This window comes from Amycolatopsis sp. cmx-4-83, assembly GCF_046548815.1.
GTDB classification, from domain to species: Bacteria; Actinomycetota; Actinomycetes; order Mycobacteriales; family Pseudonocardiaceae; genus Amycolatopsis; species Amycolatopsis pretoriensis_A.
Genome location: NZ_JAEBEF010000012.1, coordinates 280,232 through 335,328 on the forward strand (window position 1 = coordinate 280,232; position 55,097 = coordinate 335,328).

General features: G+C 69.8%; 56 protein-coding genes (2 of these 56 running past the window's edge). 34 read left to right on the forward strand and 22 right to left on the reverse strand.

Annotated elements, in window-relative coordinates:
* The 13 genes from ACLJQM_RS35540 to ACLJQM_RS35600 form a co-directional block, all read left to right on the forward strand.
* On the forward strand, positions 1-56 hold the end of the coding sequence (locus tag ACLJQM_RS35540; protein ID WP_360778130.1) for a dynamin family protein. It extends 1,462 nt beyond the left edge of the window; only the last 56 of its 1,518 coding nucleotides appear in the window; the start codon falls outside the window, past its left edge; the stop codon is at positions 54-56.
* 60 nt (positions 57-116) lie between these two features.
* Positions 117-764 (forward strand): hypothetical protein, encoded by a 648-nt coding sequence (locus ACLJQM_RS35545; protein WP_360777996.1) that lies wholly within the window; start codon positions 117-119, stop codon positions 762-764.
* A gap of 46 nt (positions 765-810) precedes the next feature.
* A complete protein-coding gene (locus ACLJQM_RS35550) occupies positions 811-1,290 on the forward strand; it encodes a hypothetical protein (RefSeq protein WP_247016483.1) in 480 nt (159 codons plus the stop codon).
* On the forward strand, positions 1,287-1,901 hold the full coding sequence (locus ACLJQM_RS35555) for a TetR/AcrR family transcriptional regulator (RefSeq protein ID WP_410634714.1): 615 nt from the start codon (positions 1,287-1,289) through the stop codon (positions 1,899-1,901). Before ACLJQM_RS35550 ends, ACLJQM_RS35555 begins: the two co-directional genes overlap by 4 nt.
* Before the next feature lie 18 nt (positions 1,902-1,919).
* Positions 1,920-2,309 carry a nucleotide exchange factor GrpE gene (locus ACLJQM_RS35560; protein ID WP_360777991.1) on the forward strand — a complete coding sequence of 130 codons (390 nt, stop codon included), beginning with the start codon at positions 1,920-1,922 and terminating at the stop codon, positions 2,307-2,309.
* Positions 2,306-4,144, forward strand: a complete 1,839-nt coding sequence (locus tag ACLJQM_RS35565; RefSeq protein ID WP_410634716.1) for a dynamin family protein — start codon at positions 2,306-2,308, stop codon at positions 4,142-4,144. The genes ACLJQM_RS35560 and ACLJQM_RS35565 overlap by 4 nt, the downstream gene beginning before the upstream one ends.
* A gap of 103 nt (positions 4,145-4,247) precedes the next feature.
* Positions 4,248-4,949 (forward strand): hypothetical protein, encoded by a 702-nt coding sequence (locus ACLJQM_RS35570; RefSeq protein WP_247016491.1) that lies wholly within the window; start codon positions 4,248-4,250, stop codon positions 4,947-4,949.
* 293 nt (positions 4,950-5,242) lie between these two features.
* A complete protein-coding gene (locus tag ACLJQM_RS35575; RefSeq protein ID WP_247016493.1) occupies positions 5,243-7,063 on the forward strand; it encodes a phosphoenolpyruvate carboxykinase (GTP) in 1,821 nt (606 codons plus the stop codon).
* An 80-nt stretch (positions 7,064-7,143) separates the two neighbouring features.
* On the forward strand, positions 7,144-8,013 hold the full coding sequence (locus tag ACLJQM_RS35580) for a TIGR03621 family F420-dependent LLM class oxidoreductase (protein WP_360777988.1): 870 nt from the start codon (positions 7,144-7,146) through the stop codon (positions 8,011-8,013).
* Positions 8,014-8,026: 13 nt separating this feature from the next.
* Positions 8,027-8,902 (forward strand): LLM class F420-dependent oxidoreductase, encoded by an 876-nt coding sequence (locus ACLJQM_RS35585; RefSeq protein WP_410634717.1) that lies wholly within the window; start codon positions 8,027-8,029, stop codon positions 8,900-8,902.
* Entirely contained in the window at positions 8,899-9,504 is a 606-nt protein-coding gene (locus ACLJQM_RS35590) for an ABC transporter ATP-binding protein (RefSeq protein ID WP_247016499.1), read from the forward strand. Before ACLJQM_RS35585 ends, ACLJQM_RS35590 begins: the two co-directional genes overlap by 4 nt.
* A complete protein-coding gene (locus tag ACLJQM_RS35595; protein WP_410634718.1) occupies positions 9,498-10,778 on the forward strand; it encodes a hypothetical protein in 1,281 nt (426 codons plus the stop codon). Before ACLJQM_RS35590 ends, ACLJQM_RS35595 begins: the two co-directional genes overlap by 7 nt.
* Positions 10,779-10,809: 31 nt before the next feature.
* A complete protein-coding gene (locus ACLJQM_RS35600; RefSeq protein ID WP_410634720.1) occupies positions 10,810-11,388 on the forward strand; it encodes an EndoU domain-containing protein in 579 nt (192 codons plus the stop codon).
* Here ACLJQM_RS35600 and ACLJQM_RS35605 read toward each other — a convergent pair.
* Entirely contained in the window at positions 11,385-11,657 is a 273-nt protein-coding gene (locus ACLJQM_RS35605) for a helix-turn-helix domain-containing protein (RefSeq protein ID WP_247016505.1), read from the reverse strand. The genes ACLJQM_RS35600 and ACLJQM_RS35605 overlap by 4 nt on opposite strands.
* Before the next feature lie 116 nt (positions 11,658-11,773).
* A complete protein-coding gene (locus ACLJQM_RS35610; protein WP_360777981.1) occupies positions 11,774-13,393 on the reverse strand; it encodes an alpha/beta hydrolase in 1,620 nt (539 codons plus the stop codon).
* 188 nt (positions 13,394-13,581) lie between these two features.
* Here ACLJQM_RS35610 and ACLJQM_RS35615 point away from each other — a divergent pair, with 188 nt between their 5' ends.
* Both ACLJQM_RS35615 and mctP read left to right on the forward strand, forming a co-directional pair.
* Positions 13,582-13,860, forward strand: a complete 279-nt coding sequence (locus ACLJQM_RS35615) for a DUF3311 domain-containing protein (RefSeq protein ID WP_247016509.1) — start codon at positions 13,582-13,584, stop codon at positions 13,858-13,860.
* Positions 13,857-15,512 carry a monocarboxylate uptake permease MctP gene (gene mctP / locus ACLJQM_RS35620; protein ID WP_360777978.1) on the forward strand — a complete coding sequence of 552 codons (1,656 nt, stop codon included), beginning with the start codon at positions 13,857-13,859 and terminating at the stop codon, positions 15,510-15,512. Before ACLJQM_RS35615 ends, mctP begins: the two co-directional genes overlap by 4 nt.
* Here mctP and ACLJQM_RS35625 read toward each other — a convergent pair.
* Positions 15,506-16,120 (reverse strand): hypothetical protein, encoded by a 615-nt coding sequence (locus ACLJQM_RS35625; protein ID WP_410634722.1) that lies wholly within the window; start codon positions 16,118-16,120, stop codon positions 15,506-15,508. The two genes, mctP and ACLJQM_RS35625, sit on opposite strands and share 7 nt — an antisense overlap.
* 198 nt (positions 16,121-16,318) lie before the next feature.
* Between ACLJQM_RS35625 and ACLJQM_RS35630 the strand changes: the two genes are divergently transcribed.
* A complete protein-coding gene (locus ACLJQM_RS35630) occupies positions 16,319-16,891 on the forward strand; it encodes a peroxidase-related enzyme (protein WP_247016515.1) in 573 nt (190 codons plus the stop codon).
* Here ACLJQM_RS35630 and ACLJQM_RS35635 read toward each other — a convergent pair.
* From ACLJQM_RS35635 to ACLJQM_RS35650, 4 genes are all read right to left on the reverse strand, one after another.
* Positions 16,888-17,805 (reverse strand): GNAT family N-acetyltransferase, encoded by a 918-nt coding sequence (locus ACLJQM_RS35635; protein ID WP_410634723.1) that lies wholly within the window; start codon positions 17,803-17,805, stop codon positions 16,888-16,890. The genes ACLJQM_RS35630 and ACLJQM_RS35635 overlap by 4 nt on opposite strands.
* 223 nt (positions 17,806-18,028) lie before the next feature.
* Entirely contained in the window at positions 18,029-18,178 is a 150-nt protein-coding gene (locus ACLJQM_RS35640) for a hypothetical protein (protein WP_167379635.1), read from the reverse strand.
* A gap of 260 nt (positions 18,179-18,438) precedes the next feature.
* Positions 18,439-19,629, reverse strand: coding sequence for an ATP-binding protein (locus tag ACLJQM_RS35645; protein WP_247016519.1), 1,191 nt, complete (start codon positions 19,627-19,629; stop codon positions 18,439-18,441).
* A 153-nt stretch (positions 19,630-19,782) separates the two neighbouring features.
* On the reverse strand, positions 19,783-20,517 hold the full coding sequence (locus ACLJQM_RS35650; protein WP_410634724.1) for a MerR family transcriptional regulator: 735 nt from the start codon (positions 20,515-20,517) through the stop codon (positions 19,783-19,785).
* Positions 20,518-20,694: 177 nt separating this feature from the next.
* On the opposite strand from ACLJQM_RS35650, the gene ACLJQM_RS35655 reads away from it, so the two are divergent.
* Positions 20,695-21,234: a DoxX family protein gene (locus ACLJQM_RS35655; protein WP_410634726.1), complete on the forward strand. Its 540-nt coding sequence runs from the start codon at positions 20,695-20,697 to the stop codon at positions 21,232-21,234.
* Positions 21,235-21,295: 61 nt separating this feature from the next.
* Here ACLJQM_RS35655 and ACLJQM_RS35660 read toward each other — a convergent pair whose 3' ends face one another.
* Positions 21,296-22,600, reverse strand: a complete 1,305-nt coding sequence (locus tag ACLJQM_RS35660; protein WP_247016525.1) for an acetyl-CoA C-acetyltransferase — start codon at positions 22,598-22,600, stop codon at positions 21,296-21,298.
* Between the two features lie 92 nt (positions 22,601-22,692).
* Here ACLJQM_RS35660 and ACLJQM_RS35665 point away from each other — a divergent pair, with 92 nt between their 5' ends.
* Both ACLJQM_RS35665 and ACLJQM_RS35670 read left to right on the forward strand, forming a co-directional pair.
* Complete coding sequence (locus ACLJQM_RS35665) at positions 22,693-24,027, forward strand: 3-oxoacyl-ACP reductase (protein ID WP_410634727.1); 1,335 nt, start codon at positions 22,693-22,695, stop codon at positions 24,025-24,027.
* A 1-nt stretch (position 24,028) separates the two neighbouring features.
* A complete protein-coding gene (locus ACLJQM_RS35670) occupies positions 24,029-24,862 on the forward strand; it encodes a MaoC family dehydratase (RefSeq protein ID WP_410634728.1) in 834 nt (277 codons plus the stop codon).
* Here the strand turns inward: ACLJQM_RS35670 and ACLJQM_RS35675 are convergent.
* Positions 24,854-25,402 (reverse strand): plasmid pRiA4b ORF-3 family protein, encoded by a 549-nt coding sequence (locus ACLJQM_RS35675; protein WP_410634730.1) that lies wholly within the window; start codon positions 25,400-25,402, stop codon positions 24,854-24,856. The two genes, ACLJQM_RS35670 and ACLJQM_RS35675, sit on opposite strands and share 9 nt — an antisense overlap.
* A 3-nt stretch (positions 25,403-25,405) precedes the next feature.
* On the reverse strand, positions 25,406-26,062 hold the full coding sequence (locus ACLJQM_RS35680) for a TetR/AcrR family transcriptional regulator (RefSeq protein WP_247016531.1): 657 nt from the start codon (positions 26,060-26,062) through the stop codon (positions 25,406-25,408).
* Between the two features lie 127 nt (positions 26,063-26,189).
* Here ACLJQM_RS35680 and ACLJQM_RS35685 point away from each other — a divergent pair, with 127 nt between their 5' ends.
* The 3 genes from ACLJQM_RS35685 to ACLJQM_RS35695 all read left to right on the forward strand — a co-directional run bounded on the left by ACLJQM_RS35685 (position 26,190) and on the right by ACLJQM_RS35695 (position 28,495).
* Positions 26,190-26,852, forward strand: a complete 663-nt coding sequence (locus ACLJQM_RS35685) for an SCP2 sterol-binding domain-containing protein (RefSeq protein ID WP_360777960.1) — start codon at positions 26,190-26,192, stop codon at positions 26,850-26,852.
* A 69-nt stretch (positions 26,853-26,921) separates the two neighbouring features.
* A complete protein-coding gene (locus ACLJQM_RS35690; RefSeq protein WP_247016535.1) occupies positions 26,922-27,473 on the forward strand; it encodes an SCP2 sterol-binding domain-containing protein in 552 nt (183 codons plus the stop codon).
* A 65-nt stretch (positions 27,474-27,538) separates the two neighbouring features.
* On the forward strand, positions 27,539-28,495 hold the full coding sequence (locus ACLJQM_RS35695) for a NaeI family type II restriction endonuclease (protein WP_410634732.1): 957 nt from the start codon (positions 27,539-27,541) through the stop codon (positions 28,493-28,495).
* Positions 28,496-28,529: 34 nt separating this feature from the next.
* On the opposite strand, the gene ACLJQM_RS35700 is transcribed toward ACLJQM_RS35695, so the two are convergent.
* A complete protein-coding gene (locus ACLJQM_RS35700; RefSeq protein WP_247016539.1) occupies positions 28,530-29,804 on the reverse strand; it encodes a DNA cytosine methyltransferase in 1,275 nt (424 codons plus the stop codon).
* A 119-nt stretch (positions 29,805-29,923) separates the two neighbouring features.
* Between ACLJQM_RS35700 and ACLJQM_RS35705 the strand changes: the two genes are divergently transcribed.
* A complete protein-coding gene (locus ACLJQM_RS35705) occupies positions 29,924-30,361 on the forward strand; it encodes a very short patch repair endonuclease (RefSeq protein WP_410634831.1) in 438 nt (145 codons plus the stop codon).
* A 110-nt stretch (positions 30,362-30,471) separates the two neighbouring features.
* Here ACLJQM_RS35705 and ACLJQM_RS35710 read toward each other — a convergent pair whose 3' ends face one another.
* Positions 30,472-30,945, reverse strand: coding sequence for an FxsA family protein (locus ACLJQM_RS35710; RefSeq protein WP_410634733.1), 474 nt, complete (start codon positions 30,943-30,945; stop codon positions 30,472-30,474).
* A 68-nt stretch (positions 30,946-31,013) separates the two neighbouring features.
* Between ACLJQM_RS35710 and ACLJQM_RS35715 the strand changes: the two genes are divergently transcribed.
* Entirely contained in the window at positions 31,014-32,345 is a 1,332-nt protein-coding gene (locus tag ACLJQM_RS35715; protein WP_410634735.1) for a pentapeptide repeat-containing protein, read from the forward strand.
* Here the strand turns inward: ACLJQM_RS35715 and ACLJQM_RS35720 are convergent.
* Positions 32,302-34,248, reverse strand: coding sequence for an ABC transporter ATP-binding protein (locus tag ACLJQM_RS35720; RefSeq protein ID WP_410634737.1), 1,947 nt, complete (start codon positions 34,246-34,248; stop codon positions 32,302-32,304). The two genes, ACLJQM_RS35715 and ACLJQM_RS35720, sit on opposite strands and share 44 nt — an antisense overlap.
* A gap of 20 nt (positions 34,249-34,268) precedes the next feature.
* Positions 34,269-34,856, reverse strand: a complete 588-nt coding sequence (locus tag ACLJQM_RS35725; RefSeq protein WP_247016547.1) for a TetR/AcrR family transcriptional regulator — start codon at positions 34,854-34,856, stop codon at positions 34,269-34,271.
* 94 nt (positions 34,857-34,950) lie between these two features.
* On the opposite strand from ACLJQM_RS35725, the gene ACLJQM_RS35730 reads away from it, so the two are divergent.
* Positions 34,951-35,178, forward strand: coding sequence for a DUF6191 domain-containing protein (locus ACLJQM_RS35730; protein WP_410634740.1), 228 nt, complete (start codon positions 34,951-34,953; stop codon positions 35,176-35,178).
* A gap of 51 nt (positions 35,179-35,229) precedes the next feature.
* Here ACLJQM_RS35730 and ACLJQM_RS35735 read toward each other — a convergent pair whose 3' ends face one another.
* The 3 genes from ACLJQM_RS35735 to pdhA are packed head-to-tail and all read right to left on the reverse strand — an operon-like array spanning position 35,230 to position 38,765.
* The gene (locus tag ACLJQM_RS35735; protein WP_410634741.1) at positions 35,230-36,552 is read right to left on the reverse strand and encodes a dihydrolipoamide acetyltransferase family protein; all 1,323 of its coding nucleotides are present in this window, start codon (positions 36,550-36,552) and stop codon (positions 35,230-35,232) included.
* 15 nt (positions 36,553-36,567) lie between these two features.
* Entirely contained in the window at positions 36,568-37,560 is a 993-nt protein-coding gene (locus ACLJQM_RS35740) for an alpha-ketoacid dehydrogenase subunit beta (RefSeq protein WP_360777935.1), read from the reverse strand.
* A complete protein-coding gene (gene pdhA / locus ACLJQM_RS35745; protein ID WP_360777933.1) occupies positions 37,560-38,765 on the reverse strand; it encodes a pyruvate dehydrogenase (acetyl-transferring) E1 component subunit alpha in 1,206 nt (401 codons plus the stop codon). The genes ACLJQM_RS35740 and pdhA overlap by 1 nt, the downstream gene beginning before the upstream one ends.
* A 368-nt stretch (positions 38,766-39,133) precedes the next feature.
* Between pdhA and ACLJQM_RS35750 the strand changes: the two genes are divergently transcribed.
* Positions 39,134-40,555, forward strand: a complete 1,422-nt coding sequence (locus ACLJQM_RS35750) for a M20/M25/M40 family metallo-hydrolase (RefSeq protein ID WP_410634744.1) — start codon at positions 39,134-39,136, stop codon at positions 40,553-40,555.
* A 72-nt stretch (positions 40,556-40,627) separates the two neighbouring features.
* On the opposite strand, the gene ACLJQM_RS35755 is transcribed toward ACLJQM_RS35750, so the two are convergent.
* On the reverse strand, positions 40,628-41,188 hold the full coding sequence (locus tag ACLJQM_RS35755) for a TetR/AcrR family transcriptional regulator (RefSeq protein WP_410634745.1): 561 nt from the start codon (positions 41,186-41,188) through the stop codon (positions 40,628-40,630).
* Positions 41,189-41,272: 84 nt separating this feature from the next.
* Between ACLJQM_RS35755 and ACLJQM_RS35760 the strand changes: the two genes are divergently transcribed.
* On the forward strand, positions 41,273-42,310 hold the full coding sequence (locus tag ACLJQM_RS35760) for a hypothetical protein (protein WP_410634747.1): 1,038 nt from the start codon (positions 41,273-41,275) through the stop codon (positions 42,308-42,310).
* Here the strand turns inward: ACLJQM_RS35760 and ACLJQM_RS35765 are convergent.
* Genes ACLJQM_RS35765 through ACLJQM_RS35775 form a run of 3 tightly spaced genes read right to left on the reverse strand, consistent with a single transcriptional unit; the run spans position 42,307 to position 45,762 of the window.
* Positions 42,307-43,149: a transglutaminase family protein gene (locus tag ACLJQM_RS35765; protein WP_247016562.1), complete on the reverse strand. Its 843-nt coding sequence runs from the start codon at positions 43,147-43,149 to the stop codon at positions 42,307-42,309. The two genes, ACLJQM_RS35760 and ACLJQM_RS35765, sit on opposite strands and share 4 nt — an antisense overlap.
* Complete coding sequence (locus ACLJQM_RS35770) at positions 43,146-44,093, reverse strand: alpha-E domain-containing protein (protein ID WP_360777925.1); 948 nt, start codon at positions 44,091-44,093, stop codon at positions 43,146-43,148. The genes ACLJQM_RS35765 and ACLJQM_RS35770 overlap by 4 nt, the downstream gene beginning before the upstream one ends.
* Positions 44,094-44,103: 10 nt before the next feature.
* The gene (locus ACLJQM_RS35775; RefSeq protein WP_410634749.1) at positions 44,104-45,762 is read right to left on the reverse strand and encodes a circularly permuted type 2 ATP-grasp protein; all 1,659 of its coding nucleotides are present in this window, start codon (positions 45,760-45,762) and stop codon (positions 44,104-44,106) included.
* 148 nt (positions 45,763-45,910) lie between these two features.
* Between ACLJQM_RS35775 and ACLJQM_RS35780 the strand changes: the two genes are divergently transcribed.
* Genes ACLJQM_RS35780 through ACLJQM_RS35795 form a run of 4 tightly spaced genes read left to right on the forward strand, consistent with a single transcriptional unit; the run spans position 45,911 to position 50,933 of the window.
* Positions 45,911-46,843 (forward strand): ABC transporter substrate-binding protein, encoded by a 933-nt coding sequence (locus ACLJQM_RS35780; protein WP_410634750.1) that lies wholly within the window; start codon positions 45,911-45,913, stop codon positions 46,841-46,843.
* Positions 46,844-46,859: 16 nt separating this feature from the next.
* Positions 46,860-47,792 (forward strand): amino acid ABC transporter permease, encoded by a 933-nt coding sequence (locus ACLJQM_RS35785; protein WP_247016569.1) that lies wholly within the window; start codon positions 46,860-46,862, stop codon positions 47,790-47,792.
* Positions 47,789-48,562 carry an amino acid ABC transporter ATP-binding protein gene (locus tag ACLJQM_RS35790; protein WP_247016571.1) on the forward strand — a complete coding sequence of 258 codons (774 nt, stop codon included), beginning with the start codon at positions 47,789-47,791 and terminating at the stop codon, positions 48,560-48,562. Before ACLJQM_RS35785 ends, ACLJQM_RS35790 begins: the two co-directional genes overlap by 4 nt.
* A 55-nt stretch (positions 48,563-48,617) precedes the next feature.
* Positions 48,618-50,933, forward strand: a complete 2,316-nt coding sequence (locus ACLJQM_RS35795) for an oxidoreductase (RefSeq protein ID WP_410634752.1) — start codon at positions 48,618-48,620, stop codon at positions 50,931-50,933.
* 30 nt (positions 50,934-50,963) lie between these two features.
* Here ACLJQM_RS35795 and ACLJQM_RS35800 read toward each other — a convergent pair whose 3' ends face one another.
* Positions 50,964-51,539 carry a hypothetical protein gene (locus ACLJQM_RS35800; RefSeq protein ID WP_360777912.1) on the reverse strand — a complete coding sequence of 192 codons (576 nt, stop codon included), beginning with the start codon at positions 51,537-51,539 and terminating at the stop codon, positions 50,964-50,966.
* A gap of 164 nt (positions 51,540-51,703) precedes the next feature.
* Between ACLJQM_RS35800 and ACLJQM_RS35805 the strand changes: the two genes are divergently transcribed.
* The 3 genes in view from ACLJQM_RS35805 to ACLJQM_RS35815 are tightly spaced (at most 42 nt apart) and all read left to right on the forward strand, a layout consistent with a single transcriptional unit that may run on beyond the window.
* A complete protein-coding gene (locus ACLJQM_RS35805) occupies positions 51,704-53,521 on the forward strand; it encodes an NHL domain-containing thioredoxin family protein (protein WP_410634833.1) in 1,818 nt (605 codons plus the stop codon).
* A 1-nt stretch (position 53,522) separates the two neighbouring features.
* Positions 53,523-53,855 carry a GroES family chaperonin gene (locus ACLJQM_RS35810; protein WP_247016577.1) on the forward strand — a complete coding sequence of 111 codons (333 nt, stop codon included), beginning with the start codon at positions 53,523-53,525 and terminating at the stop codon, positions 53,853-53,855.
* Positions 53,856-53,897: 42 nt separating this feature from the next.
* Positions 53,898-55,097, forward strand: the 5' portion of a protein-coding gene (locus ACLJQM_RS35815; RefSeq protein ID WP_410634753.1) for a VanW family protein. Its footprint extends 828 nt past the window's final position; the window shows 1,200 of its 2,028 coding nt (coding positions 1-1,200); it begins with the start codon at positions 53,898-53,900; the stop codon falls past the right edge of the window.

A 55,097-nucleotide genomic window follows, 5' to 3' on the forward strand; every position in this document is an offset into this window, starting at 1 on the left:
CCCACGTCGTGCACCGCGCGTACTTCTTGATGTGGCAGCAGGTGCGCGAAGCCTGAGTTTGTTTCTGGTTGCCGACTTTCCCTGGTCACCCCCCTTTCCCGCGTACTCTGGGAAACGTGCGACTGGAAAACACGACATCCTGGCGAGCCGGGTGGAGCAGCGAGACGGACGTCGACGTCGCGCTGTTCATCCGCGACGCCCTGGCCCTGTCCGTTTCCGAAGGACAGGTGCTGCCGCCGGTGGAGCCGCGGGTTCCGGTCCACGTCCCGCCGGGGCTCGACCGGGCGGCGGTCCAGGACCAGTGGGCCGCCTGGTGGACCGACCTGCTGGCGTCCCTGCGCAGCCGCGAGGACCCGGACCCGCGCAGCCCGCGCACCCGGTACGGCAGGCCCGCGCTCGAACCGGGCTCGGCCCTGCGGCAGGCGGTCGACTTCTTCGGCCCGGTCGCGGCCCGCCACTTCGCCAACGCCCGCGGGCCCGCCCTGCGCGGGGCGAACGAGCCGTCGGGCGGCACGCCGTGGGCGCCCGGTTTTTACCGGCGCCAGATCGTGGCCGGCGAGCGGCTTGGCCAGCTGGTGCGCGAGGCCGAGGTCAAGCAGGGCCGGCGCGCGTACCCGTTCCGGCTGAACGTCATCGAGATCTCCGTCGCGGGGTCGATCTGGCTGCGCACGGCCGACGACCAGCTGCTGGTCTCGTCCCGCCTGGCCGAGGACGGCCCCGGCCTGGAGGCCGTGCTCCGTGACGTGATCGCCCAGCTGGTTTGAGGCCCCGGCTTTCATAAACCGAGCACGCGGTCTGATAATGGACGGCATGGAGACGACCGTCGACGAGCCGCCGTGGCTGCGCACCGGGTCCTGGGTCGGCTGCCCGCTGATCGGCGGCGCGCTCGGCGTGGGCGTGTGGGCCATCGCCGCGTGGGTCAGCGACCTGCCGGCGTTCCCGTTCCAAGGCGTGTTCAAGGTGCTCACGAAGCTGCCGCAGCCGTGGGCGACGCTGGCCGCGGTGGCCGGCGGGCTGGTGCTCGGCCTGGTGTTCGCCGTCGTCTGGGCCGGCGACCGCCTGGTCGTGACGGTCTCGCCCACCCGCGTCACGCTGGTCCGCGGCGACAAGACCCGCCGCATCGAGGCCGACCTCGACGCCGTCTACCTCGACGGCAAGGAGCTCGTCCTGCGCACCACCGACGGCCGGGAGATCGCCCGCGAGAAGACCGACCTGTCGGGGCGCGAGCTGGCCCCCGCGTTCGCCGAACACGGCTACCCCTGGCGCGACGACCCGCCGGTCGAGCGATGAGGACCGTCGACCCGGCCAAGCACGCGGCCAAGCGCCGCGCCATCGTGGACGCCGCGGCCGGCTGCTTCGCCGAGAAGGGCTTCGAGCGGACGACGACCGCGGACATCTGCCGCGCGGCGGGCATCAGCTCCGGCAGCCTCTTCCACTACTTCCCCAGCAAGCGCGCGGTGTTCACGGCGATCTTCACCGACGACGCCGCCGAGACGGCCGAGCGTCTCGAAACCGCGGCGAAGGCCGAAGACCCGTGGACCGCGCTGCTCGACGTCGTCGCCGAGCTGGCCGGGCAGATCGCCCAGCCGGGCGTCGTCCGGATCGTGCTGGAGGCCGCCGCGCAGGCCGCCCGCGACGACGAATTCGCCGAGCTGATCCACCGCAACGACAGCGCCCTGCGTGACGGCTTGGCCGTCCTGGTCGAACGGGCCGGGACCGCCGGGCTGATCGACCCGGGCGTCGCACCGCGGGCGGCCGCCGGCTGGGTCGCCGGGCTGATCGACGCGATGATTTCGCGGGCGAGCCTCGACCCCGGCCTCGATCTACCCGCCGAGCAAGCGATCCTCCGGACGATCCTGATCCGGTTCCTTCGCCCGGTTCCGCCCCCGGCGGGCGGCTGAATCCGCCAGACTGTCGGCATGGCGTGGTTTCGCAAGGACGGAACCGACCGCGGTTCCCCCGCGTCGGACACCGATGTGCACCCCTTGCAGCAGCAGGACACCGATCTGGAGCGCGCTCTCGCGGATCGCCAGGCACTGATCCAGATGTGCCTGTACGCCCTGGACCGCGCCCGCAGCGGCGGTGTGGTCGAACGGCTGGAGGAGGGGCTCGCCGCGATCGGCGTCCAAGCTCTGCGGCCCGACGGCGAGCGCTTCGACCCGGCCTGCCACGAAGCCGGCGGCGCCGTGGCCACCGAAGATCCGGCGCTCGAGGGCATCGTCGCGGAAACCGAGGTCACCGGGTTCGCCGACCACGACCGCCTGCTGCGCGCCCCGATCGTCACCGTCTACGCGAAGAAGACCCCGTGAGCGCACCCACCGCGCCGAGCCTGCCCGCGCAGGTCGCGGCCGCGCGAGAGCAGCTGCTGACCACCGTCCGCGACGCCGACCCGGCCGCCGCCCGGTGGGTCGAGGACATCCGGAAGACCCGGCCGAAGAAGCCGGCCGTCGTGGTCGTCGGCGAGACCAACCGCGGCAAGAGCTCGCTGGTCAACGCGCTGCTCGCGCGGCCGGGACTGTCCCCTGTGGACGCCGACGTCGCCACCGCCACCTACCTGGTGTTCGACCACGCCGACGCGTGGGGCGCGCAGGCCTGCTACCCCGGCCAGCTCGCGCCGGTGCCGATCGACCTGGGCCAGCTGATCCACTGGGTGTCCGCCGCGCACGAGCTGCCGCCCGGCCAGATCCCGCCGCGGTACGTCGAGGTCACCGGGCCGGTGCCGCTGCTGATGCGGCTTTCCCTGGTCGACACCCCCGGCGTCGGCGGGCTCGACTCGCTGCACGGCGAGCTCGCCAAGGAAGCCGCCGCGGGCGCGACCGCGCTGCTGTTCGTCGTCGATGCCTCGGCGCCGTTCACCTCGACCGAGCTGCAGTTCCTGCGCGATGTCGGCGAGCGCGTCGAGACCGTGGTGTTCGCGCTGACCAAGGTGGACATGTTCCGCGGCTGGCGCGAGGTCATGGAGGCCGACCGGCAGCTGCTGCGCGAGCACGCGCCCCGCTTCGCCGACGCGGTGTTCCACCCGGTGTCGGCGCGGATGTTCGAGACGGCCGCGAAGGCGCCCAACGAGCAGATGGCCGCGATGCTGCGGGAGAAGTCCGGCGTCGCCGCGATCCAGACGGCGTTGCAGGAGCTGCTCGTCGGCCGCTCGGCGATGCTCGGCGAGGCCAACACGCTGCGCGCGCTCTCCAGCGCACTGGGCGAACTGAAGGCGAAGCTGCAGGCCGAGAGCCGCGCGCTGTCCGCCGGGGAAGCCGAGGCCGAGCAGCTGCGCGAACGCCGTGACCAGCTGCAGGCCGAGCGCCGGTCCTCGACCCGCGGCTGGCAGCTCAAGCTGCGCGGCGAGGTGCAGCGCACCCGCGTCGAGGTCGGGCACGAGTCCAGCAGGCAGATGCGGGACGCGCAGACCCACTTCCGCCAGCTGATCGACGCGGCGAAGCGCGACGAGCTGGCCGCGCTCCCGCAGCAGGTCGACATCGCGCTGCAGACGACGTCGCAGCGGGTCTCGATGCTGCTTTCCCAGCGGCTGAACCAGGTCACCAACGTCTCGCTGTCGGAGCTGTTCTCGCCCGAAGAGCTCGACGTCATCCGCGCGCAGTTCGCCCGGGCCGGCGGCCCGCCGGTGGTGCTGCGCCCGCCGGACAAGAAGCCGCCGACGGCCGAGGACAAACTGCTCGTCTTCATGGGCATCTCCGGCGGCGTCGGGGCCGGCAAGGTGGCCGCGCTGCCGCTGGCCGGCGTCGCGATCCTCAACCCCGTCGTGCTGCCCGCGACCATCATCATCGGCCTCGGCGCCGGGTGGTGGATGGCCCGGACGCGCAAGCACGCGGCCGACAAGCAGCACATGAAGCAGTGGCTGGTCGAGGCGATCGCGGACGCCCGCTCGACGCTCGACCAGCTGGTCGCCGAGCAGCTGATCGAGGCCGAGCAGCAGCTGTCGATGGCGCTGGACGAAGCACTGGGCCGGCGCATCGACGCGATCGAGGCCGAGCTGAAGGAAGTCGACAAGACGATCAAGATGGGTGCGCAGGAGCGCGCCAAGAAGATCGCCGTCGTGTCGAAGCGGCTCAAAGAGGTCAGCGACGGCCGCGAGCGCGCCGAAACCTTCCTGACCAGGATCCGGGCGCTGCGGGACAAGACGGCCTGACCCCGGTCCGGTTGTGGAGCGGAACCGAACCGGCATACGGTGAGTCATACCCTCGGACAGCAGGTCAGAGACGGCGGTACCCGGTCAAAAGGGGGAAGTTCCCATGTGGGTCGACGAGAGTGGCGGCAGCGACACCGACGCGAGCGGTACGAACGCGATGACCGTCCACGTCGACGGTCAGGAGTACCAGGCCGAGGTCAACTACGACGTGAACGACGACGGCGTCAACGACACCGCGATCATCGAGCACGACGACGGCACCTCGCAGGCGTTCATCGACACGAACCACGACGGTGAAGCCGACCAGTACGCCGTGCTGGACGAAACCGGGCACGTCGTCGACCAGGCCGTCTACGACGAGGCCAGCGGCCAGTGGGTCGAGTCCCACGGCGGCGGCCACGACGACTCCGACACCGGGGGCCGCGACGACAGCTCCGGCGGGCACATCCACGCCGACCTGCCGGACGGCGAGGTGGACGCGGGGGTCGCGACCATCGACACCGACCACGACGGTCACAACGACACCGCCATCGTCGAGACGAAGAGCGGCGGCACCATCGCCTTCACCGACAAGGACGGCGACGGCGAAGCGGACATCGCGATCCAGACCGGCGCCGACGGCACCACCACGACGTTCGAGCACTCCGGCCCCGGCCAGTGGACCGAGGTCTCGAGTGGACTGGTGGACTCCGGCAGCGAGGGCGACCTGGCCGCCGACGCCGCCTGGGGCGAAGCCGGCACGCAGACGCTGGAAGGCGTCGCGCGCATCGACTCCGGCACGGGACAGTGGATATCCCCCAACTGAGGTGACCCACGTCTCAGTTTGAAAGCCCGGGGCTTCGGCCTCGGGCTTTTTTCATGTCGTCAATGAAAGAAAAGGCGGCTTCTGAATCGATTCCCTTATCGGTCTTGTGAGAGAACGTACACGTCAGCTCTCTGTTACCTGCCGGTCATGCGGTTACTCTCGAAGAATCCCAAAACCCGCACACCGGTCGTCAGCCGGTGTGCGAAGCCATTCGGCCGCAGGCAATGAAGCCCGCACCGGAACAGCGTCGTTCCCGGTGCGGGCTCATTTGTCGTCGGAAGTCAGGAGTAGAGATGACCGCAGTCGCCATCCCCGGACTGGACACCGCGCCGACGACGCACACCGGCGTGCTGTCCTTCGTCCGGGAGGTCGCCGAGCTGACCAACCCGGACCGCGTGGTGTGGGTCGACGGGTCTGACGAAGAAGCCGCCCGGATCAACCAGGAGCTGGTCGACGCCGGCACGTTCGTGCAGCTCAAGTCGAAGCCGAACTCCTTCTGGGCCACCTCCGACCCCAACGACGTCGCCCGCGTCGAAGACCGGACCTTCATCTGTTCGGAGCGTCCCGAGGACGCCGGTCCGACCAACCACTGGATGGACCCGGCCGAGATGAAGGCCACCATGACCGAGCTCTTCCGGGGCTCGATGCGCGGCCGCACGATGTACGTCATCCCGTTCTGCATGGGTCCCCTCGCCGACGAGAATCCCAAGCTGGGTATCGAAATCACCGATTTCGCCTACGTTGTCGCTTCGATGCGCGTGATGACCCGCGCTGGCAAGGCGGCCCTCGAGAAGTTCGTCGCGCCGGATGGCAGTGAGCGCGAATTCGTGCCGGCACTCCACTCCGTGGGTGCGCCGCTCGAGCCGGGGCAGCAGGACGTTTCCTGGCCCTGCAACGAAACGAAGTACATTTCGCACTTCCCCGAAGAGCGCGCGATCTGGAGCTACGGCTCCGGCTACGGCGGCAACTCGCTGCTGGGCAAGAAGTGCTACTCGCTGCGCATCGCCTCGGTGATGGCCCGCGACGAGGGCTGGCTCGCCGAGCACATGCTGATCCTCAAGCTGATCTCCCCCGAGGAGAAGGTCCACTACGTCGCGGCCGCGTTCCCGAGCGCCTGCGGCAAGACCAACCTCGCCATGCTGCAGCCGACCATCCCGGGCTGGCGCGCCGAGACCCTCGGCGACGACATCGCGTGGATGCGCTTCGGGGAAGACGGCCGCCTGTACGCGGTCAACCCGGAGTTCGGCTTCTTCGGCGTCGCGCCGGGCACCGACTGGCACACCAACCCGAACGCGATGCGCACGATCGAGCAGGGCAACACGGTCTTCACGAACGTCGCCCTCACCGACGACGGCGACATCTGGTGGGAGGGCATGGAGAACAAGCCCGCCCACGCCACGTCGTGGAAGAAGCAGGACTGGACGCCGGACTCCGAGGAGAAGGCCGCCCACCCGAACTCGCGCTACTGCACGCCGATGTCGCAGTGCCCGATCCTCGCCGACGAGTGGGACGACCCGAAGGGCGTGCCGATCTCGGCGATCCTGTTCGGCGGCCGCCGCAAGACGACGGTGCCGCTGGTGAACGAGGCCCGCGACTGGCAGCACGGCGTCTTCATGGGTGCCACGATGTCGTCGGAGACCACGGCGGCCGCGGCCGGCGCGGTCGGCAACGTGCGCCGCGACCCGATGGCGATGCTGCCGTTCCTCGGCTACCACGCCGGTGACTACTTCAAGCACTGGCTGAACCTGGGCAAGAACGCCGACGCGAACAAGCTGCCGAAGATCTTCTACGTCAACTGGTTCCGCCGCGGCGACGACGGCCGCTTCCTGTGGCCGGGCTTCGGCGAGAACTCGCGGATCCTCAAGTGGGTCGTCGAGCGCGTCGAGGGCAAGGGCAACGCCGTCGAGACGCCGGTCGGCTTCGTGCCGCGGGCCGAGGACCTCGACACCGAGGGCCTCACCGAGCCGATCGAGGACATCCAGGCCGCCCTCGAGGTCAAGCCCGAGGAGTGGCGCGCGGAGCTGCCGCTGATCGAGGAGTGGTTCCAGAAGATCGGCGAGGTCCCGACCTCGCTGCGTGACGAGCTCGACGCGCTGGCCCAGCGCCTGAGCTGAACACCCTGAGACAGAAGGAGACGTCTCCCGGCCGCATCCGGGAGACGTCTCCTTCTTTTGTTCCAGGTAGTTTCGCGACCATGAGACCGTTCCGCTTCGGCGTCGATCTGGTGGTGCCCGGTTCACGGGCCGAGTGGGTGGCGAAGTGCCGCAAGGCCGAGGACCTCGGCTACGACGTCGTCGGTGCGGCCGACCACGTCGGGATGGCGCCGCCGTTCCCCGCGCTCGTGCTCGCGGCCGAGGCGACCGAGCGGGTCCGGCTCAACACGTTCGTCATCAACGCCTGCTTCCACCACCCCGTGCTGCTCGCCCGAGACGTCACGGGCACCGACCAGTTCACCGGCGGCCGCCTGGAGCTGGGCATCGGCGCGGGGTACGTCGAGGCGGAGTTCCACGCAGCCGGGATCGAGTGGGGTACGCCCGGGCAGCGGTACGCGCGGCTCGAACGCGCGGTGCTGGAACTGAAGCGGCTGTACGCGGATCCGTCGCACAAGCCGGAACCGGTGCAGAAACCCGGGCCGCCGCTGCTGCTCGGCGGACGCGGCGACCGCGTGCTCAAGCTGGCCGCGAAGCACGCCGACATCGTCGGGTTCACCGGTACCGCGGCGACGAAGGTCGAGGGCCGGATGTCCCTGGCCGGGCTCGGCGAGCTGACCGAGCGCGTCGAGTTCGCGCGGACCGCCCTCGACGGCCGGGACGCCGAGCTGAACCTGCTGGTGCACGTCACCCGCGTGACCGACGACCGCCGCAGCACGCTGGAAGCCGTCCACCGGCGGGTCCCCGACCTCGGCGTCGACGAACTGGGCGAGCTGCCGACCGTCCTCGTGGGATCCCCCGGCGCCGTCGCCGAGCAGCTGCTGCGCACCCGCGAGACGCTCGGTATCAGCTACTTCACAGTGATCGAGGACGACCTGCCGAGGCTGGCTCCGGTGATCGAAAAGCTCCGCTGAGTACCTTGTCGGTATGACTGGGGATTTCCGCTTCGGGGTCAACATGCACGTGCCCGACCACCGCGCGGGGTGGGTCGGGAAGTGCCGGAAGGCCGAGGACCTGGGCTTCGACGTCATCGGTGCGGCCGACCACCTCGGGATGGCGCCGCCGTTCCCGGCGCTCGTGCTCGCCGCCGAGGTCACCGAGCGGGTCAAGCTGAACACCTTCGTGCTGAACACCCCGTTCTACAACCCGGTGCTGCTCGCCCGCGACGTCACGGGCACCGACCAGTTCACCGACGGCCGCCTGGAGCTGGGGCTCGGCGCGGGGTACGTCAAGGAGGAGTTCGAGGCCGCCGGGCTGCCGTTCCCGTCCGCCCGCGAGCGCGTCGACCACCTCGAGCGGTCGATCCTCGAGCTCAAGCGGGCCTACGCCGACCCGGAGCACAAGCCGGCGCCGGTGCGCCCCGCCGGACCGCCGCTGCTGCTCGCCGGCCGCGGCGACCGGCTGCTGACCCTCGCGGCCGAGCACGCCGACGTCATCGGCTTCACCGGTGCCGCGAAGACGCCGGACGGCGGCGCACTGATGCCGGAGACCGCCGAAGGCATCGAGGAGCGGGTCGGGTTCGTCCGGTCGAAGCTCGGCGGCCGGGAGGTCGAGTTCAACCTGCTGTGCCACTTCGTGCACATCACCGGCGACCGCGCGAGCGCGCTCGCGGAGCTCGAGAAGCGGGTGCAGGGCGTCCTGAGCGTCGAGCAGCTGGCGGTGCTGCCGACCGCGCTGATCGGCTCGCCCGCCGAGGTCGCCGAGCAGCTCCACGCCCACCGCGAGCGGTTCGGGCTGACCTACTACACGATCCTGGAACAGAACATGGACCAGTTCGCCCCGGTGCTCGAAGCGCTCCGATGATCGACGCGACCGCGATCGGCGTCCGGGCCGGCGAGCACTGGCTGTTCGACGACCTGGACTTCGCCGTCGAGCCCGGCGAGTGCGCGGCGATCGTCGGGCCGAACGGAGTCGGCAAGTCGACCTTGATGCGCTGCCTCTACGGGATGCAGAAGCCGCAGCGCGGCCGCGTGCTGATCGACCGCAAGGTGCCGGACGAGCGGGACGTCGAATTCCGCCGCAAGGTGTCGGTGCTGTTCGACGACTCCGACTTCTTCGCCGAGCTGACGCCGTTGCAGCACCTTGAACTCCTGGCCGGCTCGTTCGGCGCCGACCTCGGCGACCACGAGGAGCTGCTGCGCGACGCGGGGCTCGGCGAGCGCATGCGCGTCACGTCCGGGCACTTCTCCGCGGGCCAGCGCCGCCGCCTGCTCCTGCTCGGCGTCACCGCGCGCCCGCACCGCGTGCTGCTGCTCGACGAACCGGAACGCGCGCTCGACGCGGCGGGCAAGGACTGGCTCGTCGAGGTGATCGCCCGGTCGACGGCGGCCGGCGCGGCGGTCGTGGTGGCCACGCACCACCCGCCGCTGCTCGAAGCCGCGGACAGCGTCCTAGAACTGTGGTGACGCTGGCACCCCGCCGGATGCGGATCCCGGGCCGCAAGCGGTTCGGCGGGATCTTCAGCGGCGACACCGCGAGCTTCGTCTTCCTGTTCGGCTTCGGGTTCCTGTTCACCGCGTTCTTCCACGTCGACGGCTGGCGTCCGGCGCTCTACGGATCGTCGCACGTGGACTTCCCGGCCGTCCTCGGCCTGCTCACGCTCTGCTGCGCGGTCGGCTGGCGCGGCCTCCTGCGCCGCGGCTTCGCCTGGGTCGAGCCGGCCGAGCTGACCTGGCTCGACTTCGCCCCGGTGGACCGCGGCCGCGTCGTCACGCTGCGGCTGCTCGGCGCGTGGACCGGCGTCCTGGTGGTCACCGGCTACCTGGCCGCGCTGCTGCTCGCCGTCGGCGGGGCCGGGCTCGACCAGTGGCGTGCGGCGGTCGCGATGGTCGTCGCGACCGCCGTCGCCGCGGTCGCCGCCGCCCGGCGGACCGCGCTGCGGCTGGACGCGCTGGGCCCGCTCGCGCTCGCCGTCGCCGGGCTGCTCATCGCCTCGCTGCACCTCGGCCCGGTGGTCGTGCAGTTCGTCGCCGCGGGGGTGCTGGTCGCGGCGCTGCCGCTGGCGTTCGGCGGCGAGCCGGTGCACCGCGCGGGCCGGGCGCCGCTGCTCGCCGGGTGGGACGGGCGGGTGCTGCGCTCGGTCGCCGTCACGTTCCTCGACCCGATGATGCTGCTCCCGCCGTCGGCCCCGGTCGGGCGCTTCCCGCTGCGCCGCCCGACCGCGCTCCGGCTGGCCTTCGCGGGCACGCTCGGCCGCTCCCGGTACGCGGGCGCGGCGGCCCTGGTCGGCTTCGCGGTCGTCGTCGCCCACATCGCCCTGCCGACCGTGCCGGGCGCGGTCCTCGTCGGCATCGGCGCGTACGTCGCGCTGACGCCGTTCGCCGGCGGGCTCGGCGAGCTCTGGCGCAACCCGGGCCGCCGCCGGTGGCTCGGGACGGGCAACCGCGAGCTGGTGCTGACCCACGGCCTGGCGCTGGCGGGCGTCGGGATCGGCTGGGCGGCGCTGCTCGCCGTGGTCACCCTCGCGGGTGGGACCTCGTTCGGGCCGGGCGCGTGGCTCGCGGTGCCGCTGTCGGTGCTCTCGATCCTGCGCACGGTCACCCGGACCGCCGTCGACTACGGCAATCCGGCGTTCGTGGACACCCCGATGGGCCCGATGCCCGCCAACCTCGTGCGCCAGCTCTTCCGCGGGCTCGACCTCCAGCTCATCGGGATCGTGCTGCTCTCCGCCGCCGTTTGACCTACGCTCGCTCCGACGAAGGGAGCAACCAGTGGGCGGTGGACACGCACCGGGCGTCGGGCGGCGGGCGACCAGCGAGTTCCCGGCCGGCTGGACCGACGAGCACATCATCTCGGTCGTCAAGGACGTCGCGAACGACCCCAGCGAGGCCCGGCGGCGGCAGCCGAACGGCCGCTGGCGCTGCGCCGGCGAACGGTACAACGTGCACCTGATCGTCCTGGTCGAGGAGAACGGGCACGTGCACACCGCGTACCCGGTGGCGGGCCCCGGCGTCGTCCGCAACCCGGACACCGCCCGCGACCCGGCGAACCCGACGGTCGCCGACCTCCAGAGCAACCGCATCAGCTTCTTCGCCGACAGCATCCTGACCGGCGTCGCCGACCGGCTGTCCCCCGAGGACTACACGCACTACCGGACGCTGCTGTGGTCCGGCGAGTGGGAGGAACTGGCGGACGTGCTGGCCGCGCACTCGGTCAAGCTGGGCTTCGGCTTCTCGGCGGACGAGTACTCCGACTTCGAGAAGCTGCTCAACAGCTACGACCTGCCGGTGGCGGGCTGCGCGTTCCTCAACGACCGCGAGCACATCCTGAACCAGCTGCGCCCGGTCTAACTCGCCTGGCTGAGCGTCGGCGACCCGACGGGCTCGACCGCCGCGCGCAGCTCGTCGAGCGGCAGGCCCACGGCGTCGGCGATGGCCGTGACCGTGAAGAACGCCGGCGTCGGGATGCGCCCGGTTTCGATCTTCCGGAGCGTTTCGACCGAGATCCCGGCCTCCGCGGCGACGTCGACCATGCTCCGGCCGGCCCGCGCCGTCCGCAGCGCCTGGCCGAGGCGTTCGCCGCGCTCGCGCTCGTCGTCTGTCAGCGGTACTCGCACCATGAACCCAATACTAATACCACCTGAGTTGTCCACTGCCTGTGGACAACTCTGTGCACAGGTGTGGAAAAGCCCCGCCGAACGTCCGTTCGGCGGGGCTTCCACTACACCTTGTGGTGTCAGGCGCCCGCGGGCACCGGAAGTGGCATGCCGGGCAGGCTCTGGTCGTTCGGCACGACGCCGTCGACCAGGTAGGCCTCCACGACCTTGTCCACACCCGCGTTGCCGCCGGCGTAGATGCCGTGGTCACCCTCGCCGGTGATCGTCAGCATCCGCGAACCCGCGAACGCCTTGTGCGCGCGCCGCGCACCCTCGATCGGCGTCGCCGGGTCGTGCTCCGACTCGACGATCAGCACCGGGGGGACACCCTTGCCGTCCAGCACCGGGAGCGGCGCCGGCTGCTTCTTCCAGAACAGGCACGGCTGGATGAACCAGCCGGCACCCAGGAGCGGCAGCTGCTTGTCGATCAGCTTCTGCGAGTCCTTGATGGCGCTGTTCACGGTGCCGGTCCACGGACCCTCGTTGCACGGGATGGTCCAGAAGCTGGCGTCGTAGGAGTCACCGTCGGTCGGGACCATCAGCGGCTGCGCGCCGGAGGTCTCGGTGCTCTTGTCGGCGGCCTTGACCTTCTGCGCGGCCGACGACTTCGCCTGCGCCGACGCCGTGCCCTGGGTCAGCGTGCGGACGCTGACCAGGTAGTCGGCGAGACCCGGGAAGGAGCGCTTCGAGTAGATGCTCGAGGCGATGAAGGCGTCCAGCCCGTTGGCCGACACGGTCGAGCCGTCGGGCAGGGTGACCGCGCCCTGGGTCAGGGCGTAGCGGACCTGCTCGTAGGTCTGGCGGGCCGCTTCACCGGTCGTGCCGAAGTGGTAGAGCTTGTCGTACTTCGCCACCCACGGGAGGAAGTCGGAGCGGAAGCGGCGCTCGAAGCCGAGCGGCTGCCAGTCGAACGACTTCTGCCACGTGGTCGTGAACTCCGTCGAGGAGTCGAGCACGAACCGGCCGGTGCGCGTCGGGTAGGCCTGCGCGTAGTGCGCGCCCATCCAGGTGCCCGCCGAGTAGCCGACCCAGTTGATCTTGTCGCGGCCGAGCAGCACGCGCAGCAGGTCGATGTCCTTGACCGTCTGGTCGGTGTTGATCAGCGGGCCCAGCTCGCCGGACTTCTGCTGGCAGGACAGGGCCGCGTACTTCGTCGCCGCGACGATCAGGTTCAGGTTCTGCCGGTCGCGGTCACGCGGGTCGAGGTCCGAGCCGGTGCCGATGGCGCCACCGCACGTGATGTTCGTGCTCTTGCCGGTGCCGCGCGGGTCGAACCCGACGATCTCCTGGTGCTCCCGCAGCTTCGGCTGGTTGCGCAGGCGGGCCGGGAAGTTCCGCCCGGGCGCGCCCGGGCCGCCGGGGTTGGTGACGACGCTGGCGGTCGCGTCCTTGGTCGCCTTCAGGCGGCTGACGGCGATGGTCAGGTCGATCTGGGCGTTCGCCTGGTACCAGTTGCGCGGCGTCTTGTAGGTCGCGCACTCCATGTCCTCGGCGCCGGCGGGCGGGGCCGTCGGCAGCTCGGCGGGGACGGCGCACTTGTGCCAGTCGAGCTTCTGGTTCGCGTACTGCTGCGGGATGTTCGAGGAGTTCAGCGGCTGCTTGCCGGCCGCGGCCCCCTGGCCCGCGAAGGCCGGCGTGAACCCGGCCAGCAGGGTGCCGGCGATCGCCGGGATCACCACCGCGTAGCGGAGTCGTGTCATACGGTTGCCCCTTTTTGGCTTTTCACGTGCGGAGTCCGGCTATTGATATAGGGCTCGCGGAGGCGGGGCAACCGACGTTGGTCGGCAACGGCGGCCGCGGCGATCAAATCGATATCGGACAGACGTGACTCCCTGTCACCCAGGTTCTAAGGTCAGGCGGTCGGTTACGGGAGTGTTAGGTGAGGTCGATGTCGACTGTGAAGCACGACGGAAAGGTGCGCGGGTCGCGGTTCAACCCGTGGAACCTGCTCCTGATCGTCCCGCTGCTGGTCCTGGTCACGCCACTGTTCAACGTGGACGGTCCGCGGCTGTTCGGGATGCCGTTCTTCTACTGGTTCCAGTTCCTCATGGTCGCGGTCGGGGTGCTGAGCACCTGGATCGTCTACCTGATGACGCGGGACAAGCCCACCACGGACGCCCCCGACCGGCTGAGCGTCGACGACCTGGACGAAGGGGACGCTCGATGAGCAACCTGCAGTGGCCCGAACTGATCATCTTCACGATCCTGTTCGCGCTGGTCACCGTCCTCGGCTTCATGGCGGCGCGCTGGCAGCGCGGCGGCGGGCTGGACCACCTCGACGAATGGGGCCTCGGCGGCCGCAAGTTCGGTTCGTGGATCACGTGGTTCCTGCTCGGCGGTGACCTCTACACGGCGTACACCTTCGTCGCGGTGCCCGCGCTGGTGTTCAGCGCCGGCGCGCTCGGCCTCTACGCGCTGCCGTACACGATCGTCGTCTACCCGATCGTCCTGCTGCCGGCGCTGCGGATGTGGTCGGTTTCGCGGGTCCGCGGCTACGTGACCCCGGCCGACTTCGTGCGCGGCCGCTTCGGTTCGCCGATCCTCGCGCTGCTGGTGGCGATCACCGGCATCGTCGCGACCATGCCGTACATCGCGCTGCAGCTGGTCGGCCTCGAAGCCGTGCTGCGGACGATGGGCATCAACGGCTCCGGCATCGTCGGGCACCTGCCGCTGCTGATCGCCTTCGTCATCCTGGCGGTCTACACCTACCAGTCCGGCCTCCGGGCGCCCGCGCTGATCGCGTTCGTCAAGGACATCCTGATCTACATCGTCATCCTCGTGGCGATCATCTACCTGCCCTCGAAGCTGGGCGGCTGGTCGCACATCTTCGACACGGCGGCGAAGAAGCTCGGCACGCCGAACCCGACCACCGGCAAGCCGGCCGGCTCGATCCTGCTGACCGCCAACAACCAGCTGCAGTACGCCACGCTGGCGCTGGGTTCGGCGCTCGCGCTGTTCCTCTACCCGCACTCGCTGACCAGCGTCCTCGCCTCCCGCGGCCGCACCGTCATCAAGCGGAACATGGTCGCGCTCCCGGCGTACTCGCTGGTGCTCGGCCTGCTGGCGCTGCTCGGCTACGTGGCCATCACGGCCGGCGTCAAGCCGCTGACGAACGCGGCCACCGGCAAGCCGGACGGCAACACGATCGTCCCGGTGCTGTTCGACAACCAGTTCTCGTCCTGGTTCGCCGGCATCGCGTTCGCCGCGATCGGCATCGGCGCGCTGGTGCCCGCCGCGATCATGTCGATCGCCGCGGCGAACCTGTGGACCCGCAACATCTACAAGGAGTACATCCGCAAGAACGCGACCCCGGCCGACGAGGCCAAGCAGGCGAAGCTCGCTTCGCTGGTCGTGAAGCTCGGCGCGGTGGCCGTGATCATCCTGATCGACCCGCAGTTCTCGATCGACCTCCAGCTCATCGGCGGCGTGCTGATCCTGCAGACGCTCCCGGCCGTGGCGCTCGCGCTGTACACGCGCTGGTTCCACCGCTGGGGCCTGATCGCGGGCTGGGTCGTCGGCATCGGCTGGGGCCTGATCATGCTGTACGGCATCCCCAACCCGGCCAACGGAAAGCTCCACTTCGGCGGCTCGGCGCTGGCACTGGGCAACATGTCGATCTTCGGCTGGCACCCGTTCTCGGGCTCCCTGGTCCAGATCTACGTCGGCTTCGTGGCCCTGATCGCCAACCTGGTGGTCGCGGCGATCGTCACGGTGATCGCCCGGCAGCTGAAGGTGTTCAACGGCACGGACGACACCAACCCGGCGGACTACCTGGCCGACGAGAACGACAAGGACCTGCGCCCGATCGGCGCTCACTGAGTCCGCTGTGTCCTCTGTGGACGGATGAGCACCCGGGAAACGAGGTAGAGCACCACGCCGTTGAGCAGGTGCCAGAGGAAGTGCGTGCCGGCCGGGACGTAGTCGCAGACGTCCCGGTCGAGCGTGCGCAAGCTCAGCGAGAGCGCGAACACCGCCCCCGCCACGACGTAGTGCGTCCAGTACGCGTCACGCGCGAAGGCGAGCACGGCGGCGAAGACGCCGAGTGCGATGAGGGCGGAGAGGTAGAGCCCGCCGCCGAGCAACGCCGTACCGGCGGTCAGCGCGAGGAACGCCGGCGCGGCCACCCACCCCCACCGCCGGCTCCACCGGCGGCGGGCGAACACCACGACGTACACCAGCAGGAACACGAGGATCGCCCCCGAGTCCGCGACGGCCGCCCACCGCGTCGCGAGCAGGTGTAAGCCGCTGCTCGCGACGAAGACGAGCCCGATCAACGCGGCGAGCACCCGCCCGGTCCGGTCCCCCTCGGCCAGCCGCCACACGAGCACGGCGGCGACGAGGAACGCGAGGTTGCTGAGACTGTTGAGCGGTTCTCCCCAGAGCCCGGGCCCGACGCGTTCGCAGTACCCGTCGACGTAGTCCGTCACGGGTCCAGCCAACCAGGAATCAGCCGCACGCAGCCAGCCGCTGCGCGAGAAATCGTCGTCGCGGTCCGGCACCGGCGCGGTGTGGCACCACGCGATGGCGGCCTCGACGTGGAACGCCGACAGCGCGGGCCCGGTGCGGGCCCGCCGTCGTCCGCTTCCGGAGTTTCCCCGGTGAGCAGCGGAAGTTAGCGTGAAGCCATGAGCGAAGTGAGCCGGTTCCCGGTCGTGGAACTCGAAGACCTGCCCGACGACCTCCGTGCGCGCGTCGGCGCCATCGCGGAGAAGTCGGGCTTCGTGCCCAACATCTTCCGCGCCCTCGGCCACCGCCCCGCCGAGCTGCGCGCGTTCCTCGACTACCACGACGCCCTGATGGAACGCTCCGACGGACTCACCAAGGCCGAGCGCGAGCTGGTCGTCGTCGCCACCTCCGGCGCCAACCACTGCACCTACTGCGTGGTCGCGCACGGCGCCATCCTGCGCATCCGCGCCAAGGACCCCGAGCTGGCCGACCGCGTGTCGAGCAACCCGTGGCAGGTGGAGCTGGACGAACGCGGCCGCGCGATCGTCGACCTCGCCCTGGCGCTCGCCCAGGACTCCGCGCTGTTCGGCGAGGGCGACCTCGAAGCCGCGCGCAACGCGGGCCTGACCGACGACGAGATCTGGGACGTCGGCGCGATCACGGCGTTGTTCGCGATGTCGAACCGCCTCGCCCACCTGACGGCGCTGCGCCCCAACCCGGAGTTCTTCCTGCTCGGCCGCGTGCCGCGCTAGAACGTCAGGCGCCAGGTCTCGTCGATCAGCTTCGGGCCCCAGTCGGCGAAATCCTCCTCGCGGACGAGCTCGAACCCGGCCGCGCGGTAGATCGAGCGCGCCGCCGTGAGGATGGAGACCGTCGAGAGCTCCATCCCGCGGTAGCCGTGCGCCCGCGCGAACTCGACGCACTCGGTGACCAGGCGCTTGCCGACGCCGTGGCCGCGGGCCGACGGCTCGAGCAGCAGCAACCGCAGCCTCGCCGTGTCCGCGTCCGGCCCGCGGGTGCACGCGATGCCGCCGACGCGCTCGCCGTCGAGCTCGGCGATCCAGAACGCCTGCCGCGGGTCGTCGCGGGTCTCGACGAAGTCGGCGACGATGCGCGCGACGAGCCCCTCGAACCGGTCGTCGAAGCCGTACTCCCGGCCGTAGAGCGAGCCGTGCCGTTCCACCACCCAGCCGAGGTCCCCCGGTCGTGGCGGACGCAGGACGAGCACCGGGTCCCGGCGGCGCTCGCCGACGAGGTCGCCGATCGTGCGCATCGCGGCCAGGAGGCGCTGCTGGTCTTCGTCGGCGAACCGGCCCAGCAGCCCGCCGATCCGGTCGGTCGAGCGCTGGTTGAGCACGGCGAACGCGGCCCGGCCGGCTTCCGTCGGGCGCACGAGCTGGCGGCGGGCGTCCTCCTCGGAGCGTTCCCGCGCGATCAGCCCTCGCGACTCGAGGCGGGCGAGCAGCCTGCTCGCGTAGCCGGCGTCCAGGTCGAGGCGTTTGCGCAGGTCAGTGACCGGCAGTGGGTCCTGGTGGGTGAGTTCGAAGAGCACCCGGGCTTCCGGCAGCGAGTACTCGGCGTCCGCCGGGCCTTCGTCGAGCACCCCGATGACGCCGGTGTAGAGCCGGTTGAAAGCGCGGACCGCGGCCACCCGGTCGTTGTTCATTGACCACCTCAACAAGTTCGTTGACGAAGTCAAAGATTACTCGACAGGCCCGCGGCGGCAAGTGACTTACCGGGGAAATGGGAAACCCCGCGATGCTGCCAGGTCGGGGGTCCGCCAGCATCACGGGGTCGTACTGGGTATCGACGGCACTTCGCACGTCGTTACACGTTGAGCACTATGTGGCATAGGTCACTCGAATGGGCGACCGCCACGGGGTGAGAGATCAGCGCATGTAGCCCGAGCGAGCCTGCGCGATCGCGATGAGTTCCTGACGGACCGTCGCGGTCGCGGCGGTGTCGATCGCCCGGTTCAGCGCCCGGCGAGTGCGAACCTCGGCGCGACGGGCACGGAGCTTGGCGGCGATGTTGTTCATCGGTTTCTGCATCCCCTTCGGAGGGTCTCGGTGGTTGTGCCTCTAGTATGCACCTTTTTTCACAAGGAATCCAACGAATGTCCGGTGATGTGGCGCACTCGCCGATGAATCATCGGCAAACGTGGGTATGTGCCGGAGAGATTGGGGGTGGCCGCGGTCACGCGCAGGCAACCCGCTACCGAGATCTAGCCATGTCTAGCAAATGGGCAATAAAGCCTTAGGGACGCTCATAGAGCGCGAGACGCCGGAGAAAGCCCAGGTCAGTCGCGGCTGAGCAGGTAGTGGCCGAAGTGCGGCACAGTGAAGGCGATCTGCCCCCGCTCGGCGGAGTAGACGAGGCCCTTCTTCATGAGGCTGTCGCGGGCCGGCGACAGCGAAGACGGCTTCCGCCCGAGGAAGACGGCGACGTCGGCGGTGCCGGCGGGTTCGTCGCGCCCCTGCGTCAGCTCGGCCATCGCCTGCAGGTACTCGCGCTCGGCCGGCGTCGCGCGCTCGTAGCGCGAACCGAAGAAGCCGACCGCCAGCTCCGACTCCGCCTCGGGCGCCGCGACCTGGACGTCCTTGACCGTGATCGGGTCGGACGGCGCCGCGTCCCAGGCCGCCTTGCCGTAGGCCTGGATGAAGTAGGGGTAGCCGCCGGAGGCGTCGAAGAGCGCGTCGAGGGCTTCCGGCTCGATGCCGGCGTCCTCGCGTTCGATCGGCGCCATCACGGCGAAGTCGGCGTCCTCGCGCTCGAGCCGGTCGATGCGCGCGTAGCGGAAGAGCCGCTCGGAATACGACTTGGACGCCGAGAGCACGGCGGGCACGTGCGGCAGCCCGGCGCCGACGACGACCAGCGGCGCCCCGGACTGCGACAGCTCGTGGCAGGCCGCGCAGAGCGCGGAGACGTCGTCGGGCTGGAGGTCCTGGATCTCGTCGATGAACACCGCGACGCCGGTCCCGACGTCCGCGGCCAGCTCGGCGACGTCGGTGAACAGCTCGACGAGGTCGATCTCGATGTCCCCGGAGTCGGCCCGCCCCTGCGCGGCGGGCACGTCGATGCCCGGCTGCCAGCGGTCACGCAGCTTCGCGTCGGCCTTGTTGGCTCGAAGCGCGAACGCCTTCAGGACACCGAGCACCTCTTCGACCCGGTCCGGCGCCCGGTGCCGCACGGCGAGGTCCCGGATGGCCCGGTGCAAGGCGGCGGAAAGCGGCCGCCGCAGCTCGGCGTCCGGCCGCGCCTCGATCTTCCCGGCCCCCCACTTGTGCCGCACGGCCATCGCGCGCAGCTCCCCGAGCAGTACGGTCTTCCCGACCCCGCGAAGCCCGGTGAGAACGAGACTGCGTTCGGGTCTCCCCCGCGCGACGCGCTCCAGCACCACTTCGAAGGCCTTGAGCTCACGCTCACGACCGGCCAGCTCGGGCGGCCGTTGCCCGGCGCCCGGCGCGAAGGGGTTGCGGATGGGGTCCACTCTGCCAAGTTATCGGCGTATCTAGCGCGAGCCCGATATTCCGCCATAGACGGCTAGGCGTGTCGCCGAGGTTCGACCGGATGGCCGTACATAGAGACGAACAGGTCTGCAGCCCTGCTCGTCCCTACCCCCAGCGCGCACTACGACGTCGCGCTAGTCGCTCAGGTTCCGTTCCGCGTAGATCTTCATCGCGTCGCGGACGAATTCCGCGCCCGCACCTTCGAACCCGTAACGCGGATCGTCGACGTACAGCTGACCCAAGCCCGCGAAGTACCCCGCGGACACCGACGACACCGCCGGCTTCAGCCATGCGTGCAGCCGGCGTGTGATCGCCTGGACCTCGTCGGAGTCCACCGTGAGCCCGGCCGCGTGGGCCGACCCGAACGCGGCGGCGATGTCCCGCTGCTCCTGCTGGTGGGCCTGCTTCTCGTCCGCCGACAGCGAGCGCCACCATTCGTCGCCCGTCCGGTACGCCGATTCGCCCCAGCGCTCGGTGACCTCCTTTTCGTAGCGGGTGTGGTCGAAGCCGTCGAAGACTTCTTCTGCCATCAGTCGTTCACCTCCCTTCAGTTTCCGTAGCGTGGTGCGGACCGAATCGATCTGCCGTCCGATCCGCCGCCGCTCCTGTTCGAGCAGCTCCAGGTGCGTCTCGAGGGCGACCTCGTTGTCGCGTTGCCCGTCGAGCACCTCGGCGATGGCCGGCAGCCCGAGGCCGAGCTCGCGCAGCAACAGGATCCGCTGCAGCCGGACGAGCGCGTGCTCGTCGTAGTAGCGGTAGCCGTTGCCGCCGATCCGGCTGGGCTCGAGCAGGCCGACCGCGCCGTAGTGGCGCAGGGTCCGGCTCGTGGTCCCCGCCGAGCGGGCGATGTCCTGGATCGACCACTCCATGGCGTCGACGATAGAAGTTGACGCAGCGTCAAGGTCAACCGCTAACGCTTTATAGCTTTCTATAGCACCAAGGCGATATTCACGCAGAAAGCCCGATGAGGGTTCGAGCCCAGGCCGAGCGGGCACTCAGCGAGTAGGTTCGACCAGGCAGCGGCCCGTACGAGGAAGGCAACGACCGTGATACTCCGTCGAGTGGCACGTCCCCTGCTCGCCACGATCTTCGTGACGGGCGGAATCAGCGCGCTGAGGCAGGCCGAGGGCCACGCCAAGGCGGCGGAACCGTTCCTCAACAACGCGTTGGACAAGTTCGGCGACGTCATCCCGGAGCAGGTCCCGCGCGACCCGGTGACGCTCGTTCGGATCGACGCCGCGGTGAAGATCGGCGCCGGCCTCGCGTTCGCCGCCGGTAAGGCGCCGCGGCTCGCGGCGGGGCTGCTCCTCGGCAGCCTGGTGCCCACGACGTTCGCGACGCACAGCTTCTGGACCATCAAGGACCCGAGCGAGCGCCAGCAGCAGCAGATCCAGTTCTTCAAGAACGCGAGCCTGGCCGGCGGCCTGCTGCTCGCGGTCAGCGACACGCACGGCAAGCCCTCGGCGGCCTGGCGCGCGCGCAACGCCGCGAAGGACGTCGGGCGCAGCGCCGAGCGGCTGACCCGCCGGGGCCAGAAGCGGGCGAACAAGCTCGCGAAGCGCGCCCAGAAGAAACTCCCCAGCTGACACTTTCATAGGGAAAGTGCCGCCCCCGGAACCCCCGGAGGCGGCACTTTCCCTATGAAAGCTACTTCTCCAGAATCGCGGTGACGCCCTGCCCGCCGGCCGCGCAGATCGAGATCAGGCCGCGGCCGGACCCCTTCTCGTGCAGCAGCTTCGCCAGCGTGGCGACGATCCGGCCCCCGGTCGCGGCGAACGGGTGCCCGGCCGCCAGCGACGAGCCGTTGACGTTCAGCTTCGCCCGGTCGATCGAGCCCAGCGGCGCGTCCAGGTCCAGCTTCTCCTTGGCGAACGCCGGGTCCTCCCACGCCTTCAGCGTGGCCAGCACCTGCGAAGCGAACGCCTCGTGGATCTCGTAGAAGTCGAAGTCCTGCAGCGTCAGCCCGGCCTTCGCGAGCATCCGCGGCACGGCGTACGCGGGCGCCATCAGCAGGCCCTCTTCGCCGTGGACGTAGTCGACGGCCGCGGTCTGCGAGAACGTCAGGTACGCCTGCACCGGCAGGTTGTGCGCCTTCGCCCACTCGTCGGTGGCGAGCAGGACCGTCGACGCGCCGTCGGTCAGCGGCGTCGAGTTGCCCGCCGTCATGGTGCCGTCCGGGCCGCCGAAGGCCGGCTTGAGCTTGGCCAGCTTCTCCGCGGTCGAGTCCGCGCGCAGGTTCTGGTCGCGCGCGAGCTTGAGGAACGGCGTCACGAGGTCGTCGAAGAACCCGCGGTCGTAGGCCGCGGCGAGGTGCTGGTGGCTGGCCGCGGCCAGTTCGTCCTGCGCCTCGCGGGTGATCTCCCAGATCTTCGCGGTCAGGGCCGCGTGCTCGCCCATCGACAGCCCCGTGCGCGGCTCGGAGTTGCGCGGGATCGCCGGGACGATGTGGCCCGGGCGGATCTTCGCGACGAGCTTGAGGCGGTCGCCGAGCGTCTTCGCGCTGTTGAGCTGGATGAGGATCTGCCGGAGGTCCTCGTTGACGGCCAGCGGCGCGTCGCTCGTGGTGTCGACGCCACCGGCGATGGCCGAGTCGATCTGGCCGAGCGCGATCTTGTTGGCGACGTTGACGATCGCCTGCAGACCCGTGCCGCACGCCATCTGGACGTCGGCGGCGGGTGTCGCGGGCGAAAGCTTGCTGCCCAGCACGCTCTCGCGGGCCAGGTTGAAGTCCTTCGAGTGCTTGAGCACGGCACCGGCCGCGACCTCGCCGATCACCTCGCCCTGCAGGGAGAACCGGCTGACCAGACCGTCGATCGCGGCGGTGAGCATGTCCTGGTTCGACGCCTTCGCGTACGGGCCGTTCGACCTCGCGAAGGGGATCCGGTTGCCCCCGATGATCGCGACCTTGCGCACGGCAGGCGCCTGCTTTGGTTGCTTCGGCTTCGGCGGCATGAACTCACCTCTCTGGTCGTGTCTCTCACACTGTAACCTACTGGGGAGTAGGTTAGACTGCGACGTGACGCAGACTGCACGGGAGGCAACCGATGGCTGACAGGTACCAGCAGTTCACGAAAACCCCGGTGGGGAAGTTCGTGGTGCCGAAGCTCGGCCTGCCCAGTCCCGCGACGCTGCGCCGGTACCAGCCCGGGCAACCCGCCCTCGAGGGTCCCGCACTTCTCGGCGCCGCGCCCGGTGGACGGCTGGAAAAGACCCTTCGTGACCAGCTCGCCGACGCGGGCATCGAGGTCGTCACTTCGGCCACCGACCGGCACGCCGCGCTCGTCTTCGACGCCACCGGCATCACCGAGCCCGCCCGCCTGCGCGAGGTCTACGACTTCTTCCACCCGGTGATTCGCAGCGTCGGGCCGTCCGGCCGCGTCGTCGTCCTGGGTACGCCGCCGGAGCAGGTCGACGGCCGCGAGCGGATCGCGCAGCGCGCGCTCGAGGGCTTCGTGCGCTCGGTCGGCAAGGAGCTGAAGCGCGGCGCGACCGCCCAGCTCGTGTACGTCGCCGAAGGCGCCGAAGAGGCGACCGAGTCGACCTTGCGCTTCCTGCTTTCCGCGAAGTCCGCGTTCGTCGACGCGCAGGTCATCCGCATCGGCGCCGAGGGCAAGACGGCTTCGGCGCCCGCGAACTGGGAGAAGCCCCTCGACGGCAAGGTCGCCCTGGTCACCGGCGCGTCCCGCGGCATCGGCGCGGCGATCGCCGAGGTGCTGGCCCGCGACGGCGCCCACGTCGTCGCGCTCGACATCCCCGCGCAGGGCGGCGACCTGTCGAAGGTCGCGAACAAGGTCGGCGGATCGGCGCTGCAGCTCGACATCACTTCGCCGAGCGCGCCCGCGAAGCTCGCGGAGTACCTGAAGGAGCGTCACGGCGGCGTCGACATCGTCGTGCACAACGCGGGCATCACGCGCGACAAGACGCTCGGCAACATGAGCGAGAGCGCGTGGGACTCGGTGATCGCGGTGAACCTGGCCTCGCAGCTGGCGGTGAACGACAAACTGCTCGCCGACAAGGTGCTGCGCGAGAACGGCCGCGTCATCGGTGTTTCGTCGATCGCGGGCATCGCCGGCAACGTCGGCCAGACGAACTACGCGACTTCGAAGGCGGGCGTGATCGGCATGGTGAACGTCGGCGCCCCGCAGCTCGCGGCGTACGGCGGCACGATCAACGCGGTCGCGCCCGGCTTCATCGAGACCAAGATGACGGCGGCGGTCCCGCTGTTCATCCGCGAGGCCGGCCGCCGGCTCTCCAGCCTCGGCCAAGGCGGCCTCCCGGTCGACGTCGCCGAGACGATCGCCTGGTACGCGAACCCGGCGTCGGCCGCGGTGAACGGCAACGTGGTCCGCGTCTGCGGCCAGGCGCTGCTGGGGGCCTGACGTGGTGATCCGCGAACTCGACAGCACGCCGAGCCTGGCGACGCTGTACCCGAAGGCCCTGCTCGGTTTTCGCAAAACGGGCTCGTCGCTGCCGGACACCGAGCTGGTCCGCACCGGCGTCACCGTCGACCCGGCGCACCTGGCGGCGTACAACACGGTGTGCGGCTTCCGGCTGAGCGACGAGCTGCCGGTGACGTACCCGCACATACTGGCGTTCCCGCTGCAGATGGCGCTGATGACCGAGCCGGGCTTCCCGTTCCCGCTGCTCGGCATGGTCCACGTGGCGAACCGGATCACCCAGCACCGCGCGCTGCGGCTGAGCGAGCCGCTCACGATCCGCGTGCGCGCGGAGAACCTGCGCCCGCACGAGCGCGGGCGTCAGTTCGACGTCGTCAGCGAGGCCTGGGCCGGCGACGACCTGGTGTGGGTCGACGTGAGCACGTACCTGCGGCGGGGTTCGTCGTCGGGATCTTCCTCGCGGCGTGACCAGCTGGCCCCGCCGACCCCGGATGCGATCTGGCGGATCCCGGGCGACATCGGCCGTCGCTACGCGGAGGTTTCGGGCGACCGCAACCCGATCCACCTGCACCCGCTGACGGCCCGCCTGTTCGGCTTCCCGAAGGCGATCGCCCACGGCATGTGGACGAAGGCCCACGCACTGGCCTCGTTCGAAGGCCGCCTGCCGGAGGCGTTCACGGTGGACGTCCGCTTCAAGCAGCCGGTGTTCCTGCCGGGCAAGGCGGGCTTCACGTCGTGGTCCACTCCGGAGGGCTGGGCGTTCGAGCTGTGGAGCAAGACGAAACCCCACCTGGACGGCACGATCACCTCACTCTGACGGGAATCGGCCGGCGAGCGTCCGGTTGACCGCGGCGAGGTCGAACGCCGCCGGGTCGAACTCGCCGGCCGCCGTCAGGCCAAGCCATTCCAGGGTTTCGTCGTGATCCTCGTGGCTGGGGTCGGCGAGCACGTCGAGCAGCTCTTCGTAGCCGCCGATGCCGCCGCAGTCCTCCGGCGGTCCGGCCCGGCGTCCGTCGAGGCAGCGGGGGCGGCCGCGTACTGGTTCACGGGCTTCGAGCGTCACTTCGTGAAACCAGTCGTCGCCGAAGTCGTACTGGTAGCTCAGTGCGTCGGCGGGAGCTCGGAGCACTTCGCCGATCCGCTTGGACCGGGCATCGGCGTGGCCGAGTTCGGGATCCGGAAGCCCGTACACGCCGTCCGCCGTCTCGAACACCCACAGGTGACTGCGCTCCCAACCGAAGGCGTCCTGGATCAGCTCGTGCACGTCGGCCAGCGAGAAGTCGTCGGGAACGGCCACCCGCCGCCAGATCGCCGGCTCGCTGTCGGTCAGGGTTATTTTCACCGTGAGCGTGGTCATGCGTTATTCCGAAGGCTTCCAGACCTCGCCCTCGATGAGGTCGTTGAAGCCGAGCCAGACGAGGTTCATCAGCCACGACGCCAGGACGCCGTCGGAGATGTCGGGGTGGTCGAGGGCCCAGTCGGCCAGGGATTCGGCCGCCCCGACCAAGGCCGCGGAGAGGCCCTCGCCGGAGAACTCGGCCTGCTCGCCGACGCCCTTGCGGGTGCCGGCGGACACGACGAGCGCGGCGACCAGCTGGATCGCGCGCGCCCGCATGTCGGTGATCTCCGCGGCGAAGGTCCCGCCGACGGTCAGGGCCTGGCGGTGCAGGACCGTCCACGACTCGCGGTACTCGGCGACGAAGCGGTAGAAGGACCGCAGACCGTGCCAGAGCTGCATGTCCGGTGGCAGGTCGGGCTGCACACCGGCCTGGATGGCCTCGAGCAGCCGCGTCGCCTCGCGGCGGATGCAGGCGCCGAAGAGGTCCTCTTTGGAGCCGAGGTAGGTGTAGATCATCGGCTTCGAGACACCGGCGACGTCGGAGATCTCGTCCATCGACGCCGCGTGGTAGCCGTGGCGCGAGAAGACCTGGACGGCCGCGTCCAAGATCTGCCGCTCGCGCACGGCACGGGGCAGCCGCCTTGCCCGTTCGGGCGGACGCTGATCATCCTCTGACACGCTGGACCTCCTCGTTGCTGCCCGGAGACGGTACCGGGCGCGACCACGGCAGGGTGATTTCGGCACGCTTGCCCGCCTACCTACTGGCGGGTAGCCTTACGCGTGGGTAACCGGAGAGGGAGTGACCATGGCCGACAACGCCGGGATGACCAGCGCCGATCGCGTCGCGACCCTCCGCGGGGCGGCGCTGCTGGACGCGCTGGAGCGCCTCGACCCGCTGAGCCCCGAGGCGCACGCCCTCGACGTGAACGCCCTCGCCGACGCGCTCAACCCGCGCGATCTCGGCAAGGACGACTTCCGAAGACTCTTGAACGCTCTGCTCAGGCTGGCCGCCCGCGCCCCGGCGTTCGACCTGAGCAAGGTCGAGCCGGCCCGCTTCGCGTCCCTGGTGTCCTCGGCGTCGCGCGCGCAGCTGGAGAGCGTCGTCGCGGAGCGCCCCCTGCGCGAGCGCGTACTGGACGAGATCTTCGCCCGCATGGGCGCCCACATCAGGCCGGACCGCGCCCGCGACCTGCACGCGGTGGTCCACTGGCGCCTGTCGGGCGGAGCGGGCGAAGGCGGCTACGACCGCTACGAGACGGTGATTTCCCACGGCTCGTGCACGGTCAGCCGGGAGACGCGCGCCACCCCCCGAGTCACGATCACGATAGCGCCGGCCGACTTCTTCCGGCTGATCACGCACCAGGCAACCCCGGCGGTGCTGTTCGTCACGGGAAAGATCAAGGTCAAGGGCGACTTGGCCTTCGCGGCGGGCCTGATCGGATTCTTCGACCTCCCCCACCCCGTATAGTCAGTATCCGTGCCCCGAAAAGCGAAGTGGCGCCTTTCCCGGCCCCGTGCGATCCGCAGCAGCCACGTGGTGAACGCGTTCGCGGAGAAGCTGGTCATCGGCAACCTGACGGCTTCGCAGTTCATTCAGGTCCTGGAAACCTTGCACATGCTGGGCTCCGCGGGAGCGGGCATCGAGTTGAGCTCGCTGTCGACGGACGTCCTGGTCGACGTGGTCCGCCGGGCGTCTCGCGAGCAGCTGAAGGCGATCGCGGAGCATCCCGAGTTGCGCCCGGTGTTCCTGGACGAGATTTTCCGCAGGATGTCGGAGCATTTCTTGCCGGAGAAGGCGCGCCACGTGGATTTCGTGGTTTCGTGGCGCTTTTCGGAGGGCTCCGGAGAAGACGGGTACGACCGCTTCCAGACGGTGATCGAGGACGGGGTGTGCGTTTCTTCGGCGGACCTGTCGCGATCCCCGGACACGACGATCACGCTTTCGGTGGACGACTTCATCAGGATGGCAACGGGCAACGCGGCGGTGGCAGCGATGTTCGTGACCGGCCGGGTGAAGGTGAAGGGCGAGTACGCACCGGCGGTGCGCTTCTCGAGCTACTTCGACATCCCCAAGCCGACGGTGGACTAGCCGTCGCTGGCTTGCTGGTCGCGAACGCAGTGTGCTGGCTGGTTCAGCTATGTAAGATCCTCGGAGTGTCTCATGACGAGCTTGATCCGCAGCAGACCCTCCTTCCGGGAATTGAACCTGCCGATGATCCGGCTTTGAACGCTGTCGCGGAAAGCATCCTGAGAGATGACCCGGATGGCTCGAGGTTCGCTGGGGCTATCCGGCGTAGCATCGACATGTTGCTAGATGGCCAGCACACTGGGCGGTACCGCTGGGATCAGCTGTTCAAAACAGAAAAGGCGCACGCTGGTACTCTCATCGAGATCAATCTTCAGCGTGAGTTTAAATTCACTGACGGCAAGCGCATGGACTATGAAATCGCCGGGTTCGAGGTTGACTGCAAGTTTTCGCAAACTCGTTTTGCTTGGATGATTCCACCGGAAGCGCACAATGAGATAATACTCGGCGTATGGGCGAGTGATACGGACTCTATATGGTGTGCCGGACTTGTTCGAGCGAGATCTGAGTACCTGAACACTGGCGGGAACCGGGATGCAAAGAGAACTCTGAATGCGGTCGGCAGAAGTGCTGTTAAGCGACTCTTCTGGGAGGCGCCGCTTCAGGAGAACCTGCTCTTGAAGCTGCCCAGGGCGGACATCGACGCCATCTTCGCGCCTCGCTCTGGCCAGAAACGTGTGAATGAACTCTTCTTGAGGGCTCAAAAACGCCGGGTGAGCCGCAATGTCGTCGCCACCGTTGCGATGCAAGACGACTACATGAAGCGTGTTCGATCCAATGGAGGTGCCAGGTCGAACCTTCAGCCTCGTGGAATCGTAATCCTTGGCGATTACACGAGTCATGGTGCGCTGGCGCGTCAGCTGGGCCTCCCAGTGCCTGGACCGGGTGAGTTTGTCAGTGCCAGACTGGTTCGGTTGAATCCCGATCGCCCAGTAGTTCCATACGTCTCGCTAGAGGGCGAGCGTTGGACGTTGGCGCGCGAGGAGGATGCCGAGGAGCTGGTTCCTAAGCTGCCCACCATCTGAATAGAACGCCGGGCAGCTCAGGTGGCACCCCAGGTTAGCTGATCCGCGCGCGGTTCTTCAGGAAGTTCGCGTGCCGTTCGTGGTCTTCCTGGCCGATGAAGGCCTTGAAATTTCCGAGCCGGTAGATCTTCGTTCCATTGCTCGTCTTGATGTCGATGTCGAAGTCTCGGCGCAAGAGCTCAATCCTGCGCTCGAGCTCGACGACGTCAATCCGTAGATCCGCCGACTTGATGATTTCTTCAGCTTCGATGAAGTCGTCCGCGTTGCGAAGCGCTCGGTACACGGCGTCATGATTGGCTGCCGTGCGCTCCTCAGCAAGCTTCTCCTGCTTGAATGCAAGGATGATGGCCTCGCCCAGTGCTCGTGCCACAGGCGGCGGGAAGGCATTGCCAATCTGGCGGTAACGGCTGGTCTTCCGGCCGGTGAACTCCCACTGGTACTCACCCGACCAGCCCTGAATCCTGGCAACCATTTCGCAGGTGAGTTTGGGGCCGACTTTGAACTCGTCGTCGGGGCCGGGGGCTAAGTCTGCCACGCCCATGGCGTCGACCCCGAGCTCAGCCCACGCGCGCTTCGCGCGGGTCGGTCCCAGGTCTGCGCCACCGTGCTTCTTGGAGCCGCCAACGATCGTAGGTGCGATCTTGTCGGCTTTCCTGGCCCAGTCGTCGACGCCTTTCCAGCCCCGGGCCCCCATGAGGTCCTTGAGCGCCTCGCCGACTGTGAGCTCAGCCTCGGATTCCTGCGGCCAGCTGAAGTACTTGGCGTCTTCCTCTTCGAGGGCGATGAGTACGAAACGCGGTCGTAGCTGGGGGACGCCGAAGCCGGATGCGTGAAGCAGGCGCCATTCAGCCACGTACCCGAACTCGGCAAGCCTGTCCAGCACGTGCTGCCGATAGCCCGCGAAGCGAGGCATGCTCAGACCACGCACATTCTCAAGAAGCACCGCACGGGGCTTGATGATGTTGACCTGTTCGACCGCCCAGGCGAACAGGTCACGCTCGTCGTTGGCGCCGAGTTGCTTCCCCGCAACGGTAAAAGGCGGGCATGGCACGCCGCCTGCGAGCAGGGCAAGCTGTCCGCGCTTCTCGTAGACCTCGCCGCCAGGACCGTGCTCGTGCGGATTCCATACGCTGGGGTCAGCGACATCTCCTTCGAGCACGACCTCCTCGGGCAAGTTCTGCCTCAAGGTGTGGCTAGCGTTTGCGTCCAATTCGATCGCCAGCCGGTGGGTGAAGCCAGCCTTCTCCAGGCCGAGCGCTTGGCCGCCCATGCCGGCGCAGATTTCGATTGCCTCGAAGGCCTGGCTCATGATCTTCCCTTCCAAGGCGAGCTCGCCGGCGTGTACCGACGGCCATCATCCCTTACGGCTGGAGCGGCCGAGCGTAGACTGCCTGCTTGATGACTACTCCGGGTCCGGACAAGCGCGACTTGCGTGAACTCGCTCACGCAAGGGGTACCTACCCCAAGCCCGCTACGGAGGGACGCTCGCGCAACATGCAAGCCAACTGCCGGAAGGACACCAAACCTGAGGTCACCCTCCGCAAGGAGCTGCACCGTCTTGGGTACCGGTACCGCAAGGACCTGCCGCTCGTGGTCGGCGACGGCCTTCGCGTCCGGCCGGATATCGTTTTCCCCCGGCGGAAGGTCGCGGTGTTCGTTGACGGCTGCTTCTGGCACGTGTGCCCTGAGCACGGCCGGATGCCGACGAGCAACGAGTGGTACTGGACTCCCAAGCTCCGCCGGAACATGGAGCGAGATCAGCTGGTCACCACCGCGTTGGCCGCCGAAGGCTGGGACGTCGTGCGCATATGGGAGCACGTTGCCCTGCCGGAAGCGGTTGCCGCGGTGACGAACCGGTTTGACTAAGCTGACCACGACTCGATCATATGTGCGACGTCTGACAGAAACTTACGATTGGGGAGCGTGTCGGCCCGAAACATCCTTTCGGGCTGGGTGATCGGTCGACGACCGGTTCGCTACCCCTCGATGACGCGACCTTCGATCACCGTCGGCTGGTCGCGGTCACCCCGGGGCTCCTGCGGAGGCACAACCTCGCTGTCCACCACCATCACCGGACCTCGGCGCTGGTTCGCGAACCGGACCGCTCGCTTCTCCATCCGCTTCAGCCACAACCGCCGAGCCACCGCGCGGGACGGCGGGAGGATCAACAGCAAACCGAGCACGTCGCTCACGAACCCCGGCACCAGGATCAGCACCCCGCCGAGCCCGACGAGCATGCCGTCGGTCAGCTCCTTCTCCGAGGGGCGTCCCAGCCGGGCCGACTCCACGAACGCGCGCATCGCCTTGCCGCCCTCGCGGCGGGCCAGCCACGAGCCCAGGAATGCGCCACCGAGCAGCAGGCCGAGTGTGCCGAGGATGCCGACAGCCGAGCCCACCGCCCAGATCGCGGCGATCTCGGCGATGACGTAGAGCAGGAACGCGACAGCCATACCGGGACAACGAACGACCTGTCCGATTTGCTCCCGCGGCCGAAATTCACCGGCTAGGGTCACACCTCGTGCCCGACTGGTTCCGCTGGCTCCTGATCGCGCTCGCGGTGCTCGGCGTCGTCGCACTGACCGGGCGTCAACGGCTGAGGCTTCCCGCGTTCCCCCAGGTGAGAGCCGGTATTGCCGTCTCCGTGCTCGTCTGGCTGGCGATCGCCGTCGTCGTTGCGGGCGGTGCCGGGGGCGGGCTGCTCTGGTTCCTCGGCTGGCCGCGGCTGCCCACCACGGCCGCGTTCGACGTCGCCCAGTTGCTCGACCTGCTCAAGATCGCTCTCTCCGTGGTCGCCGGGCTGGGTGGGGTGGTGCTGCTCGCCGTCAACTACCGGAAGCAGCGGGTCACCGAGAACGAGCACGCCCTCGCCGTCGAGAAGGCCGAGCGGGAGACCGTTCAAGGGTTCAACGAACGCCTGGGCGCCGCCGCCGAGCAGCTCGCCCACGACAGTCCCGCGGTCCGGTTGACCGGCGTCTACGCCCTTGCCGGGCTCGCTGACGACTGGGAGGACAAGCGCCAGGTCTGCGTCGACGTCCTCTGCGGATACCTGCGGCTTCAGCCGCCGGCCATGGCGCCTGGCGAGTCCGTGGTGCGGGAAGCGATCCTCCGGATGTTCCGCGATCGGCTCACCGGCCTCCGGTGGTGGCGGCAGCCGATCGACTTCGACTTCACCGAAGTCGTGTTCGAGAACGCCGATTTCTCCGGGCTCCGGTTCCGCGGGCGGCTGATCCTCGACCGGGCGGAGTTCACCGGGGAGTCGGCCTCGTTCCACCGCGCGCGCTTCAGCGGCGGCCTCAGCTGCCACGGCACGCGCTTCGCCGCCGAGCGCACAACCTTCGCGAAGGCGACTTTCGACGGCGCGGTCGAGTTCGTCGGAACCGAGTTCATCGGGCGGGAACTCAGCTGGGCCGGTGCGACCGTCGAAGGGAAGACGGCCGACTTCTACCGGTGCCGGGTCGCGTGCACACGTCTGGACTTCACGCAGCTCAGCATCGAAGCCGGGGAACTCCGTTTCGAGCAGCTGGAGCTGGCCGACACCGATGTGGACTTCGAAGGCCTCTACGCCGGATGGCGCGATGACGAGGGCGGCTTTCCGCGGCTGACCTTCGAGGACGTGCGGTTCCTGCGCTCCCGACTGCGGCTGGAGCTGTGGAGCGATCGCGAGCGGATGGTCTGGCTGCGGGACTGCGTGCTCGACACCGTGGCCGTCCAGCTTCGCGCGGACGAGGGCGCCAAAGCCTGGTTGAACCTGCGGAACGTCGAACTCCGCGGGGGCACCGAGATCCCCGCGGAGTTCGTCCGGACCCCTAGCTCGGCACCTCGTCCAAGTACGCCCGTGCCTGGAGCGTGAACAGCTCCGCGTACCCGGCCTTCGCCGCCATCAGCTCCTCATGAGTTCCGTACTCAGCCACCTTCCCCCGGTCCAGCAGCAAAATCCGCTCCGCCTGCCGAACCGTCGAGAACCGGTGCGAGATGTACAGCGTCGTCCGCCCCTCCGACAGCTGGCGCAGCCGCGCGAACAAGTCGTGCTCAGCCTGCGCGTCCAACGCCGACGTCGGCTCGTCGAGGATCAACAACGGTGCCTCCCGCTGGAAAGCCCGTGCCAGCGCGATCTTCTGCCACTCGCCACCGGACAGTGAGACGCCCTGGTCGAACCACCGGCCCAGCGGGCTGTCGTAGCCGGACGGCAGGCGCTCGATGCGCTCGTCCGCGCCCGCTCGGCGGGCCGAATCCTCGATGTGCGGGCGATCCTCCAACCGTGAAAGGTCTCCCAGCCCGATGTTCTCCGCCGCCGTTCCTTGGTACGTCACGTAGTCCTGGAACATCGCGCTGATCCGCTCGCGCAGCTCGACCGGGTCGTACTCGCGGATGTCCACGCCGTCCAACAGGATGCGGCCGGCGGTCGGGTCGTACAAACGGCAGAGCAGCTTGAACAGTGTCGACTTGCCCGCGCCGTTGCGGCCCACCACCGCCACCGTCTCGCCCGGGCGGATCTCGAAGCTGACGTCCTCCAGTGCCGGCTCCTCGGCGCCCGGGTAGGCGAACGTCACCGAATCGAACTCGATGTGACCGTCCACAACGGACGGGAACTTCCGCGGTGACGGCGGCGCGGTGATCTCGGGTTTCGTGTCCAGGAAGCGGTAGAGCGTGTCCAGGTACAGATTGTTCTCGTACATCCCCGAAAACGCCGTGAACAGCCCGGACACCGACGCCTGCACGGACGTTGCCGCCGCCGTGTAGAGGGCCAGGTCGCCCAGGGTCAGCCGGCCGCCGACCGCCTCCAGTGCGATGTACAGCGCGATCGCCGAGCCCGCGAACGTGCTCAGCAGACCCCAGGACGTCGAGCTGATGTTGCGGTTGATCGTCAGCTTCCGCTGCCGCTCGTACGACACCAGGCCGAGGCGGCGGAAGCGGTCGACGAAGTACGGGCCGAGGCCGAACAGCTTCGTTTCCTTGGCGTACGTGTCCGTCGTGACCAGCGAAGACAGGTAATCCATCCGCCGCTTGATCGGCGACATCAGGAACGTCAGCCAGAACGCGCGCGAGCCGTACTTGGACTGCGAAATGAACGCCGGGATCGGCGCCAGCAGCGCGACCAGCGCCAGCAGCGGGCTGATCGAAACGAGCAGCGCGATCATGCTGCCGAACGTGATCAGCGTCCGGACCAGGCCGAGCGCCGAGTTCATCATCGACAGCGGACGGGTCGGGGCTTCCTGCGCCGCCTGGCGCAGCATGTCGTAGGACGTCGAACCCTCGAAGTACGCCAGGTGCAGCTCGCTCGCGTGGGCCATCACGCGGTGGCGGATGGTCAGCGTCATGCGCTCCTGCAGCAGGGCCTGCGCGATCGACGTCAGCGCGCTGCTGATCGCCGTCGCGGCGAGCACGGCGAACTGGAACAGCGCCACGTTCACGATGTCGCCGTTGGTTCCCTTGCCCTGGATCGCCGCGACGACCGAGTCGAGCAGCAGCTTCGCGATGTACGCCGTCACCGTCGGGAGGAGGCCCGACAACAACGTGATCAGCGCGAGCACGATCGTCAGGGGCGGGCTCGCCTGCCACGTCAGCTTCGCGACCTTCGGCAGGCCGCGGACCGTACCCGCCACGGACGTCTTCGCGCGCTTCAGCCGCGAGCGCAGGTCCTTCGGCTGGTCTTCCGGTTTCGGCTCCGGGATGTCGACCGGGCCCGTGAGCCCGCTCTCCGGCACGGTCGACGCGTGCCGGCGACGGCCGCGGCGGGCCATCATGAACTCCATCCCGCCCCCACCACCCGGGATCACGGGGCCTCCACGGCGCCGTGCAGGAAGACGTCGACCACCTGGCGCGGGGTGGGTACGTCGCCGTCCGGGGCCATCCGGCCGCCGAACAGCAAGGTCAGGAAGAGGCCGGCCAGCTGCTCGGGCGGCAGGCGCAGGCGGTCCTTCTCCGGCGTGAACAGCTCGACCATCGCGCCGCGCATGGCGGCCATCGACTCGCGGCGGCCGCCCTTCCACGTCTTGCGCTGGTCCTTGAGGCGCTGCTCGGGGTCGCGGTGCCGGACGCGGCCGGACGCGTGCAGGGCGCCCATCAGCGCGCCCATCCGCTCGAGGTGCGCGCCGAGCGCTTCGGCGGCCTCGACGAGCCGGTCCGCGAGGGGCTGGTCGACCGGGATCTCGGCGATCGCGTCGAGCACGTGGTCGGGCCGCAGCGCTTCGGCGGTGCAGGCGTCGAACAGCTCGTCCTTGTCCTTGAACGCGCGGAAGATGGTGCCCTCGCCGATGCCGGCGGCGCGGGCGATCTGGCTGGTCGTCACGTTCGCGCCGTGCTCGATGAGGAGCGGCAGCACCGCGTGCACGATCATGGCGCGCCGCGCTTCGGCGCTCATGCCAGGCGCTCTCCGCCGGGTTTCGGGTGCTGGTGTCATGCCACCAGTGTGCGGAGTGAGTACTCACTCCGTCAAGTGAGTATAGGTTGACGCCATGGGCGTGCTCTGGGGTCGCCGGTTCCTGCCGTGGCACCGCCGTGGCGACGGCCCGCGGATGGCCAGCGCGGTCGCGACCGAAGAGGTCGAGGCGATCCTCGGCGGCACCAAGCAGCACGAACTGGAGCAGCGCCAGGTCCAGCTGATGCTGGTCGACGATCACCAAGCCGCTGGCGGCACTCGCGTCGACCTCGACGCCGGGAAGATCGTCCTCAGGGGGCCGTGACCGCGGAAGGCCGCCCCGGAACTTCCGGGACGGCCCTCCACCTGCGAAAACTCAGTACGTCATCGCCATCGCCGGGTCGGCCAGGAGGGCGCCGACGTCGGCCAGGAACTCCGAACCCTGCTGGCCGTCGACCACTCGGTGGTCGAAGCTCAGGGACAGCTGGAGCACCTTGCGGACCTTGATCTCACCGTCCACCACCCACGGCTGGTCCTTGATCGCGCCGAGGCACAGGATCGCGGACTCGCCCGGGTTGATGATCGGCGTGCCCGTGTCGACGCCGAACACGCCCACGTTGGTGATCGTGATCGTGCCGTTCGCCATGTCCGCCGGCGACGTCTTGCCCTCGCGGGCGACGTCGGTCAGCTTCGTCAGCGCCTGCGCCAGCTCCTTGAGCGACAGCGAGTCGGCGTCGCGGACCTTCGGCACGATCAGGCCGCGCGGCGTGGCGGCCGCGATGCCCAGGTGCACGTAGTCCTTGTAGACGATCTCCTGCGCCGCTTCGTCCCACACCGCGTTGATGTCCGGCGTGCGCTTCGCCGCCAGGCACACGGCCTTCGCGGCGAACGTCAGCGGCGTGACCTTGACCCCGGCGAACTCCCGCGACTTCTTCAGCTTCTCGCGGAACTCCATCATCGGCGTGACGTCGATGGTCAGGAACTCCGTGACGTGCGGAGCGGTGTACGCGCTCTGCACCATCGCCGCGGCGGTCATCTTGCGGACGCCCTTGATCGGCACCCGCCGCTCGCGCGATCCGTTGCCGGCAACCGCGACGGGAGGCACGACTGCAGTCCCGTTCGCGGCGCGCTCGACGTCTTCACGCGTGATGACGCCGCCATCGGCGGTGCCGGTGAGCGCGTGCAGGTCGACGCCGAGATCCTTCGCGAGCTTCCGCACCGGCGGCTTCGCGAGCGGAACGTACCCGCCGCGAGGAGCAGCCGGGGCCACGGGAGCCGGAGCGGGCGGAGCGGCGACGGCCACCGCGGCCGGTGCGGGAGCCGGAGCGGCACCCTTCCGGGCCCGCCGCTGCGTGACCACGGCTTTGGAGCCGTAGCCGACCAGCGGCTTCATCTCTTCTTCTTCGACCGGAGCCGGAACGGCGGCAGCAGGCGCGGGCGCCGCCGCGCCACCGGGGTCGACGTCGATGGTGAGGATCGGCGCGCCGACCTCCACCGTCTGCCCCGGCTCCACGTGCAGCTCCGTGACCACGCCGGCCCACGGGATCGGCAGCTCGACGGCCGCCTTCGCCGTCTCGATCTCGACCACGATCTGGTTGACCGTGACCGTGTCGCCCGGCTTGACGTGCCAGTTCAGGATGTCGGCTTCGGTCAGCCCCTCGGCGGTGTCGGCCAGGGGGAACTCTTTGTACGTCGGCATTGCGCGGGATCCCCCCTACCAGGCCAGTGAACGGTCGACGGCGTGCAGCACCCGGTCCAGGTCGGGGAGGTAGTGCTCCTCGAGCTTGGCCGGCGGGTACGGCGTGTCGAACCCGGTCACCCGCAGCACCGGCGCTTCCAGCGAGTAGAAGCACTCCTGCTGCACCCGCGCGGCGATCTCCGACGTCAGCGACGACTCGGACGGCGCCTCCGACAGCGCGATCAGCCGTCCGGTCTTGCGCACCGACTCGAACACCGGGCCGAGGTCCAGCGGCGAGAGCGTGCGCAGGTCGATGACCTCCAGCGACTTGCCCTCGTCCTCCGCCGCGGCGGCCGCGTCGAGCGCGACCTTCACCGACGGGCCGTACGCGACGACCGTCGCGGTCGTGCCCTCGCGCACGACCTGCGACGAGAACATCCGCTGCGGCGTGCCCGCGACGTCGATCTCCGCGCGCAGCGCACCCGAGTGGTAGAGCCGCTTGGGCTCGAAGAACAGGATCGGGTCGTCCGACTTGATCGCTTCTTGGATGCCCCAGTAGGCGTCCACGGCGTTCGAAATGGACACGACCTTGAGGCCCGGGATGTGCGCGAACAGCGACTCCGGGGACTCCGAGTGGTGCTCGACCGCGCCGATCCCGCCGCCGAACGGCACCCGGATCACGACGGGCATCTTGATCTTGCCCTGCGTCCGGTAGTGCAGCTTCGCCAGCTGCGAGGAGATCTGGTCGAAGCCCGGGAAGATGAAGCCCTCGAACTGGATCTCGCAGACCGGCCGGAAGCCGCGCACGGCCAGGCCGACCGCGGTGCCGATGATGCCGGACTCCGCGAGCGGCGTGTCCAGCACGCGCTGCTCGCCGAAGTCCTTCTGCAGGCCGTCGGTGATCCGGAAGACGCCGCCGAGCTTGCCGACGTCCTCGCCCATGATCAGGACCTTGGGGTCTTCTTCCATCGCGCGGCGCAGGCCGAGGTTGAGCGCCTTGCCGATGGTGAGTTTCTGGAGGTCGGTCATCAGTGCTCACCCGCCGAGGCGAAACCGTCGAGGTAGGACAGGAACTCTTCGCGCTGCGACTCCAGCACCGGGTTGCCCTCGGCGTAGACGTTGCTGAAGATCCGGTCCGGCGGCGGTTCCGGCATGTTGAACGTGTACTCGCGCAGGTCGGCCGCGAACGCGTCGGCCTCTTCCTGGACGCTGTCGAAGAACGCCTGGTCGGCGCCGCCACCGCGGGCGAGGAACGCCCGGACGCGCTCGATCGGGTCCTTCAGCTTCCACTCCTCCAGCTCGTCGGAGAGCCGGTAGCGGGTGGGGTCGTCGGTCGTCGTGTGCGCGTCCATGCGGTAGGTGAACGCCTCGATCAAGACGGGTCCGTTGCCGTGGCGGCACTCGTCGAGCGCCCAGCGGGACACCGCGAGGCAGGCCAGGACGTCGTTGCCGTCGACGCGGATGCCGGGGAAGCCGTAGCCGCGGGCGCGCTGGTAGAGCGGCAGGCGCGACTGGCGCTCGGTCGGCTCCGAGATCGCCCACTGGTTGTTCTGGCAGAAGAACACCAGCGGCGCGTCGTAGACCGCGGCCCAGACGAATCCTTCGTGGACGTCGCCCTGCGAGGTGGCGCCGTCTCCGAAGTAGACGATCGTCGCTTCGCCGTCGTCGTCGCCGACCTTGCCCTCGAACTTCTGCCCCATCGCGTAACCGGCGGCGTTGAGCACCTGGTTGCCGATCACGATCGTGTACGGGTGGAAGCCGTGGCGCTGGTAGTCCCAGCCACTGTGGTCGGTGCACCGGAAGATGCCGAGCAGGTCCTTCATGTCGACCCCGCGCGCGAACGCGACGCCGTGTTCGCGGTAGCTGGGGAAGGCCATGTCGTTCGCCCGCAGGGCGCGGCCCGAGCCGATCTGCGCGGCTTCCTGGCCGAGCAGCGGGACCCAGATGCCGAGCTGGCCCTGGCGCTGCATGGCGTTGGCTTCGCGGTCGGCCCGCCGCACCAGCACCATGTCGCGGTACAGGCCGCGCAGGGCTTCGGCGTCGATGTCGTCGACGTACTTGTCGAACTGGGGCGACGGCACCCGTTCGCCTTCGGGGGTGAGCAGCTGAGTCAGCTCAGCGCCACCTTCGCTGGTTGCTCGCAATCCGGCGATGACCTGCTCCGGGGAGGGCTGGGCCGCCACGGCGGCGGGCCCGTCCCCGGGTTCCGGGTGCGTCCACTGTTCGGACGGCATGCGCAGTACTCCTCGTGTCGGTGCCTCTGGCGGCCGCTTGTGGCGACCACAGCGACTGCACCGGCGGGGACCAGCGCATCGGGTCCGAAGCGCTCGGTCGCCGTCGGCGTTGACGGTTCACGCGGACATCCTGGCACGATGGTCCGCCCTTTGGTGAGTCACGGATACTTATTTGTTGCTGAGAAACAGGCGCTGAACAGGGCAAACGTTAGGACGCCCGAGCATCGGACCTGCGAGGGTCGGGCGCCGGTCCGGGCGTTCACCTGGTACGGCGGGGTGATCACTCAGCCGTGCGTGAGCGCTTCCGCACCACCGGTGGCGACGTTGTGACGTGCCGCACGCCGGGACCCCCGTGGCACGATGGCGGCGTGGAGCAGAAATCCGTTCGTGAGTCCGTTGTCACCGCCTGGACCGACGAGGTCACCCCCAGTTTGTCCGGGCTCGTGGCGATCCCCGCCCTGTCGCCGGCCTTCGACGCCGAGTGGGCCAAGACCGGCCACCTCGCCGCCGCCGTCGAGCACGTCCGCGCCTGGATCGCCGGGCGCGACCTGCCCGGCGCCACCATCGAGGTCGTGCAGCTCGAAGACCGCACGCCCCTGCTGCTCGTCGACGTCCCGGCGACCCCGGGCGCGGCGGACAAGGGCACCGTCCTGATGTACGGCCACCTCGACAAGCAGCCCCCGGTCGGCGGCTGGTCCGAGGGCCTCGGCCCGTGGACGCCGGTGATCCGCGACGGCCGCCTGTACGGCCGCGGGTCCGTCGACGACGGCTACTCCGGCTACGCGGCGACGTCGGCCCTGGAGGCCGTGCACGCGGCCGGCGGCGAGCACGCCCGCACGGTCGTGCTGCTGGAGACCGGCGAGGAGTCCGGCAGCCCGGACCTGCCCGCCTACGTCGAGCACCTGGCGGAGCGGATCGGCGACGTCTCGCTGGTCGTCTGCCTGGACGCCGGCGGCAGCGACTACGAGCGGTTGTGGCTGGTCACGAGCCTGCGCGGGATGCTGCACCTCGACGTCACCGTGCAGCTGCTGGCTTCGGCGCAGCACTCCGGCGTCGCTTCGGGCGTGGTCGCCAGCTCGTTCCGCGTGCTGCGGCGCCTGATCGAGCGGCTCGAGGACAGCGAGACCGGCGAGCTGCTGCTCGACGAGCTCAAGGTCGACGTCCCGGCGGACCGGCTGGCCGAGCTCGAAGCCGTGTCGAAGGACTTCCCCGACGCGCTGGCGAAGGCGTTCCCGCTGGTCGAAGGCGGGCGCGTGATCACGGAAGACGCGCTGGAGCTGATGCTCAACAACGCGTGGCGCCCGACGCTGTCGGTGATCGGCGCCGACGGCTTCCCGAAGCCGGCCGACGCGGGCAACGTCCTGCGCGAGAGCACCACGCTCACCCTGAGCTTCCGGCTGCCGCCGACGGCCGACGCCGAGAAGGCGCTCGAAGCCGTGAAGAAAGCCCTGACCACCGACGTCCCGTACGGCGCGAAGGTCTCCTTCGGCGACAACCCGCAGGCGGAGGACGGCTGGAACGCGCCGACCGAAGCGCCGTGGCTGACGTCGGCCCTGCGCACGGTCAGCGACGAGGTCTTCGGCCAGCCGCACCGCGCGACCGGCATGGGCGGGTCGATCCCGTTCATGGGCCTGCTCTCGCGGAAGTACCCGGAGGCGCAGTTCCTGGTCACCGGCGCGTGCGGGTCGGACTCGAACATCCACGTGCCGGACGAGTGGCTGCACCTGGGCTACGCGCAGCAGGTCACCGAGGCCGTCGCGCACATCCTGGACGCCCACGCCCGCGGCTGAAGCGCGCCACTTTCCCTACGAAAGTGATCCGGAGGTCGTCCCTCCAGATCACTTTCACGTGAAAGTGCGGCGTTAGCGGCAGGCTTCGCGCAAGGTTGCGGCGGCCGTCTCCAGGTAGTCCGGGAAGTCCTGCTTCCCGGCCGCGTCGATCCACCGGTCGAACGCGTCGCCGAAGACGATCGTCGCGACCTGCGCGGCCGCTTTCGCCTGGTTGGGCGGGGTGCCCCGGCGTTCGAGGGCTTCGCGGAGCGCGGCGGTGATCGCGGCGCCCTTGGTCCGCTCGCGCTCCTGGAGCTCCGCGGTGGCCGCGATGACGGCCCGGCGCTCGGGTGACGGGTCGACCAGCCGCGTGACCTGCGTGCCGACGTCGGCGAGCGCCGTGAGTGCCGTGCGCAGCGGTGACCCGGCGTCGTCGGCGGCGAGGACGGCTTCGGCGATCGCGGGCGGCAACTGCTCGGAGCCTGCGAAGAGGACTTCGCGCTTGTCGGGGAAGTAGCGGAAGTACGAGCGGCGGGTGATCCCGGCGCGCTCGGCGATCTGCGTCACGGTCACGGCGTCGTACCCGTGCTCGGCGTAGAGCTCCAGCGCGGCTTTCCGCAGCCGGTCCGCGGTCCCGGGATCCCATCTGGCCACGGCCCCAGCCTACAAGCGATGTCTCAGTGTGTCGTCACGTGCTAGCGTCAGTGATGACACACTGAGACGTCACTGGAGGTCGACATGGAGATCTGGGTACTCGGGGCCTTGGGCCGGACCGGTCGCGGCATCACCGCCGAGCTGGCGGCGCGCGGGGTGCCGGCGGTGCTGGTCGGGCGGAACCGGGAACGGCTGGCGGCGACCGGCTCGAAGTTCGTCGTCGCCGACGGCGCCGAGGCCATCGCGGCGGAGATCCGGCGGCAGCGGCCGGCGGTCGTCGTCAACACGATCGGCGAGTACGCCGCGACGGCCGGGACGATCGCGCGCGCCTGCCTGCCCGGCGGCCACTACGTCGACCTCGCCGCGGACCTGGTCGCCGTCCCGCGGCTGCTGGACCTGCACGAGGCGGCCCTCGCCGGCGGCAGCACGTTCGTGACCGGCGCCGGCTTCGGCGTCCTGGCCACGGAAGCCGTCGTCGCGAAGCTGTGCGAAGGGCGCGCGACGCCGAGTGCGGTGCACGTCGACGCGGTGGCGTCGGTCGCCATCGAAGCGGGAGCACTGGGTGTCGCGCTGGCCGCCAGCATCGTCGACGCCCTGACCACCGGCGGCCGCGAATACCGGAACGGCCGCCTGGTCCCCGCGCGGCTCGGCGCGGACGCGCGGACGCTGGAGTTCCCGGACGGCGAGACGGCGAAGTCCGCGAGTGTGCCGTCGGGTGAGCTGGTGGCCGCCCAGCGCGCGAGCGGCGCGCCGTCGGTGACCATCACGTCCGGCCTCGCGCCCACCTCCCCCGCGGTCCGGGCGGTGTTGCCCCTGCTCGGCCGGGTGCTGTCCATCGCGGCGCTGCGCCGGTTCGCGATCGGGCGGCTCGCCGGGATCCAGGCGAAGGCGGCCCCGCGCCCACGTGCGCACTCGTGGGGCCACGCGGTCGTCACCTGGCCCGACGGCACGACGCGCGAAGGCTGGCTCCGCGCGGGCGAGGGCATGGACTTCACGACGTCGGTGGTGGCCGAGGTCGCGGCCCGCCTGGCCCGCGGCGAGGGCAAGCCGGGCGCGCACACACCGACGTCGGCGCTGGGCGCGGAGGTGGCCGAAGCCGCGGGCGGGACCTTCCTGCTCTAGGCGAGCCGGGTCAGCTGGACCGAGACGTCCAAAGTGGACTGACCGCCGCCCGTGAAGATGCCCTTCAACGGCGCCACGTCCGCGTAGTCCCGGCCCATCGCCACCCACACGTGGCGCGGGCCGACCGGGATCGCGTTCGTCGGGTCGTACGCCCACCAGCCGCCGGTCCAGACGTCGACCCACGCGTGGGACTCGCCTTCGACCACCTCGCCGAGCTTCGCGTCCGGTTTCGTGTGCAGGTAACCGGAGACGTACCGGGCCGGGATGCCGATCGCGCGCAGCATCACCAGCGTCACGTGCGCGAAGTCCTGGCACACGCCTTCGCGCGCCTGCCAGGCGTCGGTGGCCGTCGAGTGGACGCCCGTCGTGCCCGGTTGGTACTTGAGCTGCTTGTTCACCCACTCGCACACCGCCAGCACCGACTCGGCGGGGTCCAGGCCGGTCCGCAGCGAACGAGCCTCGCGGGCCAACGTCACGTCGCGCGGGGTGTAGTCGGTCGGGGTCAGGTATTCGGTGCGGTGGTCGACGACCGTGTCGGAACGCAGGTCGCGCCACGACGCCGTGTGGATCGGCTCGGCCTCGTCCGCCGTCTCGACCACCGACGTCGCCAGCACCGTGAACTCGGTGTGCGGCGCGTGGAGGTCGAACGACGTCACGACCGTGCCCCAGTAGTCCGTGTACCGGTACGCACGCGTCGCGGGTGTCGTCTCGATGCGCGTCGCCACCGTCGTCTGGCGGCGGTCCGAGCGCGGGGTCAGCCGGGCTTCGTTGTAGGACTGCGTCGCCGGGGTCGCGTACCGGTAGCCGGTCCGGTGCGCCACGCGCAGCTGCCACGTCACAGCGAAACCTCCGCACCGCTCCACGCCACCCACGGCGACGTGCTGAAGTACTGCAACGACACCGATTCGCCGATCTCCCGGATCGACGTCTGCAACGCGCCGAGCCGCCGCGGCAGGTCGGTCAGCAGGTCCGACGGGCGGAGGAACTCCAGCTCGCTGCGGGCCCGGCCGAGCTCGCGCAGCGCCTCGGACTTCTCGTTGCTGCGCGCGCCGCCGCCCGGGTCGAGCCGCTGGAGGCAGTCCTCGGCCTGGCGCAGCGCGTGGAACACCGAACGCGGGAACAGCGTGTCCCGCAACAGGAACTGCACGACGCGGCCGGCGTCGAGCGCGCCCCGGTAGGTCCGCAGGTACGTGTCCTGCGCGCCGGCCGAGCGCAGCACCGTGATCCAGCCGGGCGAAGACGCGCGGTCCGCGACCCGGGACAGCAGCAGCCGCACGACCATGTCGGCGCGTTCGATCGAGCGGCCGAGCACCATGAACAGCCAGCCGTCGTCGCGGCTCATCGTCGAGTCGGCGAGGCCGGCGAACATCGCCGCGCGCTCCTCCACGAACGACAGGAACGCGTGCGGCCCGGCGCGCCGCGCGTACCGCTGCCGGTCCGGCACCGCGTTCCACGTCGCGTTCAGGCATTCCCACAGCTCGGTCGAGACGACTTCGCGCGCGCCGCGGGTGTTCTCCCGCGCCGAGTTGATCGAGCCGACGATCGACGCGGGGTTGTCCTTCGCGTACGCCACCAGCTCGGTCAGCTTCCAGACGTCGAGGGGCTCGCCGTCGGGGGTGTCGATGCCCAGCACGGCCAGTAGCTGCCGGCTCGCGTGGTCCGGATCGACGGTCGCGTCCTCCAGCAGCTGGTGGACCGAGACGTTGAGGATGCGGGAGGTGTCGTCGGCGCGTTCGACGTACCGGCCGATCCAGTACAGCGATTCCGCGTTGCGTGCCAGCATTCGAACCTCCCTAGCTCTGCTGTTGCTGTTGCTGCTGCTGGGACGTGGAGAGCTCCGGCCCCTGCTCGGCGACCAGGCCGTCCACAGTGGACATCGCGCCGAGCGCGGGCTGCTCCAGTTCCCGCTCGGCCGTCGACGCGCGGGACGCCAGCACCCACGTGTCCTTCGAGCCGCCGCCCTGCGAGGAGTTGACGACCAGGCTGCCCTCCGGCAGCGCCACCCGCGTCAAGCCGCCGGGCAGCACGAAGATGTCCTTGCCGTCGTTGACCGCGAACGGCCGCAGGTCGACGTGCCGCGGCGCGAGCCGGTCGTCGACCTTGGCCGGCACGGTCGAGAGCTGGACCACCGGCTGCGCGATCCAGCCGCGCCGGTGCGCGCGGAGCTTGCGCCGCAGCGTGTCCAGCTCCTTCTTCGACGCGTCCGGCCCGAACACGATCCCGTAGCCGCCGGAGCCGTCGACCGGCTTGATCACCAGTTCGTCGAGGTGCGCCACCACGTGGTCGAACTCGTCCGGCAGCCAGCACCGGAACGTGTCCACATTGGGCAGCAGCGGCTTCTCGTTCAGGTAGTACTTCACCATTTCCGGCACGTAGGTGTAGACGAGCTTGTCGTCGCCGACGCCGTTGCCGATGGCGTTCGCGACCACGACGTTGCCCGCGCGCGCCGCGTTCTGGATCCCGGCGACGCCGAGCACCGAGTCCGGCCGGTAGTGCACCGGATCGAGGAACTCGTCGTCGATCCGCCGGTAGACGACGTCGACCTGGCGCTCGCCCTCGGTGGTCCGCAGGTAGACGACGTTGTCGCGGCAGAACATGTCGCGGCCTTCGACCAGTTCCACGCCCATCAGCCGGGCCAGCAGCGAGTGTTCGAAGTACGCCGAGTTGTGCACGCCCGGCGTGAGCACGACGACCATCGGGTCGGCCACGTTCGCCGCGGACGCCGCGCGCAGCGCCCGCAGCAGGTGCGACGCGTAGTCACCCACCGGGCGCACGCGGTGCTGGGCGAAGAGGTCCGGGAAGACCCGGGCCATCGTGCGCCGGTTCTCCATCACGTACGACACCCCGGACGGGTTGCGGAGGTTGTCCTCCAGCACCCGGAACGTGCCCTCCTCGTCGCGCACCAGGTCCACACCGGACACGTGGATGCGCACGCCGTTCGGCGGGGTGATGCCGAACGCCTCCCGGTGGAAGTGCTCGCACGACGTGATCAGCCGCCGCGGCAGGACGCCGTCGCGCAGGATCTGCCGGTCGCCGTAGACGTCGGCGAGGAACGCTTCGAGCGCGCGGACACGCTGGGCCACGCCGCGTTCGAGCTTCGTCCACTCGGCGGCCTGGAGCACCCGCGGCACCAGGTCCAGCGGGAACGGCCGCTCCTGCCCGGAGAGGGAAAACGTGATGCCCTGGTCGACCATCGCCCGGTCCAGCGCGGCCGAGCGCGAGTTCAGGTCGTGCGCGTCGAGCGCCGCGATCGACTCGTACAACGCGCGGTACGGGCCGCGGACCGTGCCGTCGACGGCGAACATCTCGTCGTACGCGCCCGCGTGCGGCCGTTCCGGGGAGAGGTAGCCCTCGAACCGGGCCCCCGGCCGGGTGATCCGGCTGGTCGTCGCCTTCCTCGCGCGTCGACCGGACGGGGGCAGCCGGGGCGGGGTGGCGTTCATGAACGACATCCTGACGCACGTGCCCCTTCGTGCGCGACACTCGCGCCGGGGTGGACGCGGTGCGAAACGTCGCTGTAACTCGACAGTGCTGTGCTTTGGTATGGATGAGTGGCAATATGCGTGCTCTCACGAACTGAGAACTACGAGGAGTGACGACGTGGCCCGAGGAACCCAACTCAAGGCGCTCGCCCTGTTGCCTGCGTTCGCCCTGGTCGGCTTGACCGTGGCCTGCGGTGCCGGTGGTAGCGGTGCGGGTGGCGTCGCGTCCAGCAGCGCGGCGCCCGGTGCTTCGTCGGGTGACACCGGCGCCGTCGCGAAGGACGACGCGCTCGCCGCCCTGGTGCCCGCCGCCGTGAAGACCGACGGCAAGATCGTGGTCGGCCAGGACCAGAGCTACCCGCCGAACGAGTTCCAGGACGGCGGCAAGGCGACCGGCTTCGACGTCGATCTCGGCACCGCCATCGGCCAGGTGCTCGGGGTGCAGATGGAGTTCCAGAACTCCTCGTTCGACGGCATCATCCCCGGCATCAGCGCCAAGAAGTACGAGATGGGGATGTCGTCGTTCAGCATCAACGCCGACCGGCTGCAGTCGGTCGACATGATCTCCTACTACAGCGCGGGCACCTCGCTGGCCGTCCTGAAGGGCAACCCCGACGGCCTGAAGGTCGACGACCTCTGCGGCAAGAAGATCGCCGTCCAGAAGGGCACCACCCAGGTCGAGGACCTCGACAAGAAGAACGCCGCCTGCACCGGCGGCGGCAAGCCGGCCATCGAGGTCACCCAGCTGCAGGCCCAGACCGACGTCAACCTGGCCCTCACCGCCAAGCGCGTCCAGGGCGAGCTGGCCGACTCCCCGGTCATCGACTACGCGGTCAAGCAGACCAACGGCCTGCTCGAGTCCGTCGGCGCGCCCTACGACACGGCGCCCTACGGCATCGTGCTGCCGAAGGGCAGCGGCGACTACGGCAAGGCCGTGCAGGGCGCGATCCAGAAGCTGATCGACAGCGGCGCGTACAAGAAGATCCTGGACAAGTGGGGCCTGAACGCCACCGGCGCGGTCACCAAGTCGGAGATCAACCCGGCCTCCTGAGTTAAGGACTGAGTTCGTGAGCTCCTCCGAAGCGCCTCCTGCCGAGGCGCCGATCGACGCCGAGCCCATCAAGGCCGTCCCGGTGCGCCACTACGGGCGCTGGGTGGCCGGGGTGGTCATCCTCTTCGTCGCGTTCATCGTGGTCCGCAGCGTGATCACGAACGATGCCCTGCAGTGGCCGGTCGTCGGGGACTACCTCTTCGACGACCGGATCCTGCGCGGCCTGCAGAACACCTTGATCCTCACGGTGATCTCGATGGTCATCGGGATCGTCGGTGGCATCCTGCTGGCCGTCATGCGCCTTTCGCCGAACCCGCTGACGTCGGGCGCGGCGGCCATCTACATCTGGCTGTTCCGCGGGACCCCGCTGATCACGCAGCTGATCATCTGGAACTTCCTGGCGCTGGCCTACCCCCGGCTCGGACTCGGGGTGCCGTTCGGGCCGGAGTTCGTCAGCTGGGACACCAACCAGCTGATCACGCAGTTCACGGCGTCGCTGCTCGGCCTGGGCCTCAACGAAGCCGCGTACATGGCGGAAATCGTGCGCGGTGGCATCCAGTCGGTCGACGACGGCCAGCTGGAGGCGGCGAGCGCGCTCGGCATGAGCCGGACGAAGACGTTGCGGCGGATCATCCTCCCGCAGGCCATGCGGGTGATCATCCCGCCGACCGGCAACGAGACGATCTCCATGTTGAAGACGACGGCGCTGGTCGTCGTCATCGGCTACTACGAGCTGATGGTCGCGGTGCAGACCATCTACGCGCAGAACTACAAGACCGTGCCCCTGCTGCTCACCGCCGGAGCCTGGTACCTGTTCATGACGTCCGTGCTGACGGTCGTCCAGGTCCAGATCGAGAAGCGGTTCTCACGCGGCACTTCGCGTGACGTGGTCCAGCGCCAGGGCTGGGCGTCGAGGTTGTTCAGCCGGGGTGGAGGAAACGTCACATGACCCCCGTGGTGTCCGCGCAGCGGATCTGCAAGAGCTTCGGCAGCGTCGACGTCCTGAAGGGCATCGACCTCGAGGTGCAGGAGCGGGAGGTGCTCTGCCTGATCGGGCCGTCCGGCTCGGGCAAGTCGACCCTCCTGCGCTGCATCAACCACCTCGAGAAGATCGACGCCGGCCGGCTCTACGTCGACGGCGTGCTGGTCGGCTACCGGCAGCGCGGCGACAAGCTGCACGAGCTGCGCGAGAAAGAGGTCGCGTTCCAGCGCAAGGACATCGGCATGGTGTTCCAGCGCTTCAACCTCTTCCCGCACATGACGGCGCTCGAAAACGTCATGGAGGCGCCGATCCAAGTTCGGCGCGAGCCGAAGTCCCAGGTGCGGCAGCGCGCGCTGGAGCTGCTGGACCGCGTCGGCCTCGGCGACAAGGCGAAGAACTACCCGGCGCAGCTGTCCGGCGGGCAGCAGCAGCGCGTCGCCATCGCCCGGGCGCTGGCGATGAAGCCGAAGCTGATGCTGTTCGACGAACCGACGTCCGCGCTGGACCCGGAGCTCGTCGGCGACGTCCTGGGCGTGATGAAGCAGCTCGCCAAGGACGGCATGACCATGGTCGTCGTCACGCACGAGATGCAGTTCGCGCGCGAGGTGGCGGACAAGGTCCTGTTCATGGACGGCGGCGTCGTCGTCGAAGAGGGCCCGCCCGACCAGGTCATCGGGAGCCCGCGCGAGGAGCGGACCAAGTCGTTCCTCGCCCGGGTGCTGAACCCGAACGCCTGACGAAAGCGTGCGGATTCGCTATTTTGAAAGCGGGTGATCGAGGGGGGCTGGGCGTTTGACGACCGAAAGCGCGCTGCCCCCTCTCGACCCCTTCGCCGGCATCCCCGATCGCCGGTACGAGGTCAGGGCCGAAGACCTGCTGAAACCCGGCAACGCCGGGCTGCTGCGCTGGCGGCGGCAGGCGACGAACGCCCCGACCGTCTACGTCGAGGACGCCTACATCACCGGCACGCTCGACCTGCGTGCCGCGGACCTCAAGTTCCTGTTCCGGTTCGAGCGCTGCCGGTTCGAGCACCCGCCGGACGTGCGCGAGGCGAACCTGCTCGGGCTCGTGTTCCGCAAGTGCTGGCTGCCCGGGCTCAAGGCCCGCAACATGCGCAGCCGCAACGACGTCCGGCTGATCCGCAGCGTCGTGCAGGTCGACGGCGCCGACCGCGAGATCGAGGAGACGACCGTCCAGCGCGGCGACGACCGCGAACGCGGGATGCCGAACGCCGCCGTCAACTTCACCGACGCGGTGATCGAGGGGTCGATGGTGCTCACCCGCACCGTCATCTCGCACCCGCACGGCAAGGCGATCCACGCCGACCGGCTCGTGCTGACCGGGGCGCTGCTGGCCTACCGGATGGTCGCGAACGGCGAAGTCCGGCTCCCCGGCCTGCGGACCGGCGGCAACGTCAACTTCTCCGGCGCCACGCTGAACAACCCGGACGGCTTCGCGCTCAACGGCAACGGCCTGCACATCGGCGGCAGCCTCCTCTGCGAAGTCGACAACTACGGGCCCGCCAGTCAGCGGAAACGCTTCTCCGCGACCGGCATCGTCTACCTGCCGAGCGCGACGGTCGACAGCGACATCGTGCTGCGCGAAGCGAAGCTGACGGTGTCCCAGCACGGGCCGATCGCCGTCGACGCGTGGAAGTCCAACGACCCGTACCTCGACCCGCGGCCCGCGCTGGTCGCCGACCGCCTGCGCGTCGACGGCAACGTCGAGCTCTCGGACGGCCTCCAGGCGCTGGGGACGTTGCGCATGGTCAACGCCCGCATCGGCGGCTCGCTGCGGCTGGCCGGTGCCGAGATCAGGGTCGAGCGCGGCAAGTCGCAGCCGTACTACGACCGCGCGCTGCACCTGGACGGCACCGAGATCGGCGGCGACATCGAGGCGACGAGCCTGCGCGTGCCCGCCGGTCAGCTCCGGCTGGCCGATGTGACGGTCGGCGGCAACTTCCTGGCGTCGAACTCGATGTTCCGCCACCCCGGCCGTGACGTGTTCTCGGCCCGCCGGTCCAAGATCGCGGGCAACTTCCAGCTGACGGACGCCACCATCCACGGCACGCTGCGGCTGCAAGGCGTCGAGGTCGGCGGTTCGATCAACCTGGCGGGCACCCGCCTGACGGAGCCGGGCCTGCGCGCGACCAGCAGTTTTTCCCTGGATGTGCGTACCGGTCGGATCGGCCGCGACTTGACGCTCCGCGACAACAACGGCCGTCCGTTCACCGCCGAGGGCGGCGTCAACCTGGACGGCGCCCAGGTCGCGCGGCGCGTCGACCTGCGGGGTTCGGAGCTGCGGTCGCTGCCCCCGTTCCACGTGGCCCTGGACGCGGGCGACGTCGCGGCGGACGAGTTCACGCTGACCCCGAACCTGCCCCCGGAAGGCCGCATCGTCCTGCGCCGCGCGCACTGCGGAACGCTGACCGACAACGACGAGTTCTGGGCCGCGTCCGACGGCATCGAGCTGGAGGACTTCCGCTACGACGCCCTCGGCCGAGGCATCCCCCTCGACGACGACAAGGCCCTCGACCACCGCATCGAGCTCCTGCGAAAAGCGATGCGCGGGTACCGGCCGGGCCCGTACGACCAGCTGGCCCACATGCTCCGCGCGGCGGGCAACGAGGAGCACGCCTCGACGGTGGCGCTGCGCAAACAGCAGTTCCGGTACGAGGCCCTGGCCAGGGGCTTCAAGTTCTTCGGCCCGGGCGTGCGCCTGTGGAGCTGGCTGCAGCGATCGATGGTCGGCTACGGCTACCGCCCGGTCCGCGCCCTCGGCTGGCTGTTCACGCTGCTGGTCCTGGGCAGCGTGTGGTTCGGCCTGGGCACGGACGACTGCATCCACTGGGCGACCTCGGACCCGGCCCACCAGATCATCGCGAACGGCCCGCGGTGCGTGGTGAACCAGCAGGACACGGGCCTGCAGTGGAACCCGGTGATCTACACGGCCGACCTGCTGGTGCCGATCGTGGACTTCGGCAACAAGAGCCGCTGGTACATGCACGGCCCCGACAACTGGGTGGCGGCGGGCTTCACGGCGTCGGGCTGGATCCTGGCGACCACGGTGGCGGCCGGCGTGAGCCGGATGCTGCGCCGGGAGAGCTGAGCCGGTGCTGGTGCCGACGGGCCGCCGTGGCTAGTCGAGGAAGCGGGACCAGAACGGGATGTACCGCGGGCCGTCCGGCGGAGCGGTCGAGATGCCGCCCGTCGCGAACTCGCGGTGCAGGTAATCGCGCAGGTCGCTGCCGTAGACGATGATGTCCGTCTGGTACACCGACAGCACCGGGTAACCCACCGTGCCCGCCACGCCGGGCAGGTAGCGGTGGCCGCACACCGGCACCAGCTGCGGCACGTCGGTCAGGCGCCGCCGGGCTTCGCGGACCGCGTCCTCCGGGCCGACCGGGCGGGTGCCCCAGTCGGGGAGCCAGAAGCCGTTGTGTTCGACGTCGTACAGCACGCCGTCGACCGGCCACGCCAAACGTTTGCGCAGCTGCTCCGGGTTGCCGCAGCGCCAGTCGGGCCAGCGGTCGCCGATGGGGACGCCGGCGGACAGGAACGTGCGGTGGTCCGCGGCGAAGCGGAAGCCGAACCGGTGCTCGACGTCGTCGAGTTCGGCTTCGCTCAGCCCCGGGCGCACGGGTTCCCGGAGGTTCTCCTGCAGGTGCCGTGCCTCCTCGGGGGTGAGGGCACCGGCCGGCTGGACTGGGGTCATGGGGCGAGCCTAAGCGGCGGCTCACCGGCACGCGCGTCCTTTTTCGACCCCACCAGGGGCACCCACAAGGGGTGAGTTTGTTCTCTCATCGGCCGGACCGCGGAACACAGCGTGAGCGCGTGTAGTTCACTCATGCCGTGACTTCCCCACGACCGCAGAGCCGCGTGCGTGCCCCCGAGCTGCGCGGCGACGTCTGGCTGAACACCGGCGGCCGCGCGCTGACCCTCGCCGAGCTGCGCGGGCGCATCGTGCTGCTGGACTTCTGGACCAGTGGCTGCATCAACTGCCTCCACGTGCTCGACGAGCTGCGCCCGCTCGAGGCCGAGTTCGCGGACGTGCTGGTCACGATCGGGGTCCACTCGCCGAAGTTCCTGCACGAGGGCGAGCGCGCGTCGATCGAAGCCGCCGTGCGGCGCTACGACGTGCACCACCCCGTGGTCAACGACCCGAAGATGGAGCTGTGGTCGCAGTACGCGGTCCGCGCGTGGCCGACGCTCGCGGTCGTCGACCCCGAGGGCTACGTCGTGCACGTCGCCGCTGGTGAGGGGCACGAAGAGGCCCTTCGCCGGGTGATCGCCGACCTCGTGGCGAAGCACGAGGCCAAGGGCACGCTCCGCCGCGGCGGCAGCCCGTACGTCCCGGTCGAGGAGCAGCCCGGCGAGCTGCGGTTCCCGAGCAAGGCCGTCGCCACCGCCGAGGGCCGGGTCCTCGTCGCGGACACGGGGCACCACTCGATCGTCGAGTTCGCTTCGGACGGCGAGACCGTCATCCGCCGCTTCGGCAGCGGGGCCCGCGGCGGGCAGGACGGTCCGTTCGACGTCGCGACCTTCGCCGAGCCGTCGGGCGTCGCGCTCCTGCCGTACGACGTCGCCGAGCGCGTCGGTTACCACGCCGTCGTCGCCGACACCGCCGGTCACCGGCTGCGCGGCCTCGACCTCATCACCGGCGAGGTGACGACGGTCGCCGGCACCGGCGCCCAGTGGCGCACCGGGCCGGACTCGGGCAAGGGTGCCGACGTCGACCTCACGAGTCCGTGGGACGTCGCCTGGTGGGGGCCGGCGGGCGGGGTCGTCGTCGCGATGGCGGGCAACCACACGCTGGGCGTGTTCGACCCGGTGTCGGGCACGATCCGCCGCTTCGCCGGGACGACCGTCGAAGGCCTTCGAGACGGCGACGTCGGCGAAGCGTTCTTCGCGCAGACGTCCGGCCTGGCCGTGGAGGGCGACAAGCTGTGGCTCGTCGACGCGGAGACGTCGGCGCTGCGCTGGATCGAGCCGGACGGCGAGTCCTTCACCGTCCACACGGCCATCGGCGTCGACCTCTTTTCCTTCGGCCACACCGACGGCCCGGCCGACCAGGCGCTGCTGCAGCACCCGCTGGGCCTCGCCGTGCTGGCCGGCGACAAGATCGCGATCGCCGACACCTACAACGGCGCCGTCCGCTCCTTCGACGTCTTCACCCGCGAGGTGACGACGATCGCGACCGGCCTCGCCGAGCCGCAGGGGCTGCTGGTGCACGAGGGTGAGCTGCTGGTCGTCGAGTCCGCGGGCAATCGCGTCGGCCCGCTGCCGGCGAGCGAGGCGACGGTCGTCACCGGCGACGCGCACGCCGTGCGCCGCCCGCCGACGGTGCTCGCGCCGGGCGAGATCGACTTTTCGGTGGTGTTCACGGCCCCGCCCGGCGAGAAGCTGGACGACCGCTTCGGCCCGTCGACGCGCCTGGAGGTCAGCGCGTCGCCGCCCGAGCTGCTGGCCGACGGCACCGGCACCGGCACGAACCTGACCCGCAAGATCCGCCTGGCCGACGGCGTCACCGAGGGCGTTCTACAGGTCGTGGCCCAGGCCGCGAGCTGCGACGACGGCGGCGAGCACCCGGCGTGCCGGATCACGCGGCAGGACTGGGGCGTCCCGGTCCGGCTCGAGCCGGGCGGCGCGCGGGAACTGAGCCTGGTCATGGCCGGTGCACCGAGGACCGACGGGTAACATGCACGCCGTGTCCGACGGGGCGAAACTCGAGATCCAGATGCTGCACGACCGCGTCCTCGTGCGGCTGTCCCCGGAGGAAGGCGAGCGCCGCAGCAGCGGCGGCATCGTGATCCCCGCGACGGCGCAGGTCGCCCGCCGGCTCGCGTGGGGTGATGTACTGGGCGTGGGCAACAGTGTGCGCAACGTGAAGACGGGCGACCGCGTGCTCTTCAACCCGGAGGACCAGCTCGAGGTCGAAATCCAGGGCGAAGGGCACCTCGTGATGCGCGAACGCGACATCCACGCGGTGGCGACGGAGCGAACCGAGCAGGGCACGGGGCTCTACCTGTAGGCGAGATCGGTAGGCGAGTCGGGTCCCGCGGAGGGCGAGGGCGTGGCAGACGAAGAGGTGACCGAGCGCGCGGAAACGCCCGCCGCGGAGCGCGGGACGCCGCCTGCCGAGCCGGTGCCGACCGAGGTCGCTGAGCCCGGACCGGCCGCGCTGGAGCCGAAGCCGCTCGAAGCCGCCGCGCCGCCGCCGGCTGAGCACGAGACCGCGCCGGCCGACGTCGCGGAGCCTGGACCCGCGGCCGCCGCGGCCGGGTCCGGGCGCGACGATGCCGCCGTCACCACCGATCTCTTCGCCGATGACCTGCTCGGCGAGCTGCTCGAAACCCCCGTCCTCGCGCCGCCGCCCGAGACGCCCGCGCGGAAGCTGCGCAAGGGGGTCGCGCGGGCCATGATGGCCGTCGGGCTCGCGCTCGGGTTGTTCGTCATCCTCTACGCGATCGACCTGGTCCTCAGCGCCGGTGACGTTCCGCGCGGGGTGACCGTCGCCGGGATCGAGGTCGGGGGCTTGAGCCACGCCGACGCCGAAGCCAAGCTGCGCAGGGAACTCGAGCCGCGGCTGATCCGGCCCGTCGTCGTGCACGGGGGCGACGTCCAGGCCGAACTCGTGCCGTCGCGGTCGGGGCTCGGGCTCGACTGGCCCAACACCCTCGGGCTCGCCGGGCACCAGCCGCTCAGCCCGATCACGCGGATCATGTCCTTCTTCAGCAGCCGCGAGGTCGGCGTCGCCACGCGCACCGACGAACGGCAGATCACCGACGCCGTCCGGCAGCTCGCCCAGGGCAAGCTCGACCACCCGGCCACCGAAGGGGCGGTCGGGTTCCTGGCGATCCCGGGCAGCGACGGCGGCGTCAACCCCTACCCCGTCCTGCCGCGGCAGGGGCAGCAGCTGCTCGACCTGGCCGGCGCCGTGCACACCGTCACCGACCACTGGCTCGACCCCGGCGGGGTCCGGCTCGCCATGGCCATCACGCCGGTCAAGGCGACCGCGGCCGGGGTGCAGGCGGCCTACCAGCAGATCGTCGTGCCCGCCGTCGCGAAGCCCGTCGTCGTGCACGGCCAGGGCAAGGACGTGCCGCTCAAGCCCGACGCCATCGCGGCGTCCTTCCAGTTCGCCGCGGTCGAGGGCGGGGCCGTCGAGGTGCGCATCGACCAGGGCAAGCTGCAGGGCGCGCTCAAGGACCCCCTGGCGAGCACCGAGACCGACGGCAAGGACGCGCAGATCGTCTTCACCGGCGACCAGCCC

What these genes read in the sequence shown, in the direction of transcription:
- pdhA (WP_360777933.1), bottom strand. Translation starts at nt 38,765, where the DNA reads ATGCCGTCCGAACAGTGGACGCACCCGGAACCCGGGGACGGGCCCGCC.
- ACLJQM_RS35650 (WP_410634724.1), bottom strand. Translation starts at nt 20,517, where the DNA reads ATGGAGTGGTCGATCCAGGACATCGCCCGCTCGGCGGGGACCACGAGC.
- ACLJQM_RS35570 (WP_247016491.1), top strand. Translation starts at nt 4,248, where the DNA reads ATGTGGGTCGACGAGAGTGGCGGCAGCGACACCGACGCGAGCGGTACG.
- ACLJQM_RS35615 (WP_247016509.1), top strand. Translation starts at nt 13,582, where the DNA reads ATGTCGACTGTGAAGCACGACGGAAAGGTGCGCGGGTCGCGGTTCAAC.
- ACLJQM_RS35810 (WP_247016577.1), top strand. Translation starts at nt 53,523, where the DNA reads ATGCACGCCGTGTCCGACGGGGCGAAACTCGAGATCCAGATGCTGCAC.
- ACLJQM_RS35725 (WP_247016547.1), bottom strand. Translation starts at nt 34,856, where the DNA reads ATGAGCGCCGAAGCGCGGCGCGCCATGATCGTGCACGCGGTGCTGCCG.
- ACLJQM_RS35550 (WP_247016483.1), top strand. Translation starts at nt 811, where the DNA reads ATGGAGACGACCGTCGACGAGCCGCCGTGGCTGCGCACCGGGTCCTGG.
- mctP (WP_360777978.1), top strand. Translation starts at nt 13,857, where the DNA reads ATGAGCAACCTGCAGTGGCCCGAACTGATCATCTTCACGATCCTGTTC.
- ACLJQM_RS35660 (WP_247016525.1), bottom strand. Translation starts at nt 22,600, where the DNA reads ATGCCGCCGAAGCCGAAGCAACCAAAGCAGGCGCCTGCCGTGCGCAAG.
- ACLJQM_RS35555 (WP_410634714.1), top strand. Translation starts at nt 1,287, where the DNA reads ATGAGGACCGTCGACCCGGCCAAGCACGCGGCCAAGCGCCGCGCCATC.
- ACLJQM_RS35610 (WP_360777981.1), bottom strand. Translation starts at nt 13,393, where the DNA reads ATGACACGACTCCGCTACGCGGTGGTGATCCCGGCGATCGCCGGCACC.
- ACLJQM_RS35685 (WP_360777960.1), top strand. Translation starts at nt 26,190, where the DNA reads ATGGCCGACAACGCCGGGATGACCAGCGCCGATCGCGTCGCGACCCTC.
- ACLJQM_RS35575 (WP_247016493.1), top strand. Translation starts at nt 5,243, where the DNA reads ATGACCGCAGTCGCCATCCCCGGACTGGACACCGCGCCGACGACGCAC.
- ACLJQM_RS35770 (WP_360777925.1), bottom strand. Translation starts at nt 44,093, where the DNA reads ATGCTGGCACGCAACGCGGAATCGCTGTACTGGATCGGCCGGTACGTC.
- ACLJQM_RS35560 (WP_360777991.1), top strand. Translation starts at nt 1,920, where the DNA reads ATGGCGTGGTTTCGCAAGGACGGAACCGACCGCGGTTCCCCCGCGTCG.
- ACLJQM_RS35635 (WP_410634723.1), bottom strand. Translation starts at nt 17,805, where the DNA reads ATGAACAACGACCGGGTGGCCGCGGTCCGCGCTTTCAACCGGCTCTAC.
- ACLJQM_RS35740 (WP_360777935.1), bottom strand. Translation starts at nt 37,560, where the DNA reads ATGACCGACCTCCAGAAACTCACCATCGGCAAGGCGCTCAACCTCGGC.
- ACLJQM_RS35775 (WP_410634749.1), bottom strand. Translation starts at nt 45,762, where the DNA reads ATGTCGTTCATGAACGCCACCCCGCCCCGGCTGCCCCCGTCCGGTCGA.
- ACLJQM_RS35730 (WP_410634740.1), top strand. Translation starts at nt 34,951, where the DNA reads ATGGGCGTGCTCTGGGGTCGCCGGTTCCTGCCGTGGCACCGCCGTGGC.
- ACLJQM_RS35735 (WP_410634741.1), bottom strand. Translation starts at nt 36,552, where the DNA reads ATGCCGACGTACAAAGAGTTCCCCCTGGCCGACACCGCCGAGGGGCTG.
- ACLJQM_RS35585 (WP_410634717.1), top strand. Translation starts at nt 8,027, where the DNA reads ATGACTGGGGATTTCCGCTTCGGGGTCAACATGCACGTGCCCGACCAC.
- ACLJQM_RS35800 (WP_360777912.1), bottom strand. Translation starts at nt 51,539, where the DNA reads ATGACCCCAGTCCAGCCGGCCGGTGCCCTCACCCCCGAGGAGGCACGG.
- ACLJQM_RS35665 (WP_410634727.1), top strand. Translation starts at nt 22,693, where the DNA reads ATGGCTGACAGGTACCAGCAGTTCACGAAAACCCCGGTGGGGAAGTTC.
- ACLJQM_RS35760 (WP_410634747.1), top strand. Translation starts at nt 41,273, where the DNA reads ATGGAGATCTGGGTACTCGGGGCCTTGGGCCGGACCGGTCGCGGCATC.
- ACLJQM_RS35720 (WP_410634737.1), bottom strand. Translation starts at nt 34,248, where the DNA reads ATGGAGTTCATGATGGCCCGCCGCGGCCGTCGCCGGCACGCGTCGACC.
- ACLJQM_RS35580 (WP_360777988.1), top strand. Translation starts at nt 7,144, where the DNA reads ATGAGACCGTTCCGCTTCGGCGTCGATCTGGTGGTGCCCGGTTCACGG.
- ACLJQM_RS35790 (WP_247016571.1), top strand. Translation starts at nt 47,789, where the DNA reads ATGACCCCCGTGGTGTCCGCGCAGCGGATCTGCAAGAGCTTCGGCAGC.
- ACLJQM_RS35700 (WP_247016539.1), bottom strand. Translation starts at nt 29,804, where the DNA reads ATGAGCCAGGCCTTCGAGGCAATCGAAATCTGCGCCGGCATGGGCGGC.
- ACLJQM_RS35605 (WP_247016505.1), bottom strand. Translation starts at nt 11,657, where the DNA reads ATGGTGCGAGTACCGCTGACAGACGACGAGCGCGAGCGCGGCGAACGC.
- ACLJQM_RS35640 (WP_167379635.1), bottom strand. Translation starts at nt 18,178, where the DNA reads ATGAACAACATCGCCGCCAAGCTCCGTGCCCGTCGCGCCGAGGTTCGC.
- ACLJQM_RS35590 (WP_247016499.1), top strand. Translation starts at nt 8,899, where the DNA reads ATGATCGACGCGACCGCGATCGGCGTCCGGGCCGGCGAGCACTGGCTG.
- ACLJQM_RS35630 (WP_247016515.1), top strand. Translation starts at nt 16,319, where the DNA reads ATGAGCGAAGTGAGCCGGTTCCCGGTCGTGGAACTCGAAGACCTGCCC.
- ACLJQM_RS35675 (WP_410634730.1), bottom strand. Translation starts at nt 25,402, where the DNA reads ATGACCACGCTCACGGTGAAAATAACCCTGACCGACAGCGAGCCGGCG.
- ACLJQM_RS35710 (WP_410634733.1), bottom strand. Translation starts at nt 30,945, where the DNA reads ATGGCTGTCGCGTTCCTGCTCTACGTCATCGCCGAGATCGCCGCGATC.